Source organism: Synechococcus sp. UW105, from assembly GCF_900473935.1.
Classification (GTDB): Bacteria; Cyanobacteriota; Cyanobacteriia; order PCC-6307; family Cyanobiaceae; genus Synechococcus_C.
Genome location: NZ_UCNN01000022.1, coordinates 1 through 55,423, shown reverse-complemented (window position 1 = coordinate 55,423; position 55,423 = coordinate 1). Strand labels below are relative to the sequence as shown.

The following is a 55,423-nucleotide window of genomic DNA, read 5'->3' as shown; positions in this document are numbered from 1 at the left end:
GAGGGGATCTGGATCCGCGATCTGGCCGATCCCTCCTGTCTACGGGCCTGCACCCACGTCTGTACCCAGGCCAGCGAGCTGACAAACCTGGTTCAGGCCCTCGATCAGTCCATCACCAAAACCACGTAATCATCAACGCCTGAAGCGACTCGAACAGACCGGGCAGTCCCATCAGACTGAGTCCTACGCATCACACCAGCCATGCTCTGGATCCTCGTCGCACTCTGTGTGTTCACCATCGGCAGCTGCCACTGGCTGGCGGCCCTGATCTCGAAACAGCCCACCCCAATCCAGATCCGATGGGCCTCTGTGGGTGGAGGTGCAGGTCTGGCCTACGTGTTCATCCACCTGCTTCCGGAACTCGCCAGTGGAGGGCAGACCATCAGTGACGCAGCAGGGATGCAGAGCTTTGTACCCAGCGCGATGACTGAAAGCCTGCTGTTTCTTGTCGCGCTGGTTGGTGTGCTGATCCCATACACGCTCAATGTGATCAGCAAGCAACACCCCAAGAGCACGCAATGGACCGGGGCAGCACGCCTCCTCACCTTTGCACTGATTAGTTATCTCTACGCCTATTCACTACCGTCGCTGCTCAGCACAGGCATCAGCTACGGCCTGCTCTTCACCATTGCCATCAGTGCCCATGTGCTGCTCGCCGATCGCACCTTGGCCGCTGAGCACCCGGTGACATTCCGACGCCGCTTCCGCTGGATTGGCAGCGCCGCACTACTTCTGGGGAGCCTGCATGCCGCAGTCCTCCATCCCGTCTCGGATCTCACCTTGGCAATCGCCACAGCCTTTGTCGGTGGCGGGTTACTGATCAGTGTGTTCCGGGAGGAGCTTCCCGACGCCGGTCAGTCACGTCTGCTCTGGTTTTCACTCGGACTGTTCAGCATGGGGGGCTTATTGCTGATTGCGACAGGCCACGGCACACCGATCCATCATTGAACGAGTCATCCCAACAGAAGAGATCCCAACCCATCAGCCTCCAACTCGACGGCGCAAAGCGATCTCTGCCTGCTCACGGTCATCGAAGTGCACCTTGCTGGTGCCGAGGATTTGATAGTCCTCATGGCCTTTGCCGGCAATCAACACGAGGTCATCTGGACCCGCCACCTCAATGGCTGCAGCGATCGCTGCAGCCCGATCGCACTCCACTGTCAGCGATGTTCCCGCCGGGATCCCCGCCACCACGTCTTCCAGGATCCGTTGAGGGTTCTCCGTGCGTGGATTGTCGGAGGTCACCACCACGCGATTGGCCAACTCAGCGGCAACGGCCGCCATCTGGGGACGCTTGCCTCGATCGCGATCACCTCCGCAGCCAAACACGCAGACCAGCGCTCCGGTCACAAACGGCCGGCAGGCAGCCAGGGCATTACGCAGCCCATCGGGCGTATGGGCATAGTCCACCACCACCGACGGCAGCAGGCTCATGGCCTGATCAGACGGCACCATCACCCGTTCCATCCGCCCAGGCACCCCCTTGAAGCAGCTCGCCGCCTTCAGCAGCAACGGCAGGGGCAACCCGTGCTGCACCAGCACCCCCACGGCCTGGAGCAGGTTCATCAGATTGAAATCACCCACAAGTGGAGACAGGAAGTCGGCGCTGCCCACCGGTGTGACGATCGTGCCAGAGACGCCCGAGGCAGTGAGGCTGAGATCCGTCATCGTCAGCTCAACAGTCTCAGGCTGGCGATCAGGCTTGAGCGAGCAGCGCCAACAGCGTTCACCAAGCTGCTGCGCCAACCTTTGCCCCCAAGGGTCATCGATGTTGACCACAGCGCATGCACCATCACCCACGAGTAACGGTTCGCTGAACAACCTCGCTTTGGCATCGAAATAGGCCTCCATCGTCGGGTGGTAATCGAGATGGTCCTGGGTGAGGTTTGTGAACACCGCCGCAGAGAACTGACAACCCGCAACCCTTCCTTGCTCGAGAGCATGGGAACTCACTTCCATGGCTGCCAACTGGGTGCCACCAGACACCGCTTCTGCCAGCTGAGCCTGGAGCCGATCTGCAAAGGCTGTGGTGTGAGTCGAGGTGATGCTGTGCCCAGGCCAGCGGTTCACCAACGTGCCGAACAGGGCAACAGGGAGGCTGATCTGCTTGCAGAGATGCTCAATCAGATGGGTGGTGGTGGTTTTGCCATTGGTTCCAGTGACACCGATCAGGGTCATCCGCCCCGAGGGGTGCTGCCAAAACGCTGCCGCTAATGCCCCGGCCCAGGCCGCCACTGGATCGGGCACCACCACAACTGGATCCATCCGACCAGGTGGATCGGCCGCCGCCGCCGCCGGACCGATCACCGCAGCGACAGCGCCTGCCTCCAATGTCTGACGCCAGAACGAGCCGCCATCCACCCTCTCGCCAGGGAGACCGAGAAAAAGGCTGCCAGCTCCGGCACAGCGTGAATCACAGGTCAGAGCCGTGATCGGCGCATTAGGCAAACCTTCAGCCAGAGGCAAACCGACTGCATTGAGCAGCGAATGGAGTGTCTGAGCCATTAGCCGACCACCCTCAGTGGTGCAGTTCTAATCCGATCCAAGCGCGCTGGAGCAGGCCCGTTGTAACCAGGCGTACAAACCATCACCCTGAAGTCTTGGTGAGACTCGCGGTAGGGCGATGGAGGCGAAAGCCAACACAGGCACTTCGAGGTCATAGCGAGCCTTCAGAACAGGATCGGTACCCGGCGCATCGATATCGATGACTTCAAGCACCAGAGGCGGTTCGAGAGTGCCGAGATCCAAGCTCCGTAGACGTTGCTCCAGGCCCTCGCACAAACAGCAACCCTGGCGGCTGTAAAGCATCAGCTGCTGGGATTCAGTCAGGGACGGGGTCACAGCCGCAGGGGGTGAAGGGATGGCAACGCAACAACCGGCGCAGTGTGAGCCAGCCTCCTCGCCAGGGGCCATGGCGCTGGATCGCCTCCAGACCGTAGGCGCTGCAGCTGGGGATAAAGCGGCAACGAGGCCCAAAGAAGGGAGAGAACCAGCGACGATAAAAATTGATCAGTGCCAGCATGACCGCTGCAAGGGCGCGGTTAAAAGTGGCGGCAGGGCCGCCAGATAAGATTGTTGATTCGTGCGTCACAAGCCGCTGCGCAAGCCACAAGCCCAGCATGCCTGCTCAGACGCCCGATCGTTCCACGACACACCACTCCCTATGTCTCGTTACCGCGGCCCTCGCCTGAGGATCACGCGGCGCTTGGGAGACCTTCCCGGTCTCACCCGGAAGGCCGCAAAGCGGTCCTATCCCCCTGGTCAGCACGGCCAAGCCCGTCGCAAGCGCTCTGAATACGCAATCCGTCTCGAAGAGAAGCAGAAGCTTCGCTTCAACTACGGCGTCTCCGAACGTCAGCTCGTGCGTTATGTGAAGAAAGCGCGCGCCCAGGACGGTTCCACCGGAACCAACCTGCTCAAGCTGCTCGAGAACCGCCTCGACAACGTTTGTTTCCGTCTCGGCTTCGGCCCCACCGTGCCAGGCGCCCGTCAACTGGTGAACCACGGCCACGTGACCGTGAACGGTCGCGTCACCGACATCGCCAGCTACCAGTGCAAACCCGGTGATGTGATCACCGTCCGTGAGCGCAAGTGCAGCAAGAAACTGGCTGAGGCAAACCTGGAATTCCCTGGCCTCGCCAACGTGCCGCCCCACCTCGAACTCGATAAGAGCAAGCTCAGCGCCAAGATCGTTGGTCGCTGCGAGCGCGAGTGGGTCGCACTTGAGATCAACGAATTGCTGGTGGTGGAATACTACTCACGCAAAGTGTAAGTTTCTTCGACAAGCAAGGGGCTGGAGATTGTCCGGCTTCCTACTCCAACTCCTGCTTCCGTTCCTCTCAACGGTTTGCAGGAGTTTTTTCATGGCGGCAATCAATCCAAAAGCCAATGCGACTGCCAAAAAAGCGGTCGCCTTATCGCAGTCAGACAAGCCAGAGAACGTCTTAAGCACTTGCAGATCAACTAACGTCAACAGCACCTTTAATGAATCAAGCAATTCATCGAGTTCCACATTTTTATCAAGCCTTTCCACTCGCAACCTTCGCTACAAGGCAATAGCTTTCGGGGTGCGCTAAACAACACAAATCGAATCACACAAAACCCTCTGACCTCACTACTTAGAAGCTTCATACTACCGCCGCCAGTCGAAAGCGGCCTACTTAACTGATCTCAGACCAATCCATTACAAGACAAGGAACATCTACCCAGACCTAAAGCAAACCATAAAGGCATCCTAAACTTCTGGCCACGAGATAGCCCAGAACTTGAGCGCGCACTAAAATTGAATTACTTGAACAAGCCACATGTCAGAAGATCAGCTTAATTCGTTCCTTGCAAAACTAAAACTTGACGCCGAGCTCCAAAAACAAGTAAAAGAAGCGTCGAGCGTTGATGCCGTCATTGAGATTGCCAGCAGCGCAGGCTTTACCATTTCGAAAGAAGCGCTCATTAGCGCTGGGCTTGACAGTGAGTGGTCCGAACTGACAGATGAGGACATAGAAGATGTCGCCGGGGGGACTAGACCTCGGTCGAGGTGCCTCGGCACTAATACTTTGGGCTGCACACCACCTCCACCTCCATCAAATCCCCAAGGCGGAGGCGGCTAAGACTTAAGATCGCCAATGCATTAAGATTTGCCTACAGGCGCTCAAAATGCGCAGAATTAATCCGCATCCGCACATTTTGAGTCGATCGATTAAGCATACTTCCTCCTGTCCGCGAAGTGTCCACATTTCGCGAACACTGTCATCGCCTAACTGAACTCCCTACTAGCACTTTATCGATCCTTACTTTGTTGAACCCATCCCTCTGACCATCCATGGGGTACAGCGCAATCTTCTTTGACACCCAATTGCCTGAAAGCCTGATCAGCGAAGCCTGTAATTTTATAGACAATCAAAAGATAAAAAAAGAAACTGCGTCTGTCATCTCAAGCGAAGGCAAAAACTTAAGCGACCCAAAATCCAGGCAATGCAACATCGGCTGGATTGAAGATGAGTGCTGGATAGGAGGCTTTCTTTGGCATTACATAGGCAAAGCCAATAGGTTAAATTTCAAATACGATATATCACATATCGACTCGGCGAGTATACAGCTTACTGAATACAGCAAAGATGATTTCTTTGACTGGCATGTCGACGACTGCATCACGTCAAGAGATGGATGGGATGAGTCCGTAAAATCATCCAACCGCAAGGCAGTACCCGAAGAACGAGAATGGGTCAGAAAGCTTTCTTTTTCCTTGCTCCTTTCAAACCCAGAAAATTTTACTGGTGGAGAGCTTGAGTTATTGGCGCCAACAAAAGACGTCTTTAGCCCCAAGCCAGCCAGAGGGAGATTAATTATATTTGATTCCACCACATTGCATCGGATACGTCCGATCAAGTCTGGCCTTCGCAAGTCCTTAGTGGGCTGGGTCGTTGGCCCTCGATGGCGATAAGTCAGTTCAAGAATGAATTTCGATGAAAAATATCGACCAGAAACCAATCGAGTCAAACAAGTAGATTCAGCGGCTCAAAAGGCCAGCGTTGCACCCAACTCTCGCAAGGTCATCGACAGCACCGGAGAATGAGAACGCGATTAAAACCCCTCCCAACCCTCCTGACCAATACCATCCAGTTCATGCAAAACATGTGAAACCTGATCCGCATTCACCCAACGGATCGCCCCATCATCCACGTCTGCGACCTGGAACGATCGATTCAGCTTTGAATCCTTCAGACCTCCCTCACAAAACAACACTTGCCCCATCCACCAACCCGTATCGGTCGGAATAGAGTGGTTGCGGTTCTCGTTGACAATGACGAACTGCCCAGGCTTTACACGCAAGAAAAGCGGAGCAGCGTTGACAACATTTGAAGGGGGAATCCCTCCTGCACGATGCGCACTCATTGGCCGATCCGTATTAGTACTTACGTTCTAGCCCTGGCGGCGTTGTGGATGCAATGAGTCAAAGCACCTCAAAAATCGTGACCCCAGACTGCACAGGGAATCCCCTCAACCAAGGCTGGGGCGGTGAAGGTCCATGGCGATGGTTTCACCGCAAGAGATGGCGGTCTGACCGTTTCTTAGCCTGAAGCCTCAGAGGCGTGGCAGAACGCGTCATCCCCAACTGACCCGTGGCAAACGACTTCTCTTCCAGACCGCAACCCGCGGCAGCGACCCGTGCCATTCACCACGGCGAGAGTTTTGCCAGCGAAACCGGCACGGTGATGCCACCGATTTACACCTCATCCACGTTTGCCCACGGCAACCCAGGCGGGTTCGACTACACCCGCTCAGGCAATCCCAATTTCAGGATTTTGGAAGGGGTGCTGGCCTCCATTGAGGAATGCAGCCACGCCACCGTGTTCGGCTCTGGGGTGAGCGCCATCACAGCAATCGCCTCCTCTCTCAGCCAGGGCGACCTCGTGCTCTGCGAGGAGAACCTGTATGGCTGCACCGTGCGCTTGTTCGAGCAGGTCTTCGCCAAATTCGGCGTGGAGACTGAATGGATCGATTTCACCAATGCTGCTGCGCTAACCACGATCGCCGCCCGTCAACCAGCGATGGTCTGGCTGGAAAGTCCAACCAACCCCCTGCTCAAAGTGATCGACCTGGAGGCGGTCTGCGCAGCCGCCCATTCCGCAGCTGTGCCAGTGGTGGTCGACAACACCTTTGCCACTCCCCTGGTGCAGCGCCCCCTGCAACTGGGGGCCACCCTCTCCCTCACGAGCACCACGAAATACATCAATGGGCATTCCGACGCCCTCGGTGGAGTCGTTTGCTGCGACGACGCTGAATGGCAGCAGAAGATGCTGTTCGCCCAGAAAGCGCTGGGGCTGATGCCCTCCCCCTTTGACTGCTGGCTGATCACGCGAGGGCTCAAGACCCTTCCTCTGCGCTTACGCCAACAAATGGCCAATGCTTCCGCGGTGGCGAACCATCTCGCCCATCACCCTGCGGTGGCCTGGGTGCGCTACCCGCTTCGGACGGACCATCCCCAACACGCTGTGGCCAGTCGGCAGATGAGCGGTGGTGGCGCGATCGTGACCATCGGCTTGAACGCCAGCCGCGACCAGGCCTATGCCGTCTGCAAGGCCCTGCATTGGTTCACGATGGCCGAAAGCCTGGGAGGAGTGGAAAGCCTGATCTGTCATCCAGCCACCATGACCCACGCAGCAGTGGCGACCACGGTCAAAGAGAAACTAGGAATCAGCGACGGCCTGGTTCGTCTCTCGCTGGGTTGTGAAGACGAAGCGGATCTCATCGCCGACCTCGACCAAGCCCTTTCTCTGCTGCCGTGAGCACCCGCGATCTGCTCATCGACCCCTGTTGGCAGGGGCATGATCTGGGACAGCCCCTACCCGACAGCACGCATGCCGTCTCGGTGGCTCTACCCCGATGGAGCGACGTGATCGCCTACGAGGAGAACGATCCCGCCTGTCGCAACCAACTAAAAGCGGTCTATCCCCGCTTCGGGTTCCACCCTCTGGTGGCAGAACTGGCCCTCACAGCCCTGAGACAGTTCGATGCACCAGCTGATAGCCAAGCCTGGCCGTATCCCACAGCCGCGGCAGCCAAGGCCGCTCGCGAGCACTGCCTGCGCTGCCAGCCAAACGCTTGGGCCTCCATCTCGGTCGTCAACGGCCTGCCCTGCCTAATCACCGATTCCGCCGCCAGCCCTTCAGCGAAGGCCTTCTGGCAGCACGCTGGCTTGGGAGCCAGCTCCCGTCAGGCAGCGATGGCCCTGGGCCATGAAGCGTCGCCAGCCCAAAGCGCTGGCGATCAGGCCCGTTGGCGTATTCAGGAACGACTGGCTGCAATCTATGGCTGCCCTCAGGGTCAGATCAGCCTGCATCCTTCTGGCATGGCCGCGCTGCACAGTGCCCTGAATCTGGTCACCACACTCCATCCAGGCCGTCCCACCCTCCAGGTGGGCTTCCCTTATGTCGATGTGCTCAAGCTGCCCCAGGTTGTGTTTGCCGGCGCCGAGCTGCTCACCGACAGCTCCCCTGAGGCGGTTGCCGCCAGTCTTGACCGCCTCAACCCTGCAGCAGTCGTCGTGGAGTTGCCTAGCAACCCCCTGCTGCAGTGCGTTGATCTGATCACCGTGGCTGAACTGGCCCATCAGCGCGGCATCCCTGTGATTGCTGACGACACGATCGGCTCCGGGCTCAACATCGACGCTCTCCCCTTCTCTGACCTGGTCTTCAGTTCCCTGACCAAAAGCTTCGCCGGCAGGGGAGATGTGCTTGCCGGCACTCTGGTGGTGAGCCCTAGCTCCCCCTGGCGAGACACGTTTTGCAGCGAATTAAGCTTCGCCCCATCAGGCCTCGGCGATGCCGACGCCATTTGCCTGGAGGAGGCCAGCCGTGACGTCCACGCCCGGATTCCACGCCTCAATGCACACTGCAGTGCCCTCGTGGAACGGCTAAGACGACACCCCGCCATCAAACAGGTGTTGCATCCTGACCGCTGCCCCACCTTTCAGGCGCTGATGCGCAGCGGTGCAGGCCATGGATGCCTGCTCTCGTTTGAACTGCATGGCGGAACCCCCAAAGCCCAAAGCGTCTATGACGCTTTGGCTGTCTCCAAGGGGCCAAGCCTGGGCACCCATTTCACGCTGTGCTGCCCCTACGTTCTGCTAGCCCACTACGACGAACTGGATTGGGCCGCGTCCTGTGGCGTTCCCTCTCACCTGCTGCGGGTCTCTGTCGGCCTGGAAGATCCGGATCAGCTTTGGCAGCGGTTTGAACGCGCTTTGGCGACTAAGCACGACAACGCTCCCTGATCAACCCTGGCTTGGATTGGAGCAGAACCGAAGGAGAGTGCCCTCGCCGTTGCGTGGTGAAGCCATCGCCTTGTCAAAGTCTGAACAAGGCCTTAAAGCCAGAGCCCTAACGGGTTGATCTCACTAAGTTGACGGACCTGGGCATCCTGCGTACCCCTCCATGTCTCGCGTTTACGCCGATAACAGCCAAGCCATCGGCAACACCCCTCTGGTTCGTCTCAACAATGTGACCAAGGGCTGCAAGGCCACCGTGCTGGCCAAGATCGAAGGCCGTAATCCCGCTTACAGCGTCAAATGCCGGATCGGCGCCAACATGATCTGGGACGCTGAAAAAAGCGGCGCTCTCACGGCAGGCAAGACCATCGTCGAGCCGACATCTGGCAACACCGGCATCGCCTTGGCTTACACCGCAGCAGCGCGTGGGTACAAGCTGATCCTGACCATGCCCGAGTCGATGTCGATCGAACGTCGCCGTGTGATGGCCGTCCTCGGTGCCGAGATCATTCTCACCGAAGCTGCTAAGGGCATGCCGGGCGCCATTGCCAAGGCCAAGGAAATCGCCGAGAGCGATCCGGCCAAATACTTCATGCCTGGTCAGTTCGAAAATCCGGCCAACCCCGAGATCCACGAGAAAACGACTGGGCCTGAGATCTGGAACGACTGCGACGGCGCCATCGATGTGCTTGTAGCTGGCGTCGGCACGGGCGGCACGATCACCGGCGTCTCTCGCTACATCAAGAACGAAGCGGGTAAGGCGATTGAATCCGTCGCTGTCGAACCAAGCCACAGCCCCGTGATCACCCAGACGATGAATGGGGAAGACGTCAAGCCCGGTCCGCACAAGATCCAGGGTATCGGCGCTGGCTTCATCCCCAAAAATCTCGACCTCTCCGTTGTCGACAAGGTGGAGCAGGTGACCAACGATGAATCGGTGGAGATGGCACTACGCCTGGCCAAGGAAGAAGGGCTTCTGGTGGGCATCTCCTGCGGTGCCGCAGCCGCAGCCGCCATTCGCCTCGCCCAGCAGGATGCCTATGCAGGTAAAACCATCGTTGTGGTGCTCCCCGACCTGGCTGAGCGTTACCTGTCCTCAGTGATGTTCGCTGACGTCCCAGCAGGCATCATCGAACAACCGGTCCCGGCCTGATTCAGTCAAGCTTTCGAACAACCCCGTGCAGTCGCACGGGGTTTTTTATTGTCTACATGTCAGCGGCAAGGCCGTGCGGTCTCAAGCACCGCCTCCGGGGGGATCCACATGGCATCCCCGTAGGAATAAAAGCGGTAGTTGTGTTCAATCGCGCAGGCATAAAGCCCTAACAAACGCTCACGACCGATCAGAGCACTCACCAAAAGCAGCAACGAGCTTTTGGGCAAATGGAAGTTGGTGAGCAGACCCTGCACCACAGCGAAGCGATAGCCGGGCTGGATCACCAGATCCACTGGACCCTTTAACGGCTGCAGACGACCGCCCCCAGCCTGCGCAGCACCTTCAAGGGCACGCACACTGGTCGTCCCAACTGCGATCACCTTGCCGCCGCGTTGACGGCAGGCGTCTACGGCCTTCACCACCTCCGCCTTCACCTCCACCCATTCGCTGTGGAGCGTCAGCTGCGTGAGATCCTCGGTTTCAACCGGGCGAAACGTCCCCAGCCCCACATGCAGGGTGACTCGCGCAATCTCCACGCCCCGTGCCTGCAAGGCCGCCAACAGTTCATCGCTGAGATGCAAACCCGCCGTTGGTGCAGCGACCGCTCCCGGGCGGGAGGCGTAACGCGTTTGATAGCGCGTTTGGTCATCGGCATCGTGTCGAGAGATATAGGGAGGAAGAGGCACTTCGCCAAAACGCTCCAACACCCCCTCAATCTCCAGGGCATCATCACAGCCAGCTGGGAACTGAATCAGTCTTCCCCCTGTCGCGGCATCAGTCGAAAGCACCTGCAACGACAGCGGTTCCTGCTCCAACCCTTCAAGCCAGAGCTGATCACCAGGCCGCAACTTCTTGGCTGGTCTTGCCAGACAAAGCCACTGCCCATCCCCACGGGGTTCCAGCACCAACAGTTCCGCCAAGCCACCGCCGGAGCGACGCACCCGCAGGCGAGCTTTGAGCACCCGCGTGTCATTGACAACCAGGAGATCACCAGGCTGCAACGCCTGCTGCCAGTCCCAGACCTGTTGATGGCAGGCCTTCTCCAGGGTGGCGTCCATGGGCGGCACCATGAGCAGGCGAGCCGCATGGCGAGGCTGCGCAGGCACCTGGGCAATGCACTCCTGCGGCAAGGTGTAGTCGTAAGAACGGAGCTGACGATCCCTGGAATCGGGCACAGATGCCTGTTGCACGGTCATTGCCCATGCTGCCGAATGGCAAGGACGCGCAGGTGCCGGTGGCGTCAATCCACCGGCTGCACAGGCTCCAGTGAAGTGCGCACCACGGAGAACACGTGCGTGCCCTGGGCCGAGAGCGCCCGATACAAGTAGAGAGCCCTCTGGTTGAGCAAAAAGCGATCGAGCAGATTGTCGGGCACAGCTACCGGCATCACAACAGTGGTTCTTCGCTCAGGATGGGTCGTCTCCTGATCGCGAACAAAAGCACAAAACGGCTGAATAACCGAGCTGTAGGGGCTGACCAAAAGCTTGAGCTGTAGATCACCGTTATCCGCTCCCACCAAGCGATCCCAATCAAGGCTGATCTGGCCGGGATCATCCCGATCCCCAACCACCATCACGGCCGTGACCTGTTCAGCGATCGAGCAGGCATACAGCACCGCCTCAAGGGTTGCGCGTGTCAGCCCCCCCATCCAAACAATCGCCTGATGCTGCACAGGCGATGGCACAGGCGCTAGATAGAGAGGCTCAATCAGCGAATCCGGCACCAAGGCAGCAGTCACTTCCCGGTGACGCCGACGAATCGCCGCGAGAGCCCAAACCAGGAGAGGGATCGCGATCACGACCGTCCAGGCCCCTTCCCAGAACTTGCTGATGATGATCACCACCAACACCACAAATGTGGCGCTGGCACCAAGGGCATTCATCAGCATCCGGCCCTGCCAGCCCTCACCACGCTGACGCCACCAACGCAAAACCAAGCCCAGCTGAGAGAGGGTGAAGGCTGTGAACACACCCAGGGCATACAAATTCACCGCCACGGTTGTGTCTCCTTGGCACACCCAAATGATCAGAGCCGTGCCAGCCAACAAAACACCGATGCCGTTTTGATAGACCAGCCGATCGCCGAGCCACGCCATCTGACGGGGCAAGCAACGATCATCAGCCAACATTGCCGCCAAGCGGGGAAAGCCTGAAAACGCTGTATTGGCGGCCAGCACGAGAATCAACAGGGTGGAGATCTGAAGGCCCCATAGCAGCGGAGTGCCAGGCCCAAACACCTTGGCCCCGATCTGGGCCAGCACCGTGACGTTGGGGTCCGGGGCGATGCCGTAAAGGAACCCCATTCCACTCACGGAGAAAACCATCAACGCCAACAGTCCTCCCATCACCAGCAAGGTCTGCCTGGCATTGACGGGAGCGGGTTCGCGGAACACTTGCACGCCATTGGCGATGGCCTCGATACCGGTCATGGCTGAACAACCGGAGCTGAAAGCACGCAGGATCAAGAACAGCCCCAAGGGTTCCATGCTCGTGACCAGAGGCGGTGGATCAGGGCGAAAGCCGTGATGAGCCACAAGATCGTGCAATCCCACCAGGGTGAGCAGCGCGATCATCACCACAAACGCGTAGGTCGGCAGGGCAAAGATGCGCCCCGCTTCCCGCAAGCCCCTCAGATTCGCCCAGCCCACCAGTGCCAGCAGCAGCAGCGTGAGCGCCACCTCATGGTGAAGCAGCGAAGGGATCAAGGAGCTGATCGCCTGACCGGCCGCCATCAAGCTCACTGCCGCGGTGAGGGTGTAGTCGATCAGCAGCGCCGCCGCCGCCACCAGGCCAACATTGCGTCCGAGGTTGTCACGGGCCACCACATACGAGCCTCCACCCTGGGGATAGGCAGCAATCACCTGCCGATAGGAGAGCACCACAATGGCGATCAGCAGGATGATCGCCACGGTGATTGGCAACGACAAGCTGAGAGCCTGGCTGCCGGCAAGAATCAGAACGCCGAGGGCCGCCTCCGTGGCATAAGCCACCGATGACAAAGCATCGGAGGAGAGGATCGGTAGTGCCTGCAGCTTGGGCAGGCGCTCATGGGCTGCGCTGGCCTTGGGGAGCGGCTGACCCAGCAGAACTGAAAACAGATTCATGGAGCAAAGCGATGCTCACCTCCCCCTCACCATGGAGCGTGGATTCGATCGAGGCCTCGCCGCGATCGAATCCAAGGCAGATCAGACGGCCAGGCTCTCCGGACGGGTCTCGATTAATTCAGCCAGATCCTTCAGGAAGGCGGCACCGTCTGCGCCATAAATCACACGGTGATCAGCGGTGAGGTTCACCTGCATCTGACGCTTGACAGAGATCGAACCGTCCTTACCGGCTACCACCGTGGGGCGAGAAGCGGCGACAGCCAGGATCGCACCGGTGCCAGGGGGAAGGATCGCATCAAAACGATCCACCCCAAACATGCCCAGGTTGGACAACGTGAAAGTGCCGGTGCTGTACTCCTCAGGCTGGAGTTGCTTGCTGCGAGAGCGCTTCACCAGGTCTGCCCACTGGCGAGACATCTCATACAGATCAGTGCGGTCGGCCTGTCGCAGGACTGGTGTGATCAAACCTCCGTCCTCCATGGCGACGGCCACCGCCACGTTCACATCGGCGGGATACGCCATCCCAGCCGCAGTGGTGGCTGCATTCACCTGGGGATGACGGGCCAAGGTCACGGCCACCGCCTTGGCCAGCAGCGCCGTCATCGTCACGCCCTTGGGCTTCACCTGCTTGTAAAAAACATCCAACTTGTCCGTGGTGATCGTGTATCCAACGCGGAAGCAAGGAACAGCCAGGCTGGCTTCCATGTTGCGGTTCACCGCGGCCTGGAGAGTGTTGAAGGCCACAGTCTCACCAGGAGCACCGAAGCTATTGCCTGCCTGGGCTGTCGGCACTGCTGGGGCGCCAGCACCAGCCACGATGGCAGCCGTGGTGCCTTCCCCCACCCGCGGAACACTCACAGGACGGCCTGCGGCCCGTTCGACATCTTCTGCCTGAATACGACCATTCGGGCCACTGCCGCGAACGCTGGCAAGATTCACCCCCATCTGAGAGGCGAGCTTCTTGGCCCGGGGGCTAGCAACAAGACGGCCATCACTGACGACAGGCGCCGGAGCCGCTGCAGGCACAGGGGCCGGTGCAGCGGCCACAGGTGCAGCAACTGCTGCGGCAGGAGCCGGGGCGGCTGCCGCAGGAGGCGATGACACAGCCTCTGGAGAGGGAGCTGGGGAGGCTCCACCAGCGCCACCGCCTTTGGCCTGAGCCTCAGCGATCTCAGCTTCGGTCTCCACGATCAAACCAATGGTTTCTCCCACTGGAGCGGTGCTGCCGGCCGGCATGAGCACAGCAGCCAAATAACCCTCGTTAAACGACTCCACATCCATGTCGGCCTTGTCGGACTCGACCACAAGCACCGACTCACCTCGGCCCACCTTGTCCCCTGGCTTTTTAAGCCACTCGACAATCTTCCCCTCCGTCATCGTGGAGCTGAGGGCAGGCATGAAGATGTCGTGGGTCGCCAAAACCTTCTCCAGTGGGGCTGAGTAGCGGAATTTTACGGGCCGGCAGGCCGAGCAGGATCAGCCCTGCTCGATCGACTCGACCACACCGTCGCGGACCACAACAGCGACCTGCATCTTGCTGACCAGGTTGTCGCCGACAGCCAGTTCACAGAAACTCTCGATCTGACCCTGATCGACGATCTCCTCCATCTCGACATCGCGCACCTGCGACTGCTGCTGGAGAAGATTGCGCTTCTGCTCTTCCAGTTCAGAGCGCTTGGCAGCGACCTGCTGCTGCACCTGTGCCACCTGATCCTGCACCCGGGGATCCAGAGGATTGGCGCTCTGACGACGCACCTCCTCAACCACCTGCTGCCCCTCCTGCTCCAGCTGACCTAACTGCTGATCGGTGGTCGCGATTGCGGTGCTGAGTTCTCGCTCCGCTTCTTCCTTCCAAGCCGGCGTCACAACAGCACGGATGGCGATTGTGCGCTTAATCGACAGGGTGGTGCCGTCAGACATGGGTGAAAGGAAAGAGCGCCAAGCGTCTCAGTCCCAGCCTCGGGGGTCAAGCCACCCCGATGGCGGGTTCCCGATCCAGGAGGCTCATCGCCCGTAGAAGCCCTGGATCACAGCACGATCGCGATCAGTGATGCGATCGCGACGTTGCTTAAGAGTTTGCGTCAGCAAACCATTTTCAATCGTGAATGGCTCCACCAGTCCCACCCCGGCCAGGCGCTCATCCGCCCTGGACCCGACGCGTGCTGTCAACAACCGATTGAACTCACCACGCAGGAGACGGCAAATCTCAGCCTGTCCAGGGGATCCACCCAAATCGGCCGCCACACTCACCCCCTGCTCCGCAGCCCAAGCCTGAATGGCGTCCGTTCGAGGGACCACAAGGGCACCAAGTTGACGCTCGTCCTGACCCACCAGCATGACTTGCTCAACCAATGGGCTCGACACCAGCAGCTCCTCCAGCGGCCCCGGTTCAATGTTTTCACCGCTGCTGAGCACGATCGTGTCTTTGGCGCGGCCAGTCAGTACCACGGAGCCATCGGGCAGCAGCATGCCCAAATCACCCGTATCGAACCAGCCGTCGCCATCAAGCACCTTGGCAGTGGCGTCTGGCTTGCCGAGGTAGCCAGCCATCACCTGGGGACCGCGAACCAACACCACGCCGCGCTCCCGGAAGCCGAGGGGTGCACGAGTGTCGGCATCAACGATGCGAAATTCGGTTTCTGGCATGGGAAGCCCCGAACTTCCACGGATATTGCGCCAAGGTCGCCGGCAACTCACCACCGGACTGGTCTCAGTAAGTCCGTAACCCACCAAAAGCTCGATCCCTACCGCTTCAAAGAAGGCATCCACATGGGGGGCAATGGCACCACCGCCATTGATCGGGAACTGCAACTGGCCACCACTGAGCTGCAGACGCAACTTGGGCCAGATCAGCGTCGAGGCGAGGGCATGGGCGGGCCAGCGCCGAGTCATCTCAGCGGCAGCCTTCAGGCGCTGACGTCGCCCCAGGGACTCGAGCATCAGATTGCGATTACGACGGCGGGCCAGGCAGTAGGCGCTGCTATTGGCAAGAGCGGCGCGCAGGAGACGCTGGCGTGAAGCTGGAAAGGTTTTGAGCACATCCTCAAAACCAGCCTGCACTGCCTCCCAAAGACGCGGCACGGTGGCCATCACCACCGGCTTCACCCTGGGCAGATCACGCTTGAGCTGCTTGATAGTTGTGTAGCTCTGTGAGCAGGCGCAGGAAAAGAAGTAGTACTCCGCGCTGCGTTCATAGGAATGCCAGATCGGCAGCACGCTCAGCACAGGCGCTCCTGGAGCTGGATGGGCCACACAGGCGAGGCTGCGGATCTGATGCAACAAGTTGGCGTGGGTGAGTGGCACCCCCTTGGGCTGACCGGTCGTCCCAGAGGTGTAGAGGATCGTGGCCGTCGTGGAGCCTGCCGCATCAAGGCCTCGGCCAACGATCGGATCCGGTGCTGTGCCCAAAGCGCCCATGGCCAAAAAGGCCTCCCACCCGATAACCCCCTCAAAGGCCGGCTCACCTTCCAGCTGGATGATGCAGCGCAGACTTGCCCGCAGGGGCTCCGCAAGGTCCAGCCGTTGCAGCAGCTCAGCGTTCTGCACCACAAGGGCGACCGCTTTGCTGTCCTGAAGGATGTAATGCAGCTCCTGTACAGGAGCGGCGGCACCCCGCACAGCGCTGACAGCACCCGAACGCATCAAGCCCTGATCAACCACAAGCCAGCGCGGACTGTTCTCGGCAAACAACCCCACCACGTCGCCTGAGCCGACGCCAAGGGAACGGAAGGCGGCAGCGGCGGCTGTGATCCGGTCCGCCAGCTGCAGGTAGCTAAAGCATTCGGGATGGGCCGCGTGGGGCGCATCGACCGCCATCACATCCCCATGGTGACTCGCCAACCACGGCCAGATCTGATCCACCCTGCCCAGGTCGTCCACATGGGAATGAGCCTTGAGAGCTGCCTGCTCATGAGGGGTGGGGGTCCAGCTGGAGCGGGCGGCGATGGGCACGGGGATCGAGGGCAGACCGCCCAGGGCTATCACCCCCTCGGCTGGTCGGCAATCAATAAGTGGCTGAATGCGGCACCAGGCCCCTGCCAGCAGAGCCCAAAGCGTTGCCCAAGGGCATCCCGCAGCAGCGGCTGCACATCCTCCACTCTCAGACCCGGGATCCACTCACTCAGTCGCCCCACGGCCTTCCCTTTCAACCCGCAAGGCACAACTGCGTCAAAGCCGCTGAGGTTGCCACTCACATTGAGCGCCAGGCCGTGCTGGGTAATCCATCGGCGGCAGCCCACGCCGATCGCTGCCAGCTTGCGACCCTCCAGCCACACCCCAGTCATTCCCTCAATCCGTTCGCCGGCGAGATCAAGCTGGGCCAGTACATCAATCACCACCTGTTCCAGCTGCCGCAGATACCAGTGCAGATCACACTGGCGCCGGTGCAGATCCAGCACGGGGTAAGCGACCAACTGGCCCGGCATGTGATGGGTGACTTCCCCACCACGATCGATGCGGTGCAAAGGTGCCGGCGGATCAGCAGGATCGAAGAGCAAATGCTGCTCGGAGGCGCCGCGGCCAAGGGTGTAGCAAGAGGGATGCTGCAGCAGCCATACCGCTTCCGGAGGCTGCACGACTTCATGATCGTTTTGAACCGAACGAGTGGAGAAGGCCAACAATCTCTCCTGCCAGTGCTGCTGCCAGCTCCAGGCGACTGGGAACGGCACCAGTTGCCTCGGCTCAAAAAGAAATGCCGAAGGCCTGTGTGCGCCCTGGTTTGACGTCTCTAGCGTGCAGATATCAACCGGCACCGGAGAGATGCCATGAAGCTTCTGATCCATGGTCGCAACCTGGAAGTGACCTCGGCTCTGCGCGACTACACCGAATCGAAGCTTGAGCGGGCCGTTCAGCACTACAACGACATGGTGATGGAAGCGGATGTGCACCTGTCAGTCGCCCGCAACCCCCGCGTTCCCCAACAGACAGCTGAGGTGACGGTGTTTGCCAACGGCACGGTGATTCGTGCCCAGGAACGCAGCGAAAACCTTTACGCCAGCATCGACCTGGTGGCCAACAAACTGAGCCGTCAGCTGCGTCGTTACAAGGAACGCCACAGTGACCACCACCACAGCCATGGCCATCGGGCCAGCTCCACCCCGACCACCGAAGCGGTGATCGACGAATCATCTGTGGATGGCTCACTGCTCGATGGGAAAGAGGCCCACCTCCCTGATCCTGGTGTGCGTCGCAAGTATTTCCCGATGCCCCTGATGCGCGTTGAGGAAGCGCGCCATCAGCTCGATCTGATCGACCACGACTTCTATCTGTTTCGCGACGCAGAGACCAAGGAGTTGCAGGTGATTTATCGCCGCAATCATGGGGGCTATGGCGTCATCCAGGCGCGAGACTGACGCTTCCCACCCAAGCCCATGAACCGCTTGCCCCGGCAGCAAGAGCTGCCGGATCTCGCCCCCTTGATCCATCAGGCCCTGCTGGATCCCCTCCTCAGCCGTGATCGTCTGAACGAGGGCTGCGATGCAGCCCGCCAGCTCGGGCTTGGAAAGTTATGCACCAACCTCAGCCAGCTAACGGCCGTGAGGGAGCGTCTCGGCGCTCCGGGGCCCACGGGCCTGATCGCAGTGATCGCCTTCCCCTTCGGTGCCATCCCCACAACCCTGAAACAAGCGCAAGCGGAGTGGGCCGCTGAGCACGGCGCTGAAGCACTCGACGTTGTGCCTGACCTGACAGCACTGGCTGAAGACCGCCCCAATGCCTTTGCTGAGGAGCTCGCCATCCTGATCAACGTTGGGTTACCGGTCACCGTGATCCTCGACATGGCGAGGCTGGAAGACGCGCAGCTGAAGCTGGCGGTTGAGGCCGCCATTGATGCAGGCGCTGAAGCCGTACAGACGAGTAATGGCTTCGGAGCCGCCACCACCGCCAGCCATGTCCAGCAGCTGCGAAGTCTCACCCGCGGACGATGTGGCATCAAGGCGGCCGGCGGCGTGCACACCCTGGAGCAGTGTCAGCAACTGATCGAAGCGGGCGCCACTGCTCTGGGCACAAGCAGCGGACCGCAGTTGATGCAGGCTCTGCGTACCCCCATCGCCAGCGGCAACGGACGCATCGATGGCTGATCGCCGGCTAGTAGGGCTGGCGTTAAAGGTGGGCCCCCTGGGGGAGCATGACCGGCTGCTGACCCTGCTCAGCGCAGAAGCGGGGGTCATCCGTCTGGCAGTGCCCGGTGCCCGCAGACCACGCAGCAGCCTGGCCGCCGCCGTGCCCCTCACCCAGATGGAGGTGCAGGTTGTGGGCCGTCGCGGTTTGCCTCGGGTGCGTCAGCTCAGGGTGCAGCACAACTTCGGCGCCGTCGGGCAACGGCTGGAAACCTTGGCAGGGGCTCAAGCCCTGGCCGAACTTTGCATGGCCCTGGTGCAAGACGACGACCCCTTAGCAGGCCTCCTTGACACCGTGGTGATCCACCTGGAGCGACTGGAAACGATCAGCCGTGATCAGCAGAGCGACTGCACAGCCCTTGCCAGCAGCGTTCAAGCCTGTGTTCATCTGCTCGCCCTTGGTGGCTACGGCCTACCGCTGCAGAACTGCTGCCGAAGCGGTGACGCCCTGATCCCCCCCATCGGTCAATGGGACTGGCGCTGCAGCCTGATCGTCGATGAGGGCCTGGCCATCGGTCGCCAACCTGGTGCGGCCGTGCAGCTCAATCCCTCGGAGCTGGCCCTGCTCCAGCGCCTGCCCCGTGCAGAACTGCCACGCCGCCGTGATGGCGGCCTGATGGGCCCTGAAGACGTGTGGTTGCGCCTCCTGGCCGTTGTGGAGTGCTGGATCCGCTGCCATCTGCCCAGGCCGGTGCGATCCCTTGCCATGCTGCGGGAGTCAGTGATTGTCTCCGGCCGTGACGGCGCTGGGCGATCATGAGCCGGTCTTCTCTGGCATTTTGAGCGGTCCCTCCATCAACAGCCCGGAGCCAGCCCTCCCCACTGGCGGCAACCCCGAAGGAGGGCGCGGACTTCAAGCAGTCCTGCGCCTGAACGACTTCCGCAAGCTCTGGATCGGCCAGATCTTCTCGCAGCTGGCTGACAAGTTCTACATCGTGCTGATGGTCTTTCTGATCGATCAGCACCTACTGCTGACATCCCAGCAGAACGGTGTCCTGGCCGATGTGGCGTCGGAGGTCGGATTCGACATCAGTACGCGCACGCAGGTGATCACGCTCTTGGCCACCGGCATCTTCGTGGCCAACACGCTCCCTGCGATGGTGCTCGGCAGCGTGGCAGGGGTTTGGGTGGACCGCTGGCCAAAACGGCGGGTGATGGTGGCCTCCAACGGTCTGCGCGCCCTGATGGTGCTGTTCACACCTCTTTTTCTGATCCCTGGTCCGGTGATCCTGGGGCTGCCTTGGGGCTACTGGGGATTGGTGTTGATGACCTTCGTGGAGTCGATCCTCACCCAGTTCTTCGCCCCGGCAGAACAGGCCGCTATCACTCTGCTCGTACCCAGCGAGCATCTTCTAGCGGCCAACTCCCTCTATCAGACCACCAGCATGGGCGCCACGATTGTGGGCTTCGCCCTCGGTGAGCCGATCCTTCGCGGCCTCAACCATGTGTTCAGCACGATTGGCATCCATGGCGGTGAATTCATCCTGCTGCCGTTCTGCTACGGCATGGCTGCCCTCAGTCTGCTGGCCATCCGGCACCGGGAGCAGGCGATCCGCAGCGATGGTCGTTCCGTTTGGCATGAGATTGGCGAGGGCCTACAGGTGCTCAAACGCATCCCGACCGTGCGCAACGCCATGGTGCACCTCGTGCTTCTTTACAGCCTGCTGGCCGCCCTCTATGTGCTGGCGCTCCAGCTGGCAGGGCTAATTCAGAGCCTCGGCCCCTCCGGTTTCGGCACCCTGCTGGCCATGAGCGGCCTGGGCATGGCCGTTGGCGCCGTGGTGATCGCCCAGCTTGGCCACCACTTCAACCGCCGCCGCCTCACTGCAGCTGGCCTCGGAACCATCACGTTCTCATTGGTGCTGCTCAGCCAGTTCAAGGGCTCTTTGAGCAGCACTCTCACCCTCTGCGGAGTCCTCGGAGTCGGAGCAGCCCTGGTAGCCATTCCGGCTCAAACCACCATCCAGGAGGAGACCCCAGAGACCCAGCGCGGCCGCGTGTTTGGCCTTCAGAACAACCTGATCAACATTGCCCTGAGCCTGCCCCTAGTGCTGGCAGGAACGCTGGTGAGCAGCGTCGGCCTGAGTCCGGTGCTGTGGCTACTGGCCCTGTTAGCGATGTTCGCCGCGCTGATGGAGCGTCCTTGGGAGCGCTGCTAACTTGCTTGTTCAGAAGCGGGAAAGGCAGAGCGGGTGGCCCACATCGCCTGGCTGGGAAAAAAATCACCGTTCTGCGGCAATGTCACCTACGGGCTGAGCACGACCGAAGCCCTCAGAAGACGCGGACATCAAACCAGCTTCATTCATTTCGATAACCCTGGCTCCCCTGCGAGCAGCACCACGTCTTTGCTGGCCAACGACCCAGACGTGAGCCTGCCGTATCTGGTCAAATCGCAGGTTTACACAATTCCATCCCCGCGCGCCCAGCGGGAACTGCGTGAATCGCTCGAACGACTGCGCCCCGATCTGGTGCACGCCAGCCTCACCCTCTCACCGCTGGATTTCCGCCTACCGGAGCTCTGCCAGCAACTGGGTGTGCCCCTGGTTGCAACCTTCCACCCAGCCTTTGATGCAGGCCTGCGCAACCTCACCGCCGGCACCCAGCAACTCACGTATCAGCTCTATGCCCCTGCCCTGGCGCGTTATGACCGCGTGATTGTGTTCTCCGAGCTGCAGGCAGATGTGCTGGCGCGGCTCGGGGTGAGTGAAGACCGACTGGCGGTGATCCCCAACGGCGTGGATCAGCAGCTCTGGGCCCCCCCCTGCTCCATGCCTGCCGCACCCAGAACCGATGCAATCCGCTGCCAGGTTGAAGAGAGGCTGGGCAAGGAACGGATCTTTCTCTACATGGGCAGAGTCTCCACTGAGAAAAACGTTGAAGCCCTGCTCAAAGCGTGGAAACTGGTCAATCCTCCCGGTTGCAGGCTGGTGATCGTGGGCGATGGCCCTCTGCGCTCCACGTTGCAGAACGCTCATGCCAACAACAGTGTGATCTGGTGGGGCTACGAGTCCGATCTTGAGACCCGGGTTGCCCTGATGCAGGCCGCGGAGGTCTTTGTCTTACCCAGCCTGGTTGAAGGACTCTCTCTTGCCCTGCTGGAAGCGATGGCGAGCGGGTGCGCCTGTGTGGCGACCGATGCTGGGGCCGATGGCGAAGTTCTGGCCGACGGGGCCGGCATTGTGCTCAGCACTCAGGGAGTCACCACCCAGCTGCGCACCTTGCTGCCTGTGCTTCGGGATCAGCCGGTACTCACCGCTGAATTGGGCCAACGGGCACGTCAGCGGGTGATGGAGCGTTACACACTGAACCGCAATATTGATGCTCTTGAACAGCTGTACCGAGGTCTTCTGGTCACACCAGTGGCCGCCTAATCAGCGCAAGCTGCGACCGTGCTCGGCGGCAGCCACAACAGCTTCGATCAGAGCCGAGCGCAAACCCGCCGCCTCCAACCTGCGGATTGCGGCCATGGTGGTGCCTCCTGGGGAAGCCACCATGTCCTTGAGCTGGGCTGGGTGAAGCTGCTGCTCATGCAATAACGCTGCGGTGCCTGCGAGGGTTCGGTGGGCCAAATGCTGGGCCTGATCGCGGGGCATCCCCACCGCCACTGCACCATCCGCCATCGCTTCGGCAATCATGGCCACATAGGCCGGACCTGAAGACGTGAGAGCAAGAAATGCATCCAAACGCTCTTCAGGCAACTCCAGCACTTCACTGACGGGCGAGAACAAGGCCTGCACCTGAAGCTTTTGCGCTTGCGTCACTCCCTGCCCCCAAGCCAATCCCGTCAGCCCAGCCCGAACCAGCGAAGGCGTGTTGGGCACAGCCCTCACACAAACCCTCCCAGGGAAGGAACTCTGAAGTCGCTCAAGTGTGATGCCCGCCAGAACTGAGATCAGCAGCGGCGACGATTCATCGTGAACCGGAGGCGCTGCAGCCGCCACCTGATCCAACTGATAGGGCTTGATCGCCAGCAATTGCATCGGTGCTCTCCAAGCCGAGAGCGCTTGCGGGTCAGAGGCGGCAAGCAAGGTGAGCTCAGCAGGCAGCTCTGAGGCCAGTCGCGTCACTGTTGCAGCCTGCCCAACGACAGCAATCACCTCGTCAGCGCTCGGGGTCCCCTGCTCCAAGAGGGGTAACAACAAAGCCTGGGCCATCCGGCCCAGGCCAATCACTCCAAGGGAAAGGGTCACGCTGATCAGCCGATCAATGTTCTCAGAGTGCCGCAGCGCTGGCTTCACCCCAAGCCGGTGCCGGAGCAACACTGGCTTCGGCAGAACTTTGTTCCACGTCCTTGGTCACCACCGTTGGGGAAGAAGCCTCGTCCTGACTGGCATTCGTGACGGTGACACAGCTTGGGGCAAACAAGAAGATGCTTTCGCCCACACGCTCTTGATGACCATCGATGGCGAAGGTGCCACCGGCCACAAAGTCAACGGCCCGCTGTGCCTGGTCGGGCTCCATCATCGTGAGATTGAGGATGACGGTCTTGCGCTCGCGCAGCGCCTGGATTGCCCGTGGCATCTCATCAAAACTGCGCGGCTCCATCAACGTCACCTCAGCGGCGTTGGTGCTGATGCCGGGCATGCCGATCACGTTGGAACCACCACTGGAGAAGGGCTCAGCATCGGCGAAAGGGTTACCTGCATCGAGAGGAGCCAACGCCCCACCGACGGCATGGCTGGCACCATGATCCGCTTCAAGCTCTTCGCCAGTGTCGTAATCGAGATCGTCATAGTCACCGTCGAGATAATCATCGCCAGCAACAACAGCACGAAGGCGGGAAATCAACGACACCGGGAGACTGCAAAAACCTTGACCCTGGATAGCGCTCCGACCAGGCCTGAGCAAGCTCTGCAGCCGATTTCAATTATTTCAATTCATCGAACTCATGTTGGGGGAAGCATCGCGTTAGGAGGGGATTGACGGGCACCGAACAGCCCGGAACCCACGCGCACCCAGGTTGCTCCTGCCTCAGCCGCCGCCGGCCAGTCACCACTCATCCCCATCGAGCACTCCTGCAAGCCCAGACGATCCGCCAGCGAACGACAGTCTCGGAAGAGAGCAGGCCGCTCAGCAACGGCCAGATCCAACGGCGCCATGGTCATGAGCCCGCTGAGGTGCAGATTTGGCAACGTCTTCAGCTCGGGCAAAGCCTCCTGCAGCTCGGCAGGATCCCAACCCGCCTTGGCGGGATCAGGCCGAAGCTTCACCTGCAAGAACACCTTCGGCTCCAGCCCCTCCTCAGAGGCAATGCGAGCCACGCGCCGCGCCAACGCAAGGGAATCGATGGAATGAATGACCGCAAAGGCACGGACCACTGGCCTCACCTTGTTGGCCTGGAGGCGACCGATGAAATGCCAGCGCAATTGTTGGAGATCCTCCAATTCACGCTGTTTTGGCAATGCCTCCTGGACGCGACTTTCCCCGAAATCAATCTGGCCTAGTTCTGCGATCTGGCGCACCGGAGCCGCCGGATGCCCCTTGCTCACCGCGAGCAGATTGACCCCCTTCGGCAGGGCGACTTGAAGAGCCTGCCAACGCTCAGTCCTTTCCTGCACTGCACTCACCGTGTGGCCCACCTCGACCGATCAGATAAAGGTCTGGTCAAACAGCTCTTTCCAACGCTGATGCTCGTCCTGACCATCGCGACGGCTGCGAGCGAGATTGATTTCAGCGTGATGGCGCGCATCCTGAAATGGAATCACCTCAAACTGGGCCCCACGAGGCTGGAGAGTGACCAGAAAGAACATGCGCTGGGCATAAAGGGTTGCATAGACATCTCTTCCCTCACCGGCTGGAGCCACGCGATAGAGCATGCCGAAAGTGGGGTGATTGAGATAACGCTCGGCTCCCACAGATCGCAAACGCAAACATTTTCAGAGGGAACCGTACCTCCCACGCAAGCCAACCACCACGATCAGCAGGATGCCCCCCAGCCAGTTCAATGGCCTAACTCCTGCTGCAGAGAGGCTTTCAGGGCGGAAGTGCTCGGATGGCAACCATTGCCCACCGCGAGCGATCAGGGCCTCAGCACCCTGTTCAGCACGCAGCAGGATGTTGGCGAGCAGACGTTCTCCCACCGCCAACACCAGCCCAAACGAGGCTTTCCATCCGAGGCGCTTGAGATTCACCGCCCGACTGGCCAACGCGCGCAGCAGATTCTGCAACTCCTCCTGCACAAGCGGAAGAAAGCGCAGGGCAAGCAACAGCTGAAAACTGAGCCGATCCACCGGCAAGCCCAACGCGGCCAACGGCGACAGCAGCCAACTCAGAGCCCACACCAAATCCTCACTGGGCGTGGTGAGCAGCATCAAGTTGACACTGTGCACCACGGTGAGGATCAGGGTGGAACTGTTGAGGCCGAGCTCGGCAGAACGTCGATTCACGACCAGGGGGCCGAAACTGAAACCTCCAAATTTCAGTGGCCCGAGACGCAGCAGTTCCCAGGCGGGCGTGGAGGGCAGCGTGACAGCCAGCTCTTGCTGGGGACGGTAAGGCAGCAGGGCAGGGGCATCACCGGTGGGAAGCAAGGTGGCCAGCACCCCAGCCAACAGGGCCAACACGGTCACCAAGGCAAGCGAGCGCCACCAGACCCGCACCGACAGACCACTGCAGAAGGTGATCAGCAACAGCAACAGCAGCAACGACACACGCCAAAGCGGCCCGGCCAGAACCGGCGTGAGCAGGAACATCAACACCCAGCCCAGCTTCAGGCGTGGATCCAAACGGCGCAGCCAGCCCGAGTTGGCATCGACGTACTGACCGATGGGAATCTGACGCAACCAATCCATCGGTCAGCTGGAACGGCTCTGCTGCCGTGCCAAATCGCGCTCGGCATCCCGTTGCTGCTTCCCACGCCAAAACAGCTTCAATGGCGTTCCCTCAAAACCAAGGCCTTCACGGATCTGACGCTCCACATAGCGCCGATACGTATCACCAAAAAGCTTGGGATCATTCACGAACAAGGTGAAGCTCGGTGGTCGGCTGGCCACCTGGGTGCCGTAATACAACCGACCCTGACGGCCGCCGCGGGTGGTGGGTGGACTGCGCCAGCTGAGCGCTTCCTTGAGAACTTCATTGACCACGGACGTACTGACCCGCCGACGGTGCTGCTCCACCGCCAGGGCCGCCAAGGCAAAGATGCTGTCGACCCTCTGACCAGTGAGGGCCGATGTAAACAGCATGGGAGCCCAATCGAGGAAATAAAGCTTGGAGCGGAGCTCCTTCTCCATCGCGGGCATGGTGTGGCTGTCCTTCTCCACAGCGTCCCATTTATTGACGACCACCACACAGGCACGGCCCTCATCTTCGATCCGACCCGCCAGGCGCTGATCCTGCTCGGTGACACCATCAAGAGCATCAATCACCAGAACGCAGACGTCACTGCGCTCGATGGCTTTGAAACTGCGGTTGATCCCAAAAAACTCAGGGCCGTAACTCACACTGCGCCGCCGACGGATGCCGGCGGTGTCCACCAACTTCCAAGGGAATCCTTGGCGCTCAATGCTGGTGTCGATCGTGTCGCGAGTCGTGCCACGGATTGGACTGACGATCGCCCTCTGCTCACCGCAAATGGCATTGAGCAAGCTCGACTTGCCCACGTTGGGACGCCCAACAATGGCCATCTGAATCGGCTCATCATCAGTGCCTTCCTCATCCTTTGGGGGAAGAAAGGTGAGCACCAGATCAAGCAAATCACCAGTTCCTGCACCATGGATCGCGGAAATCGGGTGGGGTTCACCCAAGCCCAGCCCCCAAAAATCCGCTGCCATCGCCAGTCCCTGATCTGGCGACTCACACTTGTTCACCGCCAGCAGGGTGGGGCACTTCTGAGTGCGCAGCCATTCGGCAATCGCTTCATCCGCTGCCGTCACCCCTTGCTGCCCATCCACGATCACCAGAGCGACGGAAGCCTCCGCCATGGCCAAGTTCGCCTGCTCACGGATCTCAGGCAAAAACTCACTGTCGTCGTCGAACACCAAACCGCCGGTGTCGACAACTTTGAATTCACGATCACCCCAATACCCATCTTGGTAGGTCCGGTCCCGCGTCACCCCAGGCTCGTCATGAACGATGGCTTCCCTGCTGCGGCAGAGACGATTCACCAGCGTTGACTTGCCAACGTTTGGGCGTCCGATGATGGCAACGACCGGACGCGCCACGACATGCCACGAAATAGGTCCTTTGACCCTACAGAGGCGCGAAAGGCAAAACCTTTCCGTTTGCGACGCACGAGACGCGAGTGAGACAGCTATGGATCGGACAGTTGCCTCCGCCCCGTAAGCGGATCTTTCCATGATCGAACTGATCGCCTCCATGGTGGTGGATCTCTCCGAGCAAAAACTGACGGTGTATGACCACCAGGATCAGATCGTGCGGGTCATCCCCGTCAGCACCGGCAAAGCCAGCACCCCAACGCCCACTGGCATCGGATCAGTGCGTACGAAATACCGTTCGGTGACCATGCGCGGCCGCAACTACGTCGCCCCTGGTGTGCCCTACGCCATGTGCATCACGGCCAACGAAATGATTTGCCTGCACGGCGCCCCCTGGCAGGAAGACGCTGGTCAGGCCTTCGGAGTTCCCAGAAGCAATGGATGTGTTCGCATGCCCACCCATCAGGCACGGTGGCTGTTCGAGAACACACGCAAGGGCACCGAAGTGCTGATTCAGGTCTGAAACTGACGCCGTTCCGGCGTGGTTCTCAGGCTCAACGCACTGGCAAATCTCCAGGGTGGCCACAAACGGGATCCACTGGAGGCTCCAAACGTTCCGGTAGAAGCCCCTCCTCAGCGAGGGGTTCCTGCCGCTCCGCCAGCCAAGCCAATAGCCAGTTCACCACCGTGGCCCTGCGGGTGCGACGTGGATAAAGCTCGCCGATTTTGTAACCCTCAAAGCCAAGCTGCTGCTTGAGCAACTGCTTGAGCGGCTTGGGGACCGACCGAGTCAGGGCCACAGAGGCCGGTCGGGTGGCGATCACTTCTGGAGCCTTCGGAAAGGCCTGACGCCATGTCTCTGGCGTCGTCGGTCCAGCCTGCCAACAGGCCGAGCCATCGTCCTCAGGCAAGCAGACATAACCAAGTCGCTCCCAGACCCGTTCGGCCACGAAACGATCCGTGGTGCGATCCTCGAGAATCTGCAGCAGCAGGGAGCGACTGAGAGGCCAGCAGGTCTCCACGATGACCCATGCGTGACCCACTATCGTTTCACGCCTCCACGACACAGACAGGCCGCCAGCGCCTCCGATAACGTCCAGAGATGTATGTCATCGATACAACCCTGGCGCCAGGCAGCCGCATCAGCCCGGATTCAACCCTGCAGCGACTCGTCTTTGCTCTACCTGCCGCCATCCAGTCCAAGGTGCGCAAAGACCAGCGCAAGCTTCTGGGCAAGGACGCGGCCAAGCAAGCCCCTCTGCCCTGGGACGAACACGGCCTGGTGACCTTCAGCTTCCTCCGAACCTCCCGACGAAGCCAACCGCTGATCTGCGACCGTCGGGATGAGCCCCTGCCCCGCCGCAGCCGAGATCAGCTGCGGGTCGGACAGAGGGTGCGCCTGTCGCTCCGACAAGTCCCCCGTCTCGGGACAGTCGGGAGCACCCGTCTGGAAGTGTTGAAAGTGCAGTTGCCGCTGGTCGATGCCCCCGCCGGCAAAGGCAAACCTGCGAGTCCCCACAGCATCCAAACGGTCAAGATGCCCCTCCCTGTGGATCTGCTTCAGGAGGTGGAACGGCTTGCAGACACCGATGGCTGGTCCGTGTCTGCCTGGTTGCGGAACGCCATCGAATCCCAAGTCAGTCGAGAACAGGGCAGGATCGGCACGAACCGTCCAGCGGCCTGAACACCGCCAAGGAGAATGTCCACCTCTGCTGGAAGCCATGTCGGCACAAACGGTTGAGCGCTTCGCCACCCCTCTTGCCTTAAAAGGGGGTGCCAGCGTGCGACAACTGCGCTGCCGGGTCTTGCAATCACCCCTGGCTGGGGTGAGCGATCGCATCTTCCGCCAACTCGTGCGTCGCTGGGCTCCAGATGCCCTCCTGTTCACCGAAATGGTGAATGCCACCAGCCTGGAACTAGGCCACGGACGGCACAAAGTCGAAGAATTAGCCCAGGAAGCCGGGCCGATCGGAGTGCAACTGTTCGACCATCGCCCCCAAGCCATGGCGGAAGCCGCCCGTCGCGCTGAGGCCGCCGGGGCCTTTCTGATTGATATCAACATGGGCTGCCCCGTGCGCAAAATCGCCCGCAAGGGCGGAGGCAGTGGCCTGATTCGTGAGCCAGACCTAGCGGCGAGGATCGTTGATTCAGTGGCAAGGGCCGTGAGCATCCCCGTCACTGTGAAAACCCGCCTGGGCTGGTGTGGCAGCGATGGCACGGCCTCAGCTGCTGTGCTGTGGAGCCAGCAATTGGAAGCAGCCGGAGCCCGACTGCTCACCCTTCACGGCCGCACCCGTGAGCAACGCTTCAGCGGCAAGGCCGACTGGGAGGCGATTGCAGCCGTCAAAAAGGCACTCACGATTCCTGTGATTGCCAACGGTGATGTGAACAGCCCGGACGATGCCCTGCTTTGCCTAAAGGTCACGGGTGCCGATGGGGTGATGGTGGGGCGGGGAACGATGGGAGCGCCCTGGTTGGTCGGGCAGATCGATGCCGTCCTGTCTGGACGATCGGTACCCGCCACACCCAGCGCCGAGGCACGGCTCCACCTTGCCCGTGAACAACTCGTGGCCCTGGTCGCTGATCGAGGCCACCACGGCTTGCTGATCGCCCGCAAACACATGAGCTGGACCTGCAACGGCTTCCCGGGGGCACCCCAACTGCGCCATGCCCTGATGCGAGCACCCAGCCTGGATCACGCCCTTGCCTTGCTCGACGCCCAGATCAACCAGCTGGCATGAGTTGGTGGGCACTGCTGACGCTGCTCTGGCCGCTCTGGCTTAGCCGTCGCCCAGAAGCCCTCACGCCTCTCTGGGGCCGTCGCAGCCTGATCGTGCTGATTGGCGTCCTCACCCTCCGCTACCTGAGCTGGCGAGTGAGTGCCAGCCTCAATCTGACCAGTGTGATCTCCACCAACCTGAGCCTGGTGCTCTTGATCACGGAAGGCTGGCTACTGCTCAGCGGCCTGATCTCAATCAGCCTTGCCTGGAAACGCGTTCCTGATCGCCGCGGCCAGATCCAGACACTGCATCAGCAATGGCAAATGAGCGGATGGAGGCCTGCGATTGATCTCTATGTGCCCACATGCGGAGAACCGATCGCGGTGCTCGAACGCAGCCTGATCGGCTGCACGCAGCAGAGCTATGCCAACACCACCGTATGGGTGCTGGATGACAGCGGCCGCTTGGAGGTGAAGCAGCTGGCCTCCCGACTGGGATGCCGCTATCTGCACCGCCCAGACCGGTTGCATGCCAAAGCCGGAAACCTCAACCATGGCCTCAGTCATGGCCAGGGTGAGCTGGTGGCGGTGATGGATGCCGATTTCATTCCCCAGAGTGACTTTCTCAGCAGTTGCATCGGCTTTCTTGCCCAACCGGACGTCGGCCTTCTGCAAACGCCGCAGTGCTTTCTGAATGCCGACCCGGTGATGCGCAACCTGGGCATGGAGTCTTGGCTGCTGTCGGATGAAGAGAGCTTCTATCGCTCGATTCAACCGGTACGCGACGGATGGGGTGCTGTGGTCTGTTCCGGCACCGCGTTCCTGGCACGTCGATCAGCCCTCCAGAGCGTTGGCGGTTTTGTGGAGAGTGCCATCTCCGAGGATTTCGTCACCGGCATCGCCCTGCGAGCGAAAGGGTGGCAGTTGCTGTATCTCCCAAAGAAATTGAGTGCAGGCCTGGCAGCAGAAACCATGGCCGATTTCGTGCGCCAGCGGCAGCGCTGGGCGGAAGGCACGCTGCAGAGCCTCACCCTTCCCCAGGGCCCACTACGCAGCCCAAATCTCAGCCCAGGCCAACGACTGGCCTACCTAGAGGGGGTCCTCCATTGGTTCAACAACCTGCCGCGCCTGCTGCTTCTGCTGATGCCACTGAGCTACGGGCTGCTTGGCGTGGTGCCAATCCTGCTCAGCTGGCAGAACGCGCGCGACCAACTGCTGCCGCTTTGGGGGACACTCCTGCTCAGCGTGGGTTGGCTGAACCGCGGTTCCCGTGGAGCACTGATCAGCGAACTGACTGGCTGGGTACTCACAGTGCCCCTCAGTCTCACCTTGATCAGGCATGGCAGCCGCCTACTGCGAGGGCGAACCAGCAATCAATTCCTCGTCACCCCAAAGCACCAGAGACGAGACCGGGGCAGCTGCAGTGCCCAGCTGGTGCTGCCGCTGGTACTGCTCACCCTGCTCACGTTGATCAATCTGCGCGGACTGCTCCTGCCGGCTGCGTCGCTTGATCCGATTGCCCTCAGCGGACGCCCGATCGGCTTGGTCTGGGCCAGCCTCAATCTGGTCAGCCTCTTGATCGCCCTGCGAGCCTGCTGGGACCCGCCAGCAAGCAATCCAGCACCCTGGCAACAACTCAGCAGTGAGGCATGGCTTGAAGACGACGGCGGACACCGCCATCCCTGCCGGATCAACGCCATCAGTGAAACCGGCGTGGAGGTGAGTTTTACGGGTTTTGCACCGGAGTTCGTCATCAGTAGCCGCCTCATCTGGTGCGACAACGTTGCAGCCCTCCCCGTGACCCTGGTCCGCCGCAGGGGACCGCAGCTGGCCCTGGCCTGGGCAGAGCTGACGCAGCACCAACACATGGCGCTAATCCACTGGCTCTACGGACGGCCCGATTGCTGGCCAGACCGAAGGGCCAAACAGGAATGGAGAGCTCTACTGATCCTGATCAGCAGGGTGATCCGACCCGCTGCCCCACCTGGACCACTGCAGCGCAGCATGATGCCCCAACAGCTCAAATGAGCAGATTGCGGGTTCCGCTGATCGCCTGGGTGGCCAGCAGCAAGGCCACCACCAGATTCAGAGCGACATGCAGGCGACGAATGGAGGGCCAGCGGTCGATCTCCGCTTGCAAACCCATCGACAACAACAACAAACCTGCAAGAACCACACCTCCCCAATAGTGCGATTGCCAGAAGGCCGCCTGCCAGGGCCAATCGGCACCGCGCTGCACTTCAGGCTGCGACCCCAGCAGCAACAACATGATCCACGTGCTGATCGCCCATCCCAAGCGCAGAGCAGTGCGACGGCAACGCAACAACGCCACAAATGCTGCAATCACGCCGGCTTCAGCAGCCAAAAACGCAATCAGGCGTGGCAGGGAAGGCGACACGGCAGCAAGATCAGCAACCGGACGCTCAATCCAGGCCTCGGCAACGTCATGGGCAATGGCAATCAGGGACGCAAGGATCACAACAGCCGTCACCCAGCGACCGTGATCAGCGTGCTCCACAGGGACGGTTGGAGCAATCGGGTTGATCTCGAGACGCCGCTCCCGCGCCAGGATTCCCAGCCTGATTGTGGCTCCCACCACGGGGTAGACAAACAGAATGATCAACACTGGATGCACCAGTCCAAGCCACTGCATGGCAGACAGCGAGGGCACGGAAAGCAGGGTCACAATCTCCTCCTATGGCAAGACGACACTGCTGCTTTGACGGACCAGCAGCAATGAGAAATAGGGCCGCGACCCAGCTTGCACGGCGGCCGCAGGCACCACCTGCTGATCACCCCAACCGATCCGCTCAGCAAACAGAGTCTGATCGAGCAGCCCCCGAGCCCGAAGCAGCGGCTGGATCCACTGCCAACGCACCCCCAACTTGATCAGAGCGAGAACAGTGCCACTCTCCTCAGCCTGATCAAGCAAGGCCTCCATCGCTGCTGGTGTTTCAGGGCAAGGACGGATCAGCAAGCCCTCCCGTTGCAAGGCCAGTGGCCAGGCGCCAGCGGCGGCAGCGGCGGACACCGAGGAAATCCCAGGGATCACTTGCAAGCTCACGTCAGGGTGATGGCGCTGAAGCGCCAGCAGCACGTAACTGCCAGTCGCGAACAACGAGATATCCCCCTCACAAAGAAACACCACCCGATGCCCCTGGCTCACTTCCTTGGCGAGGGCGGAAGCAGCTGCTCGCCAGGCCTCCTGCAGAGCGTCAGGCTCTGTGACCATGGGGAAGACCAGGGGTAGATGGCGCTGATTCGGCTGCAGATACGAAGCCACAATCGAAGCGGCCATCCCCACGGCCTCCGGCCGTGCCACTGGATAGGCCACCACCTCAGCTGCGCAGAGACAGCGATGGGCCCGAAGCGTGAGCAGATCAGGAGCACCGGGACCGACTCCGATGAGGACCAGCGGAGACGTTGAGGGAACAACGGGGGATGCAGTAATGCTCAGACCCCTGGGTGCAACTGGGCTTGTTCTAGGTCACGCCGGCCCTGCCCCCAGAATGCTCAACGACCTCGAAGCGGCAATGAGCACACTTCGCATCCATCAAGCCGCCCAGCCATCCGCACCGCCGCTCCTCGAAGCCTCTGATCCAGACCAGATCCAGCAGGAGCTGGCTGAGAGGGGGATTGACTTCCAACGCTGGCCAAGCAACCAACATCTGCCAACCGGAGCCAACCAGCAGGTCATTCTCCAGGCCTACGCCAATGAGGTGGCCAGAGTGCAGGCTTCCGGTGCCTATCCCACCGTTGACGCCATCCGGATCACACCGGATCACCCCGACAAAACAAGCCTGCGTGAGAAGTTTCTACGGGAACACACCCACAGCGAAGACGAGGTGCGGTTGTTCGTGGAAGGAAGGGGGCTATTCACCCTTCACATCGGCGAGGAAGTGCTGCAACTGCTCTGTGAAGCTGACGACTGGATTGCCGTTCCGGCAGGCACCAAACACTGGTTTGACATGGGAAGCGAACCAAACTTCTGCGCCATCCGTTTCTTCAATCAGACCGAGGGCTGGGTTGCAGAGTTCACCGGCGACACCCTGGCCGAACACTTCGATCGATTGGAATGATCAGGGAATGGACTGGGATGAAGGCTCTCAGGCAGCGAGCAGCAGATGAGCATCCACAACGGACTTCAACGCAATTCGGTTGCTGCTGGGAGGCTGCTGCGGAACGGACTCGCCCACCAGCAACGCCGCCTCAAGATCAGAGCACTTGCGCAACAGGTCTTTGACCAAAGGGTTGGCCTTCAGGACATCCCACTGATCATCTGTGGTGCCATTCCGAAGAGCCTGGAGGGAATCAGCAACTGCCACAACAGGTTCAACCATCGCCAGACAAGCAACGACAGGACCAATACTAAAACTGCCCACAGGGCACTGGTCAATCTCTTTGGACTTCTTTTGGACTTTGATTGCGATTGCGTAGCGATTGCAACCCTGGCGACACCGAAACCCAGCAAGAAGGCCACCAGGCAGAGCTCTGGGCAGCTGGCCTGACCACGGCAGGCCAGCTGGATTGCACCGCTCCAATCCGCAGTCAGCTGGCCGTAGCCGACTGCTCCTCTAGCTGCTCAAGCAGCACGTCTACAGGGATCTTGGTGGAAAAGCGACAGGCACAGGTCTCACTGGCATTGAGCGTGCCGTGCTCCCAATACTTATTACTCCCGGTACCGCCACCACAGAAACCGTAGTAATCGCATTGGCTCCGGCACTGAGCCATGCCGGCATTCATATCCTGCTGCAATTGGCGAAACGCTTCCGTTTGCGTTGCATCCTCCAGTGAAAGATCGCGAAGGTTGCCAAGATTGAACAGGCCATAGCGTTCGGTTTCAACCGAGAGCAGCTCCGGGTCAAAGGTTGAGAAATTCCCCGCCGCATCCACACTGAGAATTGAATAAGGGCGATTCATCTCGTTCTGGCGAAGACGTTGCCCAACGCTGATCATCTCCAAAACCTGATCAAACTCCCGCAGCTTGATAGGAAAGCCATCCCGTTGATTACGGCGCCAGAAACGCCGCAAAAACTCTCGGTACTGCTTTTCACGCCTCAACCCCTGCATGGAGGAATGGGCATGAACACCTTCCTGCTCCTCGACATTAAAGCCGACGTGATGAATGCCTTCATCTCGCAGAAATTCATACATCTCATCAGGCTGATCTAGCGCTTCATGGGTAAGCACGGCAATAGCGTGAAAGGGAATACCATGATCTTGAAGGGTGCGAATTCCACGCATCGTGAGTCGATGGGATCCGTTGCCGTTACGGAAGCGTCGATGGGAGTCATGAATGCACTCAGGGCCATCAATACTGACGCCAACCTCAATCTGATTTCTCTTAATACACGCTGCCCATTGATCATTGATCAGGGTGGCATTCGTCTGAATGTGCTGATCAATCACGACGCCCTGCTGCTGCAGCTCAGCAGTCGCTTTTTCAAGGCATTTCGTGGCCTCATCGTAATAGCTACAGGGCAAGGTGAGAGGCTCACCGGCATGCCAGAGAATCGAAAGATGAGGGCCCCAGAAGGGACTCTCGTAAATCCTCTGCAACAACAGCGGCATCTGATTGAGATCAAACTGGTGACGCTTCTGACGATCAGGCAGGTAGCAATAGCTGCAATCAAGATTGCAGAGAGATGTGGCCTGGATCACCACCAGGCCAATAGGACCGTAGTCAGCGCTGTTCACCAGTTTGCGAATCCTCCCCGGTACGCATTACCAAACCCCCCTCCGCCACCATTGGCAAAACCGCGACCACGGCCATTGCCCCAGGCACGTCCACGACCATTCCCCCAGGCCCGCGCCACCAAGGGTGGCGTTTGGGGGGGCTCATGATCTAGGTCGCTCCAGGCTTGATGATCAATCTTTTGAATCCGTTGCTCCAAAGCATTGCTTGCATCAGGCTGACTGTGCACAGCCGCACGACTGGATTCACAGAGCACAGAGCTGGCAGCGAGTGCAGCAGCAAGACTGAGAAGTGTGGTCTTGTTCATGGTGAAGCTCAAAGAAACAGGACGTGATTGCAAAGAGTGCGCAAGGCACTACTTGTTACTGAACTGTGCAGTGGTCGACAGAACCATCCGGAAGAAAGTGCTGATCTTCTGGTCGCTCAGGTCAATGCCACTGTCGCTTCCGATCCAGCGATTGATTTCCGAACGCACCGCAGGATCGTTGTCGATGTAGGCAGAGAGCAGACGACCGATCGCCAGATTGCTGACATTGAGTAAATGGGGCGTTGAATCACCCACCACACAGCCAACGCCTGAGCGGCTGTAGGCCCGGTCAGGAACCAACGCATCATCGGGAGCGGTCGCCTGTCGATTGGCCTTCAACCAAAGACTGTCACCACCGAGGAAGGTCACATCACCATTCTTGAGGCCGGCTAAAGCCTGCTCCGGAGTATCGAAGAACTGAAACTGAGCGTCGTCGAGCGACCGTGCCAACACATCGGCAGCAACCGTGTTCTGGACAACACCGATGGTTTTGCCCTGGAGACTGCCTGGAGTGCCATCGTTCCCCTGGGGGGCCAACACCCGCACACCACCATTCGCGAAGGGGATGGTGAAATCAAGCGTGCGCTGACGCTCCCAACTGAATGCCACACCACAGGCGATATCTGCAGCACCGGAGCGAATTTTGTCGAGCCCTTCTCGGGCTGATGTCACCGCAACCGGTTCGATCGCGAAGCTGTCGGCCTTGGCATGGGGCGCCGTTTTCATCTGATCACGGATCGCCTCCAGCACAACAAAAGACAGGCCGTCATAGTCGTCGCCATTCTTCTGAACCATCGGCAAGGCATCACCGATCACCACGGCCCGCAAGCTTCCGGTTTCAAACGCGTTAGCTGTGGCCTGTGCTGCCTTAGACCCACCATCCGACTCGGCGGCGGGCTTCTGGCAGGCCACCACTGCCATGGCCGAGAGAGCGAGCAATCCGCATGTGGCTGTCTTCCGCAAACCCATTGTGCTGACCTTCGAATGAGATCCAACAGACCTCAGATCTAGACAGAGAAGCCAGAAGCGACCACAGATCAGATCTGAACCAGCACGATCGGGATCAGAACGGCAACCCGGCTTCCGTCAGTTCATGCAGATGAAACGAAGCCCACTCTGAGCACAGGCATCCGGACGCCTTCTCAATACACCCACCAACCTCTCCAGCCATGACATCAAGCATGGTGTGGTGTGGAACCTGCAGTCCCGAGCCGATCGGAAAAGTCGCCAAAGGCACGGACGTGCGCAACAGTTTGCACCAGGGTTATGACTGACCCAACCGCCTCTGGTGTCCATGTCCTTCCACGACTCAAGCACGGCTCAGCAGAAGAAATCCGAGGCCGGGAAAACAGGAGCTGCGAAGCAGAACACACTCCTAGCTCGACCGATTTATCCAGGTACACGCGGAACATCTCACCCTTCTTCCTAATCCAGTGCACTCTTTGGCGAACCAAGTGCTCACCAACCGTGGGCACTTGGTTCGCCTGACCACGGCATTTCGCCAAGCTGCTCCTGCTCACAAGCCAGTCCTTCTTAAATCTCGTGCTTCACGCGGCTGAACGAGAAACCCTTCACAGCAGATGGGCCGGCCAACACAACAAGGCGCCTTTCCCGATGCAATGGGAATAGGCCTTCACAGCGCACCAAGCCGCACTGCCTCAACAGTCCCTCAAGGCCGCAACAACGTATTTAGATCGCGGCACTTTGGAACGAATACTCAGCGAGGCATCGAAACACTTCTTGCTTCTTTTGAAGCAGAAACTCCTGCTCGCTTGGATCACCGCCGCCCCAACCCCTGAGCGCATCGCAGGTCGTCTTGTATTCGAGCCTTAAGGCATTGAGATCGTACGAGAAAGAAGCAACGGTCTCGTCCATGGCACCGAAAAGAGAATGGCCAAATTATTACAAGACGCTTCATCTCCTTGACGTATCAAGGGCGACTCTCCTCGATTCGGGTGAAGGACGATAACTGCAGGCCGCGCGCACCGCGATCCAGCCAAGGTGTGGGTATCTCCGTCTCGGCCAGCAGCCAGTCTTGGCCACAGTTTCTGGGTTCGTTCAGTCGTTTTGACATGACCACCGAAATTCGCAATTGGGCCGTTGTTGCGGCAGCGATGGAAGCCCAAGGAGCCACCCACAGCGAGATGTATCGCCGCGCCAAAGCGCTTGCAGAAGGCCAGGCCGACCCGATGCCGACCAGCTTCCCAGCTGCACCGTTAAGCATCTCCGCCGCTTGAGCACCTCGCAAGCAGCCCACTGGACCGAAACACCTCGAGCTTCGGCTCGGGGTGTTTTTTTGTTGGCCAGCATCGTTGCCTTCGCCAACCCGAAGCCAGGCCCTGGGGCGACCCTTTCCCCACCAGGAATCAAATGGACCGGAAGGGCAATCCAGCTAGAACTTCCATCACCAAGACGGGGCAGCATGTAAAAACTGCTACTCCACAAAAGCTGGAACCAGAGCTAAATTGAATCAAGCCAGACTGGTACTTGATGCAGGCATTGATCTTTCTTGCGCTTGCGCTGTTTAATATCGCCCTAGTCATCCACCTAGGCGAAAAAGTTCGTCAATACATTAACAACTGGCGTCATTACAAGCGCCTAGTCAACGACCATCCCGAGATGAATAGCGTGGATCCAGATCAAGGCTTATTCGTGTTTGAAAGTGATGATGCTCTCCGCGCTCTCGTACTCGACAACGACCAACCCGGGGCAAACGAACCTTTCTACGTCGCTGAAGAAGAGTAGCCGTCAGAAACCACGCCAAGCAAATCGGCTGCACACCCTCAATCAGGCCAAGAGCTCAACATCTGAGCTCTAACCAGCCAGGAATTCAAACATTCCCAGAACGTCAATTCCCCCTCTGACGCACCAAAGGGTCACAAAGGCGATGATCCCAGCATTCAGAGCCAGAAATGCAGAAACAGTTTTCAACTCATCTCTCATGAAGAAATGCTCGCAAAGACCGCAAAACAACCGCGGGTCGAAACCTTTTGCAATGCCAAAGATCTGTCGATTCGACAGGCCTGAGCTCAGGACATGCGGGGCCTCGTCAGAGCCTCACCCCCCCCTACTTGATGGCAACGAAACCAGAGATGTCGTTGGATCTGGAGCCAGCGACAACCTTCAGTCGTCGTGTTCATTCTCGACGACATCAACATCCACAACTTGCCCATCCTCATTGGCCTCACTCTTGATCTCCTTCACTCCACTCAGAAGCCCTTTAACAAGACGGCTCAAGAAGTAGATCGTCAGGGCTAGCCAGAGGATCTTGATCATCAACGCCCAGCCACAACAAGCATCAAGTCTCCACTTTGAGACGCATCACCGCTGGAAGGCAATGAGCATGAAGACGGGTCAGCAGCCGGCTCAAACACGCAGAGCGCCAGACCATCGCGACAGAAGGCGCCCATGACAGCCGACACAGCAGCACAAACACTCTCCACCACAGACTGGACTCGCCGATCAACCGGCCTTCCTGACCTCAATAAAAAGGAGCCCTCCCCCCAGAAGACTCCCAGACTCGACGCACCGACCACCAACAGGCCGGCTAAGTAATTTTGCTGTGCCAGAGCGATACAAAAAGTCGCCAAAAGCACGATCTAGAGGGTTCCTCTACACCAAATACCAAGAGCGCAGGCGGCTGAATTAGGGGCTGAACACCCCAACGGAATGCATGCGAACATCCGCCGGATTCTCCAACTCTCCAGTGAGGATCTGAGCTTCATGCGCGGCCAGCTGCTCCAAACGAGGTATCACGACGGACCGATCCCAACGCTCTTCGCACAACATCCAGTAGAGACCGAAGTGGCGGGCCTCGCTAGCCAGTAACGCTCCATAGAGCTGCCGTAACTCCTGATCAGGACTGTGCTCTGCAAGCAATGCCATGCGTTCATGGCTGCGCGCCTCGATCAGACCGGCGACGAGAAAGGAATCCAGCATGCGGTCCGGCTCGGGCCGGCGCACCTGTTTCGCCAGCTTCGCGCCGTAACCCGGTGAAGGCAGAGGTTCTAGGTAACGCCCTCGTCGCTTGAGCACCGCCAGCACCTGCTCAAAATGCTGGAGCTCCTCGCGAGCAAGTGGGCTCAGGGCTTCCCCAAGGCCAGGCTCACACAGGTATCGAAACATCAGCTGAACGGCCGCACCCGCAGCCTTTCGCTCGCAATGGGCATGGTCGATGAGCACTTCGATCGGCCTGGCATTGGCTTGATCCAGCCATGAGGCACTGGTAGGAGCGGCGAGCCAGCGGATACTGGCGACAGTTTTTTGAAGGCTCTGATCACCAGCCTGAGCAGGAGACGAGAGCACCATCAAACCGCCTCTTTCACACGAGCCCGCAGATGGCTAACCAGTCCATCGAGAGCCAGGCGATAGCTGTCGGCGCCGAAGCCACAGATCACACCGACCGCCTGATCGGCCAAATACGACTGATGGCGAAAGGGCTCCCGTGCATGGATGTTGCTCAGATGCAGTTCCAGATAGGGAATCGCCACTGCCAACAAGGCATCCCGCAGAGCGATCGAGGTGTGGGTGTAGGCGCCGGCATTGATCAAGATCCCATCCACCTGGCCCATCGCCTCATGGATGCGATCCACCAGAGCTCCCTCAAAATTGCTCTGGAAGCAGTCCAGCTCCACGCCGAGATCATTGGCTTGGAGCGCCAGCGCAGATTCAATCGCTGGAAGCGTCGCAGATCCATACAACCCTGGTTCGCGCTTCCCCAGCAGGTTGAGATTGGGGCCATTAAGCAAGAGCAGGCGCATGGCCCTCACGCGGACTGAATTGAATCTGATCGTATCGAGCTTCTGCTTCTTGCCCTGATCAACGAAGAAAACGGCAGGCAGGCTGGTAAATTCTCTGGGTGTGGTTCGGGTCGGTGCCCGAGTGGTTAATGGGGGCGGACTGTAAATCCGCTGGCTCTGCCTACGTTGGTTCAAATCCAACCCGGCCCATCCTCCACATGCCCTTGTAGCTCAGCGGTAGAGCACTCCCTTGGTAAGGGAGAGGTCTCGAGTTCAAGTCTCGACAAGGGCTTCTTCTCCACCCCCCTGGCACCGAGGGTGGCTCCTGTTGAGTGATTCAAATGGCTTGCGTGGGGCATGGCCGTTGAAGCGTTTGCCCCTGTCTCGCGTCAGTGGCAACGCAAGGTTCGGGTTGATGGCGTCCATGCCGACAGCGAAGATCTGAGCCATCGCCTGGATGTCGTCAGTCCGAACAGCCTGAGCCTCCCCTGCCTTGGCTCAACAGCACCGCCGATTGCGGAGACAGTGTCAAGGGTGAAGGCCCAGCGGCCCCGATCAGCAACTCACAGTCGAGTGTTGCGTCTGATCCCTGACGCACAAGCTGAGAATCCAGAGTCAGGACCCGCTGCCGACTGCGGTTGAGGGCAACCGCCAAGCCGGGGGCGAGACCGATCAGTCCATCGCGGCCCTGAGGATGCCAACACAATCCGCCCTGCCTGAGGATGGGGAAGCGACGACGCAACTGCAAAAACGCCTGGATCGCAGAGCACAAGTCATGCGGCCAGGGCTGCCCCCAAGGCATGGCTTCGCGGCACCCAGGCTCCTCACCACCCTGCAATCCTGCTTCAGTGCCGTAATAGATGCAGGGCGCTCCAGGCTGCAGGATCAACAACAACAGGGCCAGGCGCAACGCGGCTGCATCTCCCTTAAGCGTGTGCAATGCCCTGGGGACATCATGACTATCAAGCAGGTTCAGCTGGGCAGTGTTGACCTCAGGCCGGCAGCTGTCCTGGGTGGCCGTCCAAATCGCGAGCAGCGCATCAGCGTCAAGCGGCTCCAGCGGGTATTGAGGGTTGTTGTAGGCCTCTGACAATCGTCCTGCCGCGGCCCAGCAAAGACTGCTCCAACCGAGGCGATAGTTCATCACACCGTCGAACTGATCCCCTTGCAACCAAGGGACCGCATCACCCCAGATCTCCCCAACAATCCAGGCCTCCGGATTGACCGATCGCACCATGCGCCGAAATGAAATCCAGAACCCAGAAGGAACCTCATCAGGCACATCCAGTCGCCAGCCATCAATGCCTCGCTCGAGCCAATGGCGTCCCACTTGCAAGAGAAAATCCTGCACCGGAGGATGCGCGTGATTGAACTTGGGCAGGGCCGGATCATTCCACCAACAGCTGTATCCGCACGACTCTCCGGCGCGGGGATAGGGATGCATGGGCCAGTGGTGGATGTGAAACCAATCCCGATAAGGAGACGTGATGCCGTTTTCCAGTAAATGGTGAAACGCCCAAAAGCCACGGCCGCAATGGTTGAACACGCCATCCAGGATCAAGCGCATCCCGCGGCGATGCAGCTCCGCCAGCAATGCATCGAAGGCCTGATCACCCCCAAGCAGCGGATCCACCTTGAGGTAGTCGTAGGCGTGGTAGCGGTGATTGGCGGCCGAGGCGAAGATCGGTGTGAGGTACAGACAGGTCACGCCCAGTCCCTGCAGGTGATCAAGGCTTTCGATCACGCCCCAGAGATCACCACCTTGAAAGCCCTGGAGCATGGGATCGCTTCCCCAGGGCTGCCACTGCAGCCCAGCCACCTGTCGCTGCTGAGACGCGATCGGCGTCACCTCAGCGCGCCGAAAACGATCGGGGAACACCTGATAGACCACGGCATCCGAGACCCAAGCAGGTGGTAATGCAAACGCATCACTCAAAGCCAACCCCCTTTGCAGGAGCGTGCCCCACCGCTAGCACTTTAAAAACGAGTCGGCCATGGCAGCAACGCCTCTCCTCCTGGCGCTAGACCAGGGAACCAGCAGTTCGCGTGCAGCCCTGTTTGACAGCAGTGGAATGCTGGTGGCAAGCGCTTCTGCCCCCCTCGCGATCCGCTATCCCGCCGATGGCTGGGTGGAACAGGATCCCTTGGCAATCTGGGAGAGCCAGCGCCAGGCCATGGCACAGCTCGAGGCAACGCTGACTGACGAGCAGCGTCGGTCTGTGACCTGCTGTGGCATCACCAACCAGAGGGAAACCACGGTGCTGTGGCAACGCAGTAACGGAGCCCCGTGCGGCCCAGCCCTGGTCTGGCAAGACGGACGCACCGTCGAGATCTGTCGTCAGTGGAAAGATCAAGGCCTCGAAGCCAACTGGTGCCACCGCACAGGCCTGTTACTTGACCCCTATTTCAGCGCAAGCAAGATTCGCTGGCTGCTGCTGCATGAACCAACAGCCCGCGCTGCCGCAGAGCGCCACGACCTCTGCTTTGGCACCGTCGAAAGCTGGCTTCTCTGGCATCTCAGTGGCAGACGCCTGCACTACTCAGACATGAGCAATGCCAGTCGGACCCTCCTGATGGATTTGGAACAGCGCCAATGGATGGAGGCGTTCTGTGATGCAGTGACCTTGCCGAGTTCAGCCCTGCCCGAGCTGGTGCCGTGCCGCGGTGACTTCGGAGCCATCAGCGAGGGGCTGCCCTTTGCCGGCGTTCCGATCAGAGCCCTGCTGGGAGATCAGCAGGCCGCCACCCTCGGCCAGCTCTGCCTCGAACCGGGGGAAGCGAAATGCACCTATGGCACTGGGGCGTTCCTGGTGGTGAATACCGGTTCAGAGCTGCGCCGATCCAATGCTGGACTGCTCACCACGCTGGCCTGGACCGATGCCGACGGCACCCCCACGTACTGCCTGGAGGGAAGCCTGTTCAATGCGGGCACCGTGGTGCAGTGGCTGCGGGATGGCTTGGGATTGATTCGTGAAGCCGCTGAGATCAATGCGCTAGCCGCCAGCGTCGACTCTGCGGCAGGGGTGATGTTGGTGCCCGCATTCACCGGTTGGGGCACGCCCCACTGGGACCCCAGCGCACGTGGCCTACTCATCGGCCTGACCCGCGACAGCCAACCTGGTCACATCGCCCGCGCGGCCCTGGAAGGGATTGCTCTGTCAGTGGCCAGCCTCGTGCAGCTAGCCGAACAATCGATTGGCCATGGCCTGGGGGAACTGGCTGTGGATGGCGGTGCTGCCGCTTCCGATCCCTTGCTGCAGGCCCAAGCCGACAGCACTGGCCTGCGGGTGAGACGTCCTGCCAGCCTCGAGAGCACAGCACGGGGCGTCGCCCTTCTGGCCGGTGCAGAGGCCGGGGTGATCGCAGATCTGCGCGACCTGGTACCCGCCAAAATGGAAGGAGGAGACCTGTTCAAGCCAGGCCTCGACAGCAACCAGCGTCAGCGCTGGTGCGAACGCTGGGATGAGGCCGTGCGCCGCAGCCTGCACTGGAGCGAAGGAGGGCAGGGATGAGCGACCCCCTCGACCTTTTGATCATCGGTGGGGGTGCCAGTGGCGCCAGCGTGGCCTATGAAGCCGTGTGCCGCGGCCTTCGGGTCGCCCTACTGGAAGGAGCCGACATCGGCGCTGGCACGAGTTGCCGCAGCACCAAGCTGCTGCACGGCGGGGTGCGCTATCTAGAACTGGCCTTCAAAACCGCCGACCCGGCCCAGTTTCGCCTGGTGCGCGAAGCCCTATTGGAACGCGGCCACTGGTTAGAACAGGCTCCGTTTCTAGCCCACAGACTCGAGCTAGCCCTACCAACCACCAACTTGGTGGGACAGGGTTATTACCGGATTGGGCTGGGCCTTTATGACGCCCTGGCAGGGCGCACAGGCATCGGCGCCAGTCGCTGGCTGTCCAAAGCGCAACTTCAACAAGCTCTTCCCTTGCTGAAGCCTGGGCTCAATGGTGGCGTCGCCTATAGCGATGGGCAATTTGACGATGCCCGTCTCAACCTTCTACTGGCACTCAGCGCCGAACAAGCCGGTGCACAGCTCCACACAGGTTGCCGTGTGACCAAGCTGGAGAAGACCCCTGAAGGACGCATTTGTGGTGCCATCAGCCTCACGGCTGATGGCCGAGAACAACGTTGGAGCGCGCGGGTGGTGGTCAATGCCACAGGCATGCAATCCGACGCAATCCGGCGCATGGCCGATCCCGACTTAGCAGAGCGCATGCTCACGAGCAGAGGCGTGCACCTGGTGCTGAAGGCCAACCTCTGCCCGGAGGGAGTCGGCCTGCTGCTGCCCGCCACCGATGACGGTCGGGTGCTATTCATGCTGCCGTTCTTTGGCCGAACCCTTGTCGGCACCACCGACACGGCCTGTGACATCGCGACCGCCTCAGCTCCCTCCGCCGAGGAGCAGGAGTATCTGCTCGCTTATGTGCGTCGCTGGTTTCCCCAGCTCAGCGACCTCAGCGTCGGCAGCTGCTGGGCTGGTGGCCGCCCCCTGCTTCGGCCTTCGGGCGACGACCGCAACAGCAGTCGGGTCGTGCGTGAACACGAGGTTGAAACCCTGCCAAGCGGGCTGGTGAGCGTGATGGGGGGAAAGTGGACGACCTGCAGACCCATGGCAATCGATACTCTCGAGGCCGTGGCCGCGCAACTTGAAAGACCGTTGCCGCCCCGACAAGCGCTGCCTCTGCTGGGCTCCGCCACGGTGCCCGGGCAGACCAGTGCCCTGTTGAGCCAGCAACGGCAGGAGCTAGAGGCACTGCTTCCGAACACGGCCTTGCGCACCGCTCAAGCCAACCATCTGCACAGCAACTTCGGCTTGCGGGCCCCAGCCTTGGTGGGTGGCTGGAGCGAGAGCGATCGCCAACCTCTCAGCGAGGTCATCCCCATCTGCCGAGGCGAACTCCATCACGCCATCCACTCCGAACACGCTCGCAGCGCGACCGATGTACTGGCCCGACGCTGCCGGTTGGCGATGGTGGATCAGAGCGAAGCCGAGCGGCTCGTGCCTCTCGTGAATGAGCTACTGGACGACCAGGGGCATGCAGCCGGTGGGCCGAGCCTCAACCTTGCGCACTGACCGACTGGTCCTGCTGGACCGATTCCTGATCGGCTTCCTCATCCACTTCCCCGATCAGCCACCAGCTGAAGCCATGGGCAGGCAGATAAACAAACCAATTCTGATCCGCCTCAGGGAATTCACTGCCCCAGAGCACCTCCCGAGTGCGCTGGCCCTGCCAGCGGCTCAAATCCAAGCGAAGCGAGGCGCCGGCAGCCGAGAGATTGGCAGCCACCAACACGGTCATCGACTCACTGGTTCGCACGTAGACAATGACTGCCGGATGGCTGCAATCCAGCAACTCAAACCCCCCGTGCCGCAAGGCCGGAAGCAATCGCCGACAAGTGAGCATGCGGCGATGCCAATTGAGCAGTGACCCCTGCAATTGCTTCTGAACCTCCACGTTCACAACCCGGTGGTGATAACCAGGAGCCGTGATCGAGGGCAGCACCAGTAAGGGGTCAGGTGCGGTTGAGAAGCCGCCGTTGCGCGCTGGGGTCCAGGCCATCGGCGTGCGATTGGGATCCCGGTCCCGTAAGCCAGGCCAATCGCCCATCCCCAGCTCATCGCCGTAATAGAGGCAGGGCATTCCAGGCAGGCTGTAGATCAGCGCATGCAGCACCCGATTGGAACCGGGATCACCGTTCAGGAGCGGAGCCAGCCGGCGATTGATGCCCCAGTTGAGCCAATGCCCCTGGCCCTGATGCAAGCCAGCTCTGATGGTCTGCACCACGTCATCACTGACCAGGTGACCATCCCCCAGCCAGAGCTCATCGTGGTTTCGCAAGGGCAGAGCCCAGCGACAACCCTGCACAGCCTCCTGTGCTTCATCCAGGCAAACGCGCAGAGCCTCGGTACGACCACTGGCAATGGCCGCAAACAGATGGGCAGTGAGCGCGAAATTGAACGCCCCGTGCAGCTCGTCATCCTGCAGATACGGAGCCGCCTCATCCACCGGCTGGATCGCTTCGGCCAGCAGAAGCACTTCCCGGCTGTGGGCATCCACCCGTTTTCGCAGTCGTTTCAAAAACGTATGCGTGGCCGGCAAGCCCTCACAGCGCGATCCTTCCTCTTCAAAGAGAAAGGGAATGGCATCAAGGCGAAAGCCATCCACACCGCGGTCGATCCAAAAGTCGACCACCTCGAGCATTGCCTCCTGCACCAGAGGGTTCTCGTAATTCAGGTCGGGCTGATGACTGAGGAAACGATGCAGGTAATACTGCTGCGCCACCTCATCCCATTCCCAATTCGAAGATTCGAAATGGCGAAAGAGCACAGGGGCATCGGCATAACGCTGGGGGTCATCGCTCCAGACGTAGACATCCCTTTCAGGACTGCCCTTAGCCGCCCAGCGGGCCCGCTGGAACCAAGGATGCAAGGTACTGGTGTGATTCAGCACCAGATCGAGCACCACCTTGATGCCGTGCTTGTGAGCAGCAGTGAGAAAACGATGGAAGGCTGAAAGGTCCCCCAGGTCGGGATGAATCTCGGTGAAATCGGTGATGTCGTATCCACCGTCCTGCAGGGGCGAGGGGTAGATCGGCGTCAACCACAGAGCATCCACCCCAAGCCAGCGCAAATAGGGGAGACGCCCAGCCAATCCTTGAAGATCACCGATACCGTCGCCATTGCCGTCGGCATAACTGCGCACGATCAGCTCGTAGATCACGGCGCCGTTCCACCAGGGCTGCTGCATTCCGTTCTGCGTTAGCCAATCCCATAGCTAGACCCGGATCAGACCGACGTCAGCCCTTTCGCCCGGATGAATTGCCAGCATGGCGCCGTAACGGTTTGCCCATGACGCTCAGTTCACCGCCTGCACCCCAGAGCTTGCCGGACTTGCCTTCGCTTCGAGGGCCGGTCGCCCATGGTGCAACCCGCGGGGAAGCCTGGCGTCGCAAACAATTGCAGACGATGCGCGCCCTGCTCGATCAACACGAGGGCGAGATCCTCGAGGCCCTGCGGGCAGATCTGGGCAAACCCACAACGGAAGGGATGGTGGAGGTGCTGGCCCTGCGGCAAGAGCTGCGGCTCTGTGACACGCAACTGCGCCGCTGGATGCGCCCACGCCGGGTTCCGGTCCCGCTACCGCTGCAACCGGGCAGGGCCGAAGTCATCCGCGAACCCCTTGGCTGCGTTCTGATCATTGGCCCCTGGAACTATCCCTTCCATCTCACCCTGCAACCACTGATCAGCGCCCTTGCGGCAGGCAACACCGCCGTGGTCAAGCCCTCAGAGCAGGCTCCAGCCACAGCTGACCTCATCGAGCGGCTGCTTGGCAGCGCCTTTGACCCTGAGGTGGTGCGGGTGGTGCAAGGCGACGGGTCCACAGCAGCTGCCCTGGTGGATCAGGGCTATGACCACATCTTCTTCACTGGCGGAGGCAACATTGGTGCCAAGGTGATGGCTGGAGCCGCACGGCATCTCACACCGGTCACCCTGGAGCTGGGCGGCAAGAGCCCCGCGATCGTGCTGCCAGGTGCGGATCTCGCCGTCACAGCACGACGATTGATCTGGGGGAAAGGGCTGAATGCAGGCCAGACCTGCATCGCCCCCGACTACCTATTGGTTGAAGACAGCCTGCGGGATCCCCTGGTCAAAGCCCTTGCAGCGGCCCGAGTCGATCTCTATGGAACGGATCCAGTGGGATCAAGCGACCTCGGCCGGATCATCAACGACCGTCAGTATCAACGGCTGGAGGCTCTTCTCGATGGAGCCCGTGCCAATGGCCAGGTCCTGATCGGCGGCGAAAGCGATGCCAACAGCCGGCGAATCGCCCCAACCGTGCTGACGGTGGACACGCTTGAAGATCCGTTGATGCAAGAAGAACTGTTCGGACCGCTGCTACCGCTGATCGCCGTTCGCGATCTGGCCATGGCGATGGAACGGATCCGCCGCCTGCCCAAACCCTTGGCCCTCTATCTCTTTGGCGGAAAGCAGCAACAGCAGAACGAGCTGCTGATGGGCACCAGTTCAGGCGGTGTGTGTTTTAACGACGTGGTGATGCACGTGGGCATTCCAGACCTGCCCTTCGGAGGCGTGGGGCCCAGTGGGATGGGCAGCTACCACGGCGAAGCAGGCTTCCGCACCTTCTCCCACGAACGCTCAGTGTTGAGACGGCCATTTTTCCTCGATCTGCGCCTGCGCTACCCCCCCTACCGGCTTGGTCGGGATCTGATGCGACGCATCCTTGGCTGAATCGGGACTGGCGCCCTTGCTGAATCACCTTATGGTTTGCCGAGAGGAAATAAAAACATGCGCCGAGCCCTGTTTGCAGCCCTGGCCCTGTCGGCCTTGATGCCGCTTCAGGCCCTCAGCGGCACTGTCACGGTGCGAAGTGGAGACACCCTTTCCGACATTGCCGACCGTTACGGGGTGTCGGTGGGATCGCTGATGCGTTTGAACGGATTGCGCAACTCCAATCATGTTGAAGCAGGGCAACGCCTCAGGGTGCCGGGCCCAAGGGTCACAGCTGGAGCCGGCCGTCACACCGTGGCCCGTGGCGAAAGCCTGAGCACAATTGCCAGCCGTTATCGCGTCAGCGAAAGAGATCTGATCACCCTCAACCATCTCCGCGATGCCAACCATGTTGAGGTGGGCCAACGGCTCCGGCTGCCCAGCAATGCGGTACTGCCCCAACCGAAAGCAGCCAAAACCAAACCTGTGCCGGTCAATCCGGTTCCGAACGCCAACAGCCACACGATTGCCCGCGGCCAAACCCTGACCCAAATCGCCAAGGCTTACGAAGTTCCGGTTGCCTCCCTGGTGGACATCAATGGCCTCACTGATCCCAACAAGGTGAAGGTGGGCACCAAGCTGCTGCTCAGACAGGCACCCTCTGAGGCTGCCACCAGCCTCAGCACCCAGTCGGTGATCGAACCCAGCCCCAGCAACAACAACGCCACCAGCAACGAAGCCATCAGCACCGGCGTAGCTCCAGCGCGGGATGAGCTCACCTCTGCCAGGGAAACAGCGAGCTCCTCTTCCGTCGAAGAGGCCTCCATCACCAGCGCCACCCCCAACGCTGCTGTGCAACCGGCCACCACAGCCAGCAAATCCGACCTCATCGCCAAGGCCTCTACCAAACCAGCTGCATCGGTAGCCCCCAATCAGGCCGACTGGCGCAGCTACGGCCCACTGAAAGTGGACTGGAGCAACTGGCAGACCATGGCGGGCAGTGATGTAGCCCCAACCCTCAATGCTGACGGCAAGCCCTTGTACATCGCTGTGAACTGCGGAGCGCGCAAGATCAACGTCACCGGAGCTAATGGCGCCTGGAAAACCTGGAATGCACCCCAAAGCAACTACGAGCAGGATCTTGTCAAGGACCGATGCCGCCAGGGAAGCGGCGCCTGAGACAGCCTGCCCTCAGGCGACATAGTGCAGCGGCCAAGGCTGGCGCAGAAATCGTCGACCGCTGTCCCTTAAGAACAGCCTCTGGGCCCCGTCATTGCTCTCGCTGATCAACTCTTCCTGGACCATCCGCCTGGTCAACCATCCCCAGCGCAGAGGTTCAACCTCGGCAAGAGTGTCACTGAGGCTGCGGAGATCAGTGCCATGGTCTTTCTCCAAGGCCTGAAGCACGGCGAGAGCCGCTTCCGACCAATCATGACGAGGGAGGCTCTCCTGACATCGGTCACAACGACCGCAGGGCGCAGCCAGTTCGCCGACCGCTAGCAATAACGCCTGCTGGCGGCACATCTCACCTTCCGCCACGGCTTCCATCCGTCGCAACTGCTGCTGCGCCAGTTCCACGCGACTGCGGTCTGCCTGCTGATCGGCCGACGCGTGGCGCAATGAAGCCTGCATCGCCCAACCGAGGCTGGTGCGATCACCCGGAGAGAACAGCACGATGCACTGAGCAGGATGGCCATCACGGCCGGCCCGGCCAGATTCCTGGAGGTACCCCTCGGGGGTTGCCGGCAGATCGAGATGGAGCACAAGCCCCACATCACCTCGATCAACGCCCATACCGAAGGCCACCGTGGCCACCAGCACAGGCCTCTCGGCCTCCAGGAAGTGGCAAAGCGCTTGCTGACGCCGCCCGGGGTCCAAACCGGCGTGATAGGGGATCGCCTCAACCCCATTGGCCTCCAGGCGAACGGCCCAGCGCTCCACCGATCGCCTGGTGCGTGCGTAGATCAACGAGGCACCACGGGAGTTGTCCAGCGCTTTCAGCACTTGATCCAACGGATCCTTGGGACGTCGGCGCATGACGTAATGAAGATTGTCCCGCTGGGCGGAAGCCACCTGCACCAGAGGACGCTGGAGATCGAGCAGGCGAAGGATGTCGGCTCGCACCCGCGGCGCAGCGGTCGCGCTGAGCGCCACCACTGGCACACCCTCACACAGGGCACGAACGTCGCCCAGACGTCGATAGTCGGGGCGGAAATCATGCCCCCAGGCACTGATGCAATGGGCTTCATCCACGGCCAGCGCCACAAGCCGACCTTGGGCATGCGTCTTGGCGATAAGCTCCCGGATCTGCGCCGACTGAAGCCGTTCTGGGGCGAGATAGAGCAAGCGGAGCTCGCCTTCCACCAAAGCACGACAGACCTGTTGGCGATGCTCCGGCAGTAACCCCGCATGCAGACAGGCGGCAGGAATGTCACGACTGCGGAGTTGTCGAACCTGATCCTCCATCAAGGCGACCAGTGGTGAAATCACCAGCACCAACCCCTGCTTGACGAGTGCCGGCAGCTGATAGCAAAGCGATTTACCACCACCGGTGGGGAGCACAGCCAGCGCATCCCTGCCAGCCAAGAGGGCTTCGATCACCGGCCGCTGGCCGGTCCGAAAATCATCCCAGCCGTAGTGGTCATGCAGCGTCGCCAGCAGCGGATCCAAACCACACCAGCGATAGGGCCCTCAGCTTAACGGCCACTACATCTAGGGGACCAACGGCGATTCCAGCTGCTCTGGCGACTCCTCAACCAATTGCAATCGCACCCGCTTGCCACCGGCCAGTTCACCTAACGAGACCCGCATGGTCGCGCCACTCAAGCTCTGCAGCGCCGAGAGCACATCGCGCAGGTAAGGAGTGCTGCTGCCGCTTTCGACCCACAGACGCTCCTGCAGCCCCCCCAACCGACGCCAGGAGGTATGCAACTTGAGAACCGCCGACTCAAGCGCTTGGGCCTGGCCAACGGCATCGGCCAGCAATCCAAGGGCATCCAGGCGCTGCGCCTCCTGCATGGCCTTCTCAAGGTCCAGCTCCCCCTGCTGGAAAGCACGCACGGCCACACCACTCTCGGTGGCCTTCGTGATCCAACGAGCTGTACTGGTGACATCCTTGATCCGGTCGAGTTCAGGCTCATCGCGCAGCACCTTGCGCAGATCCTCCTGCTGCAGTTCTGGCAGCTTTGCGAGCTCCTTCACGAGCGGAGCCACCACTCTGGGTGGCAACAGATTTTGCTGGGTACGCTCGCGAATCTCCTCGGGCAGCAGAGGACTGGTCGCCGCCGTGAATTCATCGGTCAGCCTCCGCACCTGCTTGCGCGTGATCTCCTGGCCCTCATTGGCAGCTTCTGAAATCATCAGCTGCACTTCCGGGGCCGCCTGCGCCGTTTCAAGGAAGGCCCGCTTGGAGAAATGGTTCACACTCTCTTGATCGAGCATGCCGCCCCCGACCAGATCTTCGGCGGATTCAGCAAGCTGGATCAGGCTGTAGGCACGGGTCTTGCTGATTTCACGCTCGCGCAACCACTGCAGAAAGCCAGCACCACGACCTTCGCCACCGCGTTTCTCACGATCGCGAACCGCCTTGAGGATGCGCCCCCTGAGGATCTCGGTCTGGAGGTCGAACCGATCACAGACTGCCCAGGCCTGGTCCAGCTGCTCAAGGAACTCCAGCGTGCTGATGTCATCCCGCTCAGGATCAGGGAGATCCATCTGCAGCATGGGGGGCTCAGGACTGAGACTGGAACTCACAGCGGCATCAGAGAGGGAGCTGGATGCTGCCACGGCGAACGACATTGTGTGACGCTCACGGCGTGGGAGCACCCGCCCGGAGATATCGTCCCATTGCATCCCGTTCCTGCGCAGCGATGGCGATCTCCCGAGGTGACAAGGTGCGCATCAAGCGCCCTGAGTCCTACTGGTTCAACGATGTGGGCACTGTGGCCTCAATCGACAAATCCGGAATCCGTTACCCAGTTGTGGTTCGCTTTGAAAAGGTGAACTACAACGGCCTCTCCGGCTCAGAAGGTGGCATCAACACCAACAACTTCGCTGAAGCTGAACTGGAAAAGGCCTGAGGCCATTGCCAGAACTGCCTGAAGTTGAGACGGTTCGCCGCGGATTGGCAGACCGTCTCAGTTCGTTTCAGATTCACGATGTTGAAATCCTCCGGGACAGGGCCATTGCCAGTCCCGGAGGATCTTCTGTGTTCGCAGAAGGTCTCCGAGGAGCATGGGTCGGTCGGTGGCACCGACGCGGCAAATACCTCTATGCCGAACTGCACGACCACAGCGATGGCGACCAGACCGCCAGTCGAGGCCTTTGGGGCGTGCACCTGCGCATGACAGGCCAGTTTTTATGGCTGGATAGCGAACAGCAGCAGGAGCCCTGCCGCCATACACGAGTGCGTTTCTGGGACCCCAGCGGTCACGAACTGCGCTTTATTGACATGCGCAGCTTCGGCGAGATGTGGTGGGTTCCCCCCGAGTTGCCAGCTGAAGCAATCATCACCGGGCTGAAGAAGCTAGGGCCGGAACCCTTCAGCGACTCCTTCAATGGACGCTATTTAAAGCAACGACTGAAAGGCAGCAGCCGTTCGATCAAAGCGGCGTTACTGGATCAGAGCCTTGTGGCAGGAGCCGGCAATATCTACGCCGATGAAAGCCTTTTTGCAGCAGGGATCGATCCTCACACCACCGCCGGCTCACTCAACCGAGAGCAGCTCGATCGGCTTTGCGACTGCTTGACCGCCGTACTCCAACAAAGCATCGGTGCAGGCGGCACCACGTTCAGCGATTTTCGAGACTTAGAAGGCGTGAATGGCAACTACGGAGGCCAGGCAGCTGTCTACAGGCGAACAGGCAAGCCCTGCCACGTCTGTGGCACACCGATCCAGCGTGAGAAACTGGTGGGCAGAAGCACCCACTGGTGCCCAAACTGTCAGCACTGAGATCAATCAGGGCTATCGCAAGCGAGACGCAGCCGGTGGTGACGCCCCATCAGGATCTGATTGAAGCCATTCAGGATTTGCACCGGCGTGGATGGTGCGACGGCACAGGCGGAAATTTCAGCGTTGTCCTGCACAAGCAGCCAACAACCCTGCTGATGGCACCAAGTGGAGTCGATAAGGGCAAAGTCGAAGCAAACATGCTGATCGAAGTGAATCACAACGGAGAGGTGCTAAGCGGCCTGGGGAAGGCGAGTGCGGAAACGTTGATGCACCTAACCATTGTCGAAACATGTGGCAGTGGTGCTGTGCTGCATACCCATTCGGTAAACGCAACGGTTGTGTCCAAACACGCAGTCAGCAAGGGATTCGTCACTCTCGAGGGATGGGAAATGCTGAAAGGCCTGCGTGGCATCACCACCCACAACACCTGCATTGAGCTACCGGTGATCGCCAATCATCAAGACCTCAAGTTGATGTGCAAGCATGCTGAACCTTTGCTGGCCGATGCACCCTATGGCCTGCTTGTCGCTGGTCATGGCCTTTACGCTTGGGGCGACACATTGAACGAAGCAAGGCGTCATGTTGAAATCCTTGAGTTCCTACTGAAGCTGTACTGGAAAGAACAGTTACTGAGGGTGAGATGACACAAACCACGCACCTACTACTCGATATTGAAGGCACAACCTGCCCAATCAGCTTTGTGTCATCTGTGCTATTCCCCTATGCGAAAAAGCAACTGGATCCCTACCTGAGCTTGCATGCACACAACAAAGAAGTGCAGGCTGTCATCACAGAAGCCTGGCAGGAATGGCGGATTGATCAAGACGAAATAAGCCAAAAGCTCTTACAGCAATCTCCAACGGAAGAGGAAGACACGGCCCACCAAGCCATCAGCAACTATTTTCAGCACCTCATCAGCATCGACAGGAAATCGACCAGCCTGAAGGATCTGCAAGGACGCATATGGGAACAGGGATATCGAGATAGAGCTCTTCAAACCGAACTTTTCCCCGAGGCTCTGCAAGCACTTCGCAGCTGGAACAGGGCAGACTTAAAGCTTGCCGTGTATTCATCTGGAAGCATCAATGCCCAGAAACTGCTCTACCAATACACACCAGAGGGAGATATCAGAGATCTATTCTGCGCTTGGTTTGACACCCATACTGGCCCCAAAAAGGCAAGCGTCTCTTACATCAACATCGCAAAGCAGCTCGGCATTCGCTCCCAGCAGATCACGTTTATCAGCGACAACAAGGCGGAGTGCGATGCGGCTGAGGAGGCAGGACTAAGGACACTATTTAGCCTTCGCGACAACAACCCCGATCAGGATCCAGGCCATCACTGCGTGATCCGATCACTCAACGAAGTGCTTTCACAGCTACAACTGTCGAACTGAGGCGAACTGCGCAGCCAGGCCATGTGTGATGGCTGCGCGGCCATCGCCTTGACTGAAAGCACAAAAAAAGCCGCCCCATCAGGAGCGG

61 protein-coding genes and 2 tRNA genes (1 of these 63 cut by a window edge) are annotated in these 55,423 nt (G+C 60.1%); 30 read left to right on the top strand and 33 right to left on the bottom strand.

Annotation, left to right across the window (positions count from 1 at the left end; genetic code table 11):
• Both DXY16_RS09855 and DXY16_RS09850 read left to right on the top strand, forming a co-directional pair.
• Positions 1–129 carry the 3' portion of an aminotransferase class V-fold PLP-dependent enzyme gene (locus DXY16_RS09855; protein WP_115121057.1) on the top strand. It extends 1,074 nt beyond the left edge of the window, so only the last 129 of its 1,203 coding nucleotides appear in the window; its start codon lies beyond the left edge, outside the window; its stop codon occupies positions 127–129.
• Between the two features lie 72 nt (positions 130–201).
• The gene (locus DXY16_RS09850) at positions 202–948 is read left to right on the top strand and encodes a hypothetical protein (RefSeq protein WP_115121056.1); all 747 of its coding nucleotides are present in this window, start codon (positions 202–204) and stop codon (positions 946–948) included.
• A 33-nt stretch (positions 949–981) separates the two neighbouring features.
• Here the strand turns inward: DXY16_RS09850 and DXY16_RS09845 are convergent, their stop codons facing one another.
• The 3 genes from DXY16_RS09845 to yidD are packed head-to-tail and all read right to left on the bottom strand — an operon-like array spanning position 982 to position 3,121.
• Positions 982–2,505, bottom strand: coding sequence for a UDP-N-acetylmuramoyl-L-alanyl-D-glutamate--2,6-diaminopimelate ligase (locus DXY16_RS09845; protein ID WP_115121055.1), 1,524 nt, complete (start codon positions 2,503–2,505; stop codon positions 982–984).
• A 27-nt stretch (positions 2,506–2,532) separates the two neighbouring features.
• Positions 2,533–2,808, bottom strand: a complete 276-nt coding sequence (locus tag DXY16_RS09840) for a glutaredoxin family protein (RefSeq protein ID WP_244281643.1) — start codon at positions 2,806–2,808, stop codon at positions 2,533–2,535.
• Between the two features lie 13 nt (positions 2,809–2,821).
• A complete protein-coding gene (gene yidD / locus DXY16_RS09835) occupies positions 2,822–3,121 on the bottom strand; it encodes a membrane protein insertion efficiency factor YidD (protein ID WP_115121054.1) in 300 nt (99 codons plus the stop codon).
• 42 nt (positions 3,122–3,163) lie between these two features.
• On the opposite strand from yidD, the gene rpsD reads away from it, so the two are divergent.
• On the top strand, positions 3,164–3,772 hold the full coding sequence (rpsD, locus tag DXY16_RS09830; RefSeq protein ID WP_115018303.1) for a 30S ribosomal protein S4: 609 nt from the start codon (positions 3,164–3,166) through the stop codon (positions 3,770–3,772).
• Here the strand turns inward: rpsD and DXY16_RS09825 are convergent.
• Complete coding sequence (locus DXY16_RS09825; protein ID WP_115121053.1) at positions 3,758–4,033, bottom strand: hypothetical protein; 276 nt, start codon at positions 4,031–4,033, stop codon at positions 3,758–3,760. The two genes, rpsD and DXY16_RS09825, sit on opposite strands and share 15 nt — an antisense overlap.
• A gap of 271 nt (positions 4,034–4,304) precedes the next feature.
• On the opposite strand from DXY16_RS09825, the gene DXY16_RS09820 reads away from it, so the two are divergent.
• Together DXY16_RS09820 and DXY16_RS09815 are read left to right on the top strand one after the other, a co-directional pair.
• Positions 4,305–4,607 carry a Nif11-like leader peptide family natural product precursor gene (locus DXY16_RS09820; RefSeq protein WP_115121052.1) on the top strand — a complete coding sequence of 101 codons (303 nt, stop codon included), beginning with the start codon at positions 4,305–4,307 and terminating at the stop codon, positions 4,605–4,607.
• A 212-nt stretch (positions 4,608–4,819) separates the two neighbouring features.
• Complete coding sequence (locus tag DXY16_RS09815) at positions 4,820–5,440, top strand: 2OG-Fe(II) oxygenase (RefSeq protein WP_115121051.1); 621 nt, start codon at positions 4,820–4,822, stop codon at positions 5,438–5,440.
• 140 nt (positions 5,441–5,580) lie between these two features.
• On the opposite strand, the gene DXY16_RS09810 is transcribed toward DXY16_RS09815, so the two are convergent.
• Positions 5,581–5,892 carry a DUF3104 domain-containing protein gene (locus DXY16_RS09810; RefSeq protein ID WP_115121050.1) on the bottom strand — a complete coding sequence of 104 codons (312 nt, stop codon included), beginning with the start codon at positions 5,890–5,892 and terminating at the stop codon, positions 5,581–5,583.
• Positions 5,893–6,119: 227 nt separating this feature from the next.
• Between DXY16_RS09810 and DXY16_RS09805 the strand changes: the two genes are divergently transcribed.
• The 3 genes from DXY16_RS09805 (at position 6,120) to cysK (ending at position 9,920) form a co-directional block, all read left to right on the top strand.
• Positions 6,120–7,286: a PLP-dependent aspartate aminotransferase family protein gene (locus DXY16_RS09805; RefSeq protein WP_115121049.1), complete on the top strand. Its 1,167-nt coding sequence runs from the start codon at positions 6,120–6,122 to the stop codon at positions 7,284–7,286.
• On the top strand, positions 7,283–8,773 hold the full coding sequence (locus tag DXY16_RS09800) for a PLP-dependent transferase (RefSeq protein ID WP_115121048.1): 1,491 nt from the start codon (positions 7,283–7,285) through the stop codon (positions 8,771–8,773). The genes DXY16_RS09805 and DXY16_RS09800 overlap by 4 nt, the downstream gene beginning before the upstream one ends.
• Before the next feature lie 160 nt (positions 8,774–8,933).
• Complete coding sequence (gene cysK, locus DXY16_RS09795) at positions 8,934–9,920, top strand: cysteine synthase A (protein WP_115121047.1); 987 nt, start codon at positions 8,934–8,936, stop codon at positions 9,918–9,920.
• A 59-nt stretch (positions 9,921–9,979) separates the two neighbouring features.
• Here cysK and queA read toward each other — a convergent pair whose 3' ends face one another.
• The 6 genes from queA to lipB form a co-directional block, all read right to left on the bottom strand.
• A complete protein-coding gene (queA, locus tag DXY16_RS09790; RefSeq protein ID WP_115121046.1) occupies positions 9,980–11,116 on the bottom strand; it encodes a tRNA preQ1(34) S-adenosylmethionine ribosyltransferase-isomerase QueA in 1,137 nt (378 codons plus the stop codon).
• Between the two features lie 44 nt (positions 11,117–11,160).
• Positions 11,161–13,023 (bottom strand): APC family permease, encoded by a 1,863-nt coding sequence (locus DXY16_RS09785; RefSeq protein ID WP_115121045.1) that lies wholly within the window; start codon positions 13,021–13,023, stop codon positions 11,161–11,163.
• An 81-nt stretch (positions 13,024–13,104) separates the two neighbouring features.
• A complete protein-coding gene (locus tag DXY16_RS09780) occupies positions 13,105–14,442 on the bottom strand; it encodes a dihydrolipoamide acetyltransferase family protein (protein WP_115121044.1) in 1,338 nt (445 codons plus the stop codon).
• Between the two features lie 57 nt (positions 14,443–14,499).
• Positions 14,500–14,943, bottom strand: a complete 444-nt coding sequence (locus DXY16_RS09775; protein ID WP_115121043.1) for a YlqD family protein — start codon at positions 14,941–14,943, stop codon at positions 14,500–14,502.
• Positions 14,944–15,027: 84 nt separating this feature from the next.
• Complete coding sequence (locus DXY16_RS09770) at positions 15,028–16,974, bottom strand: AMP-binding protein (RefSeq protein WP_115121068.1); 1,947 nt, start codon at positions 16,972–16,974, stop codon at positions 15,028–15,030.
• Between the two features lie 29 nt (positions 16,975–17,003).
• The gene (gene lipB, locus DXY16_RS09765) at positions 17,004–17,774 is read right to left on the bottom strand and encodes a lipoyl(octanoyl) transferase LipB (protein WP_115121042.1); all 771 of its coding nucleotides are present in this window, start codon (positions 17,772–17,774) and stop codon (positions 17,004–17,006) included.
• A 12-nt stretch (positions 17,775–17,786) separates the two neighbouring features.
• On the opposite strand from lipB, the gene hpf reads away from it, so the two are divergent.
• Genes hpf through DXY16_RS09740 form a run of 5 tightly spaced genes read left to right on the top strand, consistent with a single transcriptional unit; the run spans position 17,787 to position 22,510 of the window.
• Entirely contained in the window at positions 17,787–18,374 is a 588-nt protein-coding gene (hpf, locus tag DXY16_RS09760) for a ribosome hibernation-promoting factor, HPF/YfiA family (protein ID WP_115121041.1), read from the top strand.
• 18 nt (positions 18,375–18,392) lie between these two features.
• Positions 18,393–19,100 (top strand): deoxyribose-phosphate aldolase, encoded by a 708-nt coding sequence (gene deoC / locus DXY16_RS09755; protein WP_115121040.1) that lies wholly within the window; start codon positions 18,393–18,395, stop codon positions 19,098–19,100.
• Positions 19,093–19,899, top strand: a complete 807-nt coding sequence (locus DXY16_RS09750) for a DNA repair protein RecO (protein ID WP_115121039.1) — start codon at positions 19,093–19,095, stop codon at positions 19,897–19,899. Before deoC ends, DXY16_RS09750 begins: the two co-directional genes overlap by 8 nt.
• Before the next feature lie 19 nt (positions 19,900–19,918).
• The gene (locus tag DXY16_RS09745) at positions 19,919–21,298 is read left to right on the top strand and encodes an MFS transporter (RefSeq protein WP_115121067.1); all 1,380 of its coding nucleotides are present in this window, start codon (positions 19,919–19,921) and stop codon (positions 21,296–21,298) included.
• A 33-nt stretch (positions 21,299–21,331) separates the two neighbouring features.
• On the top strand, positions 21,332–22,510 hold the full coding sequence (locus DXY16_RS09740) for a glycosyltransferase family 4 protein (RefSeq protein WP_115121038.1): 1,179 nt from the start codon (positions 21,332–21,334) through the stop codon (positions 22,508–22,510).
• On the opposite strand, the gene proC is transcribed toward DXY16_RS09740, so the two are convergent.
• The 6 genes from proC to der all read right to left on the bottom strand — a co-directional run bounded on the left by proC (position 22,511) and on the right by der (position 27,301).
• Positions 22,511–23,329, bottom strand: a complete 819-nt coding sequence (gene proC / locus DXY16_RS09735; protein ID WP_170953918.1) for a pyrroline-5-carboxylate reductase — start codon at positions 23,327–23,329, stop codon at positions 22,511–22,513. It abuts the gene before it with no gap.
• A gap of 22 nt (positions 23,330–23,351) precedes the next feature.
• Entirely contained in the window at positions 23,352–23,933 is a 582-nt protein-coding gene (locus DXY16_RS09730; RefSeq protein WP_115121037.1) for a cell division protein SepF, read from the bottom strand.
• Positions 23,934–24,025: 92 nt separating this feature from the next.
• The gene (locus DXY16_RS09725) at positions 24,026–24,718 is read right to left on the bottom strand and encodes a YggS family pyridoxal phosphate-dependent enzyme (protein WP_371410906.1); all 693 of its coding nucleotides are present in this window, start codon (positions 24,716–24,718) and stop codon (positions 24,026–24,028) included.
• A 9-nt stretch (positions 24,719–24,727) separates the two neighbouring features.
• Positions 24,728–24,994, bottom strand: a complete 267-nt coding sequence (locus tag DXY16_RS09720) for a PipX family protein (RefSeq protein WP_115121036.1) — start codon at positions 24,992–24,994, stop codon at positions 24,728–24,730.
• A gap of 21 nt (positions 24,995–25,015) precedes the next feature.
• Positions 25,016–25,930 (bottom strand): energy-coupling factor transporter transmembrane protein EcfT, encoded by a 915-nt coding sequence (locus tag DXY16_RS09715; RefSeq protein ID WP_115121035.1) that lies wholly within the window; start codon positions 25,928–25,930, stop codon positions 25,016–25,018.
• Positions 25,931–25,933: 3 nt separating this feature from the next.
• Positions 25,934–27,301, bottom strand: coding sequence for a ribosome biogenesis GTPase Der (gene der / locus DXY16_RS09710; RefSeq protein ID WP_115121034.1), 1,368 nt, complete (start codon positions 27,299–27,301; stop codon positions 25,934–25,936).
• A gap of 133 nt (positions 27,302–27,434) precedes the next feature.
• Between der and DXY16_RS09705 the strand changes: the two genes are divergently transcribed.
• Positions 27,435–27,818: a L,D-transpeptidase gene (locus tag DXY16_RS09705; protein ID WP_115018411.1), complete on the top strand. Its 384-nt coding sequence runs from the start codon at positions 27,435–27,437 to the stop codon at positions 27,816–27,818.
• 31 nt (positions 27,819–27,849) lie between these two features.
• Here DXY16_RS09705 and DXY16_RS09700 read toward each other — a convergent pair whose 3' ends face one another.
• Positions 27,850–28,338, bottom strand: a complete 489-nt coding sequence (locus DXY16_RS09700; protein ID WP_244281641.1) for a DUF1823 family protein — start codon at positions 28,336–28,338, stop codon at positions 27,850–27,852.
• A 59-nt stretch (positions 28,339–28,397) separates the two neighbouring features.
• Here DXY16_RS09700 and DXY16_RS09695 point away from each other — a divergent pair, with 59 nt between their 5' ends.
• The 3 genes from DXY16_RS09695 to DXY16_RS09685 are packed head-to-tail and all read left to right on the top strand — an operon-like array spanning position 28,398 to position 32,042.
• The gene (locus DXY16_RS09695; RefSeq protein WP_115121033.1) at positions 28,398–28,979 is read left to right on the top strand and encodes a hypothetical protein; all 582 of its coding nucleotides are present in this window, start codon (positions 28,398–28,400) and stop codon (positions 28,977–28,979) included.
• Positions 28,980–29,016: 37 nt separating this feature from the next.
• A complete protein-coding gene (dusB, locus tag DXY16_RS09690; RefSeq protein ID WP_115121032.1) occupies positions 29,017–30,036 on the top strand; it encodes a tRNA dihydrouridine synthase DusB in 1,020 nt (339 codons plus the stop codon).
• Positions 30,033–32,042 carry a glycosyltransferase family 2 protein gene (locus DXY16_RS09685; protein WP_115121031.1) on the top strand — a complete coding sequence of 670 codons (2,010 nt, stop codon included), beginning with the start codon at positions 30,033–30,035 and terminating at the stop codon, positions 32,040–32,042. The genes dusB and DXY16_RS09685 overlap by 4 nt, the downstream gene beginning before the upstream one ends.
• On the opposite strand, the gene DXY16_RS09680 is transcribed toward DXY16_RS09685, so the two are convergent.
• Both DXY16_RS09680 and cobI read right to left on the bottom strand, forming a co-directional pair.
• Entirely contained in the window at positions 32,035–32,694 is a 660-nt protein-coding gene (locus tag DXY16_RS09680) for a DUF4079 family protein (protein ID WP_115121063.1), read from the bottom strand. The two genes, DXY16_RS09685 and DXY16_RS09680, sit on opposite strands and share 8 nt — an antisense overlap.
• A gap of 15 nt (positions 32,695–32,709) precedes the next feature.
• The gene (cobI, locus tag DXY16_RS09675) at positions 32,710–33,429 is read right to left on the bottom strand and encodes a precorrin-2 C(20)-methyltransferase (protein WP_115121030.1); all 720 of its coding nucleotides are present in this window, start codon (positions 33,427–33,429) and stop codon (positions 32,710–32,712) included.
• 118 nt (positions 33,430–33,547) lie between these two features.
• Between cobI and DXY16_RS09670 the strand changes: the two genes are divergently transcribed.
• Entirely contained in the window at positions 33,548–34,093 is a 546-nt protein-coding gene (locus DXY16_RS09670; RefSeq protein WP_115121062.1) for an acireductone dioxygenase, read from the top strand.
• Between the two features lie 27 nt (positions 34,094–34,120).
• Here the strand turns inward: DXY16_RS09670 and DXY16_RS09665 are convergent, their stop codons facing one another.
• The 5 genes from DXY16_RS09665 to DXY16_RS09645 form a co-directional block, all read right to left on the bottom strand.
• Positions 34,121–34,354, bottom strand: coding sequence for a hypothetical protein (locus DXY16_RS09665; RefSeq protein WP_115121061.1), 234 nt, complete (start codon positions 34,352–34,354; stop codon positions 34,121–34,123).
• Positions 34,355–34,562: 208 nt separating this feature from the next.
• Entirely contained in the window at positions 34,563–35,711 is a 1,149-nt protein-coding gene (grrM, locus tag DXY16_RS09660) for a cyclophane-forming radical SAM/SPASM peptide maturase GrrM/OscB (protein WP_115121029.1), read from the bottom strand.
• Complete coding sequence (grrA, locus tag DXY16_RS09655; RefSeq protein WP_115121028.1) at positions 35,708–36,016, bottom strand: GrrA/OscA1 family cyclophane-containing rSAM-modified RiPP; 309 nt, start codon at positions 36,014–36,016, stop codon at positions 35,708–35,710. Before grrA ends, grrM begins: the two co-directional genes overlap by 4 nt.
• A gap of 48 nt (positions 36,017–36,064) precedes the next feature.
• Complete coding sequence (grrP, locus tag DXY16_RS09650) at positions 36,065–36,985, bottom strand: extracellular substrate binding-like orphan protein GrrP (RefSeq protein ID WP_115121027.1); 921 nt, start codon at positions 36,983–36,985, stop codon at positions 36,065–36,067.
• 720 nt (positions 36,986–37,705) lie between these two features.
• Positions 37,706–37,891, bottom strand: coding sequence for a hypothetical protein (locus DXY16_RS09645; RefSeq protein ID WP_115121026.1), 186 nt, complete (start codon positions 37,889–37,891; stop codon positions 37,706–37,708).
• A gap of 197 nt (positions 37,892–38,088) precedes the next feature.
• Between DXY16_RS09645 and DXY16_RS15025 the strand changes: the two genes are divergently transcribed.
• Both DXY16_RS15025 and DXY16_RS09635 read left to right on the top strand, forming a co-directional pair.
• Positions 38,089–38,253: a hypothetical protein gene (locus tag DXY16_RS15025; RefSeq protein WP_206749557.1), complete on the top strand. Its 165-nt coding sequence runs from the start codon at positions 38,089–38,091 to the stop codon at positions 38,251–38,253.
• Positions 38,254–38,506: 253 nt separating this feature from the next.
• Positions 38,507–38,761 carry a hypothetical protein gene (locus tag DXY16_RS09635; RefSeq protein WP_115121024.1) on the top strand — a complete coding sequence of 85 codons (255 nt, stop codon included), beginning with the start codon at positions 38,507–38,509 and terminating at the stop codon, positions 38,759–38,761.
• Between the two features lie 378 nt (positions 38,762–39,139).
• On the opposite strand, the gene DXY16_RS14825 is transcribed toward DXY16_RS09635, so the two are convergent.
• The 3 genes from DXY16_RS14825 to aroQ form a co-directional block, all read right to left on the bottom strand.
• Positions 39,140–39,292 (bottom strand): hypothetical protein, encoded by a 153-nt coding sequence (locus DXY16_RS14825; RefSeq protein WP_170953917.1) that lies wholly within the window; start codon positions 39,290–39,292, stop codon positions 39,140–39,142.
• 369 nt (positions 39,293–39,661) lie between these two features.
• Positions 39,662–40,324 carry a tRNA-(ms[2]io[6]A)-hydroxylase gene (locus DXY16_RS09630; RefSeq protein ID WP_115121023.1) on the bottom strand — a complete coding sequence of 221 codons (663 nt, stop codon included), beginning with the start codon at positions 40,322–40,324 and terminating at the stop codon, positions 39,662–39,664.
• The gene (gene aroQ, locus DXY16_RS09625) at positions 40,324–40,776 is read right to left on the bottom strand and encodes a type II 3-dehydroquinate dehydratase (RefSeq protein WP_115121022.1); all 453 of its coding nucleotides are present in this window, start codon (positions 40,774–40,776) and stop codon (positions 40,324–40,326) included. Before aroQ ends, DXY16_RS09630 begins: the two co-directional genes overlap by 1 nt.
• Before the next feature lie 107 nt (positions 40,777–40,883).
• Between aroQ and DXY16_RS09620 the strand changes: the two genes are divergently transcribed.
• Positions 40,884–40,965 (top strand) — tRNA-Tyr (locus tag DXY16_RS09620).
• Between the two features lie 10 nt (positions 40,966–40,975).
• Positions 40,976–41,047: transfer RNA gene (locus tag DXY16_RS09615), tRNA-Thr, on the top strand.
• Here DXY16_RS09615 and DXY16_RS14820 read toward each other — a convergent pair.
• Positions 41,029–41,205: a hypothetical protein gene (locus tag DXY16_RS14820; protein WP_170953916.1), complete on the bottom strand. Its 177-nt coding sequence runs from the start codon at positions 41,203–41,205 to the stop codon at positions 41,029–41,031. The genes DXY16_RS09615 and DXY16_RS14820 overlap by 19 nt on opposite strands.
• Positions 41,206–41,218: 13 nt before the next feature.
• Positions 41,219–42,697, bottom strand: a complete 1,479-nt coding sequence (locus DXY16_RS09610) for a glycoside hydrolase family 13 protein (protein WP_371410905.1) — start codon at positions 42,695–42,697, stop codon at positions 41,219–41,221.
• Positions 42,698–42,749: 52 nt separating this feature from the next.
• Between DXY16_RS09610 and glpK the strand changes: the two genes are divergently transcribed.
• Together glpK and DXY16_RS09600 are read left to right on the top strand one after the other, a co-directional pair.
• Positions 42,750–44,267, top strand: a complete 1,518-nt coding sequence (gene glpK, locus DXY16_RS09605) for a glycerol kinase GlpK (RefSeq protein WP_115121021.1) — start codon at positions 42,750–42,752, stop codon at positions 44,265–44,267.
• Complete coding sequence (locus DXY16_RS09600; RefSeq protein ID WP_115121020.1) at positions 44,264–45,832, top strand: glycerol-3-phosphate dehydrogenase/oxidase; 1,569 nt, start codon at positions 44,264–44,266, stop codon at positions 45,830–45,832. Before glpK ends, DXY16_RS09600 begins: the two co-directional genes overlap by 4 nt.
• Here the strand turns inward: DXY16_RS09600 and DXY16_RS09595 are convergent.
• The gene (locus tag DXY16_RS09595; protein WP_115121019.1) at positions 45,816–47,507 is read right to left on the bottom strand and encodes an alpha-amylase family protein; all 1,692 of its coding nucleotides are present in this window, start codon (positions 47,505–47,507) and stop codon (positions 45,816–45,818) included. The two genes, DXY16_RS09600 and DXY16_RS09595, sit on opposite strands and share 17 nt — an antisense overlap.
• A gap of 101 nt (positions 47,508–47,608) precedes the next feature.
• Between DXY16_RS09595 and DXY16_RS09590 the strand changes: the two genes are divergently transcribed.
• Both DXY16_RS09590 and DXY16_RS09585 read left to right on the top strand, forming a co-directional pair.
• Positions 47,609–49,009: an aldehyde dehydrogenase family protein gene (locus DXY16_RS09590; protein ID WP_115121018.1), complete on the top strand. Its 1,401-nt coding sequence runs from the start codon at positions 47,609–47,611 to the stop codon at positions 49,007–49,009.
• A 57-nt stretch (positions 49,010–49,066) separates the two neighbouring features.
• Entirely contained in the window at positions 49,067–50,167 is a 1,101-nt protein-coding gene (locus DXY16_RS09585) for a LysM peptidoglycan-binding domain-containing protein (protein ID WP_115121017.1), read from the top strand.
• 12 nt (positions 50,168–50,179) lie between these two features.
• Here DXY16_RS09585 and DXY16_RS09580 read toward each other — a convergent pair whose 3' ends face one another.
• Entirely contained in the window at positions 50,180–51,658 is a 1,479-nt protein-coding gene (locus DXY16_RS09580) for an ATP-dependent DNA helicase RecQ (RefSeq protein ID WP_170953915.1), read from the bottom strand.
• A 42-nt stretch (positions 51,659–51,700) separates the two neighbouring features.
• Positions 51,701–52,786 (bottom strand): hypothetical protein, encoded by a 1,086-nt coding sequence (locus tag DXY16_RS09575; protein ID WP_115121016.1) that lies wholly within the window; start codon positions 52,784–52,786, stop codon positions 51,701–51,703.
• A gap of 71 nt (positions 52,787–52,857) precedes the next feature.
• Here DXY16_RS09575 and DXY16_RS09570 point away from each other — a divergent pair, with 71 nt between their 5' ends.
• Genes DXY16_RS09570 through mtnC form a run of 4 tightly spaced genes read left to right on the top strand, consistent with a single transcriptional unit; the run spans position 52,858 to position 55,335 of the window.
• The gene (locus tag DXY16_RS09570; protein ID WP_115121015.1) at positions 52,858–53,067 is read left to right on the top strand and encodes a photosystem I reaction center subunit IV; all 210 of its coding nucleotides are present in this window, start codon (positions 52,858–52,860) and stop codon (positions 53,065–53,067) included.
• 5 nt (positions 53,068–53,072) lie between these two features.
• A complete protein-coding gene (locus DXY16_RS09565) occupies positions 53,073–53,939 on the top strand; it encodes a DNA-formamidopyrimidine glycosylase (RefSeq protein ID WP_115121014.1) in 867 nt (288 codons plus the stop codon).
• A complete protein-coding gene (gene mtnB, locus DXY16_RS09560) occupies positions 53,918–54,583 on the top strand; it encodes a methylthioribulose 1-phosphate dehydratase (RefSeq protein ID WP_371410904.1) in 666 nt (221 codons plus the stop codon). Before DXY16_RS09565 ends, mtnB begins: the two co-directional genes overlap by 22 nt.
• On the top strand, positions 54,580–55,335 hold the full coding sequence (gene mtnC / locus DXY16_RS09555; protein ID WP_115121013.1) for an acireductone synthase: 756 nt from the start codon (positions 54,580–54,582) through the stop codon (positions 55,333–55,335). Before mtnB ends, mtnC begins: the two co-directional genes overlap by 4 nt.
• The last annotated feature ends 88 nt before the right edge of the window (positions 55,336–55,423 follow it).

Bases quoted from the DNA above. Each gene is read 5' to 3' on its own strand.
- yidD (WP_115121054.1), bottom strand. From the start codon at position 3,121: ATGCTGGGCTTGTGGCTTGCGCAGCGGCTTGTGACGCACGAATCAACA.
- dusB (WP_115121032.1), top strand. From the start codon at position 29,017: ATGTCGGCACAAACGGTTGAGCGCTTCGCCACCCCTCTTGCCTTAAAA.
- DXY16_RS09630 (WP_115121023.1), bottom strand. From the start codon at position 40,324: ATGGTGCTCTCGTCTCCTGCTCAGGCTGGTGATCAGAGCCTTCAAAAA.
- DXY16_RS09775 (WP_115121043.1), bottom strand. From the start codon at position 14,943: ATGTCTGACGGCACCACCCTGTCGATTAAGCGCACAATCGCCATCCGT.
- rpsD (WP_115018303.1), top strand. From the start codon at position 3,164: ATGTCTCGTTACCGCGGCCCTCGCCTGAGGATCACGCGGCGCTTGGGA.
- DXY16_RS09590 (WP_115121018.1), top strand. From the start codon at position 47,609: ATGACGCTCAGTTCACCGCCTGCACCCCAGAGCTTGCCGGACTTGCCT.
- aroQ (WP_115121022.1), bottom strand. From the start codon at position 40,776: ATGCGCCTGCTCTTGCTTAATGGCCCCAATCTCAACCTGCTGGGGAAG.
- DXY16_RS09670 (WP_115121062.1), top strand. From the start codon at position 33,548: ATGAGCACACTTCGCATCCATCAAGCCGCCCAGCCATCCGCACCGCCG.
- glpK (WP_115121021.1), top strand. From the start codon at position 42,750: ATGGCAGCAACGCCTCTCCTCCTGGCGCTAGACCAGGGAACCAGCAGT.
- DXY16_RS09685 (WP_115121031.1), top strand. From the start codon at position 30,033: ATGAGTTGGTGGGCACTGCTGACGCTGCTCTGGCCGCTCTGGCTTAGC.
- grrA (WP_115121028.1), bottom strand. From the start codon at position 36,016: ATGAACAAGACCACACTTCTCAGTCTTGCTGCTGCACTCGCTGCCAGC.
- DXY16_RS09850 (WP_115121056.1), top strand. From the start codon at position 202: ATGCTCTGGATCCTCGTCGCACTCTGTGTGTTCACCATCGGCAGCTGC.
- DXY16_RS09785 (WP_115121045.1), bottom strand. From the start codon at position 13,023: ATGAATCTGTTTTCAGTTCTGCTGGGTCAGCCGCTCCCCAAGGCCAGC.
- DXY16_RS09600 (WP_115121020.1), top strand. From the start codon at position 44,264: ATGAGCGACCCCCTCGACCTTTTGATCATCGGTGGGGGTGCCAGTGGC.
- DXY16_RS09845 (WP_115121055.1), bottom strand. From the start codon at position 2,505: ATGGCTCAGACACTCCATTCGCTGCTCAATGCAGTCGGTTTGCCTCTG.
- DXY16_RS09575 (WP_115121016.1), bottom strand. From the start codon at position 52,786: ATGTCGTTCGCCGTGGCAGCATCCAGCTCCCTCTCTGATGCCGCTGTG.
- DXY16_RS09595 (WP_115121019.1), bottom strand. From the start codon at position 47,507: ATGCAGCAGCCCTGGTGGAACGGCGCCGTGATCTACGAGCTGATCGTG.
- DXY16_RS09840 (WP_244281643.1), bottom strand. From the start codon at position 2,808: ATGCTTTACAGCCGCCAGGGTTGCTGTTTGTGCGAGGGCCTGGAGCAA.
- cysK (WP_115121047.1), top strand. From the start codon at position 8,934: ATGTCTCGCGTTTACGCCGATAACAGCCAAGCCATCGGCAACACCCCT.
- hpf (WP_115121041.1), top strand. From the start codon at position 17,787: ATGAAGCTTCTGATCCATGGTCGCAACCTGGAAGTGACCTCGGCTCTG.
- DXY16_RS09695 (WP_115121033.1), top strand. From the start codon at position 28,398: ATGTATGTCATCGATACAACCCTGGCGCCAGGCAGCCGCATCAGCCCG.
- DXY16_RS09705 (WP_115018411.1), top strand. From the start codon at position 27,435: ATGATCGAACTGATCGCCTCCATGGTGGTGGATCTCTCCGAGCAAAAA.
- grrP (WP_115121027.1), bottom strand. From the start codon at position 36,985: ATGGGTTTGCGGAAGACAGCCACATGCGGATTGCTCGCTCTCTCGGCC.
- DXY16_RS09820 (WP_115121052.1), top strand. From the start codon at position 4,305: ATGTCAGAAGATCAGCTTAATTCGTTCCTTGCAAAACTAAAACTTGAC.
- DXY16_RS09585 (WP_115121017.1), top strand. From the start codon at position 49,067: ATGCGCCGAGCCCTGTTTGCAGCCCTGGCCCTGTCGGCCTTGATGCCG.
- DXY16_RS09715 (WP_115121035.1), bottom strand. From the start codon at position 25,930: ATGGATTGGTTGCGTCAGATTCCCATCGGTCAGTACGTCGATGCCAAC.
- DXY16_RS09750 (WP_115121039.1), top strand. From the start codon at position 19,093: ATGGCTGATCGCCGGCTAGTAGGGCTGGCGTTAAAGGTGGGCCCCCTG.
- DXY16_RS09570 (WP_115121015.1), top strand. From the start codon at position 52,858: ATGGCGATCTCCCGAGGTGACAAGGTGCGCATCAAGCGCCCTGAGTCC.
- DXY16_RS15025 (WP_206749557.1), top strand. From the start codon at position 38,089: ATGACCACCGAAATTCGCAATTGGGCCGTTGTTGCGGCAGCGATGGAA.
- DXY16_RS14825 (WP_170953917.1), bottom strand. From the start codon at position 39,292: ATGATCAAGATCCTCTGGCTAGCCCTGACGATCTACTTCTTGAGCCGT.
- queA (WP_115121046.1), bottom strand. From the start codon at position 11,116: ATGACCGTGCAACAGGCATCTGTGCCCGATTCCAGGGATCGTCAGCTC.
- mtnC (WP_115121013.1), top strand. From the start codon at position 54,580: ATGACACAAACCACGCACCTACTACTCGATATTGAAGGCACAACCTGC.
- DXY16_RS14820 (WP_170953916.1), bottom strand. From the start codon at position 41,205: ATGGCTCAGATCTTCGCTGTCGGCATGGACGCCATCAACCCGAACCTT.
- deoC (WP_115121040.1), top strand. From the start codon at position 18,393: ATGAACCGCTTGCCCCGGCAGCAAGAGCTGCCGGATCTCGCCCCCTTG.
- DXY16_RS09815 (WP_115121051.1), top strand. From the start codon at position 4,820: ATGGGGTACAGCGCAATCTTCTTTGACACCCAATTGCCTGAAAGCCTG.
- DXY16_RS09665 (WP_115121061.1), bottom strand. From the start codon at position 34,354: ATGGTTGAACCTGTTGTGGCAGTTGCTGATTCCCTCCAGGCTCTTCGG.
- DXY16_RS09810 (WP_115121050.1), bottom strand. From the start codon at position 5,892: ATGAGTGCGCATCGTGCAGGAGGGATTCCCCCTTCAAATGTTGTCAAC.
- DXY16_RS09645 (WP_115121026.1), bottom strand. From the start codon at position 37,891: ATGGACGAGACCGTTGCTTCTTTCTCGTACGATCTCAATGCCTTAAGG.
- DXY16_RS09635 (WP_115121024.1), top strand. From the start codon at position 38,507: ATGCAGGCATTGATCTTTCTTGCGCTTGCGCTGTTTAATATCGCCCTA.